This window comes from Maricaulis sp. (assembly GCF_017642925.1).
Classification (GTDB): domain Bacteria; phylum Pseudomonadota; class Alphaproteobacteria; order Caulobacterales; family Maricaulaceae; genus Maricaulis.
The window spans coordinates 1-56,625 of sequence record NZ_JAEPOL010000014.1 but is presented as its reverse complement, the minus strand read 5'-3'; the positions used below and the strand labels follow the sequence as shown (position 1 = coordinate 56,625).

Annotated in this window: 52 protein-coding genes, 2 tRNA genes and 1 pseudogene (1 of these 55 only partly in view); 27 read left to right on the top strand and 28 right to left on the bottom strand. The window is 65.0% G+C overall.

Annotation, left to right across the window (positions count from 1 at the left end; genetic code table 11):
* The 3 genes from JJ918_RS12460 to JJ918_RS12450 all read left to right on the top strand — a co-directional run.
* Positions 1-1,103 carry the 3' portion of a pentapeptide repeat-containing protein gene (locus tag JJ918_RS12460; protein WP_291887774.1) on the top strand. Its footprint begins 4 nt before the window's first position, so 1,103 of the gene's 1,107 nt are visible here — the last part of the coding sequence; the start codon falls outside the window, past its left edge; the stop codon is at positions 1,101-1,103.
* 75 nt (positions 1,104-1,178) lie between these two features.
* Entirely contained in the window at positions 1,179-1,307 is a 129-nt protein-coding gene (locus JJ918_RS12455; protein ID WP_367277704.1) for an entericidin A/B family lipoprotein, read from the top strand.
* Positions 1,308-1,418: 111 nt separating this feature from the next.
* Positions 1,419-1,550 carry an entericidin A/B family lipoprotein gene (locus tag JJ918_RS12450; RefSeq protein ID WP_291887772.1) on the top strand — a complete coding sequence of 44 codons (132 nt, stop codon included), beginning with the start codon at positions 1,419-1,421 and terminating at the stop codon, positions 1,548-1,550.
* Between the two features lie 6 nt (positions 1,551-1,556).
* On the opposite strand, the gene JJ918_RS12445 is transcribed toward JJ918_RS12450, so the two are convergent.
* The 4 genes from JJ918_RS12445 to JJ918_RS12430 are packed head-to-tail and all read right to left on the bottom strand — an operon-like array spanning position 1,557 to position 5,443.
* Positions 1,557-1,937: a hypothetical protein gene (locus JJ918_RS12445; RefSeq protein ID WP_291887770.1), complete on the bottom strand. Its 381-nt coding sequence runs from the start codon at positions 1,935-1,937 to the stop codon at positions 1,557-1,559.
* 4 nt (positions 1,938-1,941) lie between these two features.
* The gene (locus tag JJ918_RS12440; protein ID WP_291887767.1) at positions 1,942-3,432 is read right to left on the bottom strand and encodes a RimK family protein; all 1,491 of its coding nucleotides are present in this window, start codon (positions 3,430-3,432) and stop codon (positions 1,942-1,944) included.
* Positions 3,429-3,911, bottom strand: coding sequence for an N-acetyltransferase (locus JJ918_RS12435; protein ID WP_291887765.1), 483 nt, complete (start codon positions 3,909-3,911; stop codon positions 3,429-3,431). The genes JJ918_RS12440 and JJ918_RS12435 overlap by 4 nt, the downstream gene beginning before the upstream one ends.
* Positions 3,899-5,443 carry a bifunctional GNAT family N-acetyltransferase/carbon-nitrogen hydrolase family protein gene (locus JJ918_RS12430; RefSeq protein WP_291887763.1) on the bottom strand — a complete coding sequence of 515 codons (1,545 nt, stop codon included), beginning with the start codon at positions 5,441-5,443 and terminating at the stop codon, positions 3,899-3,901. The genes JJ918_RS12435 and JJ918_RS12430 overlap by 13 nt, the downstream gene beginning before the upstream one ends.
* 178 nt (positions 5,444-5,621) lie before the next feature.
* Here JJ918_RS12430 and msrP point away from each other — a divergent pair, with 178 nt between their 5' ends.
* Complete coding sequence (msrP, locus tag JJ918_RS12425; RefSeq protein WP_291887761.1) at positions 5,622-6,635, top strand: protein-methionine-sulfoxide reductase catalytic subunit MsrP; 1,014 nt, start codon at positions 5,622-5,624, stop codon at positions 6,633-6,635.
* Between the two features lie 3 nt (positions 6,636-6,638).
* Complete coding sequence (locus tag JJ918_RS12420) at positions 6,639-7,313, top strand: sulfite oxidase heme-binding subunit YedZ (RefSeq protein WP_291887758.1); 675 nt, start codon at positions 6,639-6,641, stop codon at positions 7,311-7,313.
* Here the strand turns inward: JJ918_RS12420 and JJ918_RS12415 are convergent.
* Positions 7,256-7,738, bottom strand: coding sequence for a hypothetical protein (locus tag JJ918_RS12415; protein WP_291887756.1), 483 nt, complete (start codon positions 7,736-7,738; stop codon positions 7,256-7,258). The genes JJ918_RS12420 and JJ918_RS12415 overlap by 58 nt on opposite strands.
* 119 nt (positions 7,739-7,857) lie before the next feature.
* Between JJ918_RS12415 and JJ918_RS12410 the strand changes: the two genes are divergently transcribed.
* The 4 genes from JJ918_RS12410 (at position 7,858) to JJ918_RS12395 (ending at position 12,516) form a co-directional block, all read left to right on the top strand.
* Positions 7,858-8,991 (top strand): M14-type cytosolic carboxypeptidase, encoded by a 1,134-nt coding sequence (locus JJ918_RS12410; protein ID WP_291887753.1) that lies wholly within the window; start codon positions 7,858-7,860, stop codon positions 8,989-8,991.
* Positions 8,988-9,443 (top strand): YaiI/YqxD family protein, encoded by a 456-nt coding sequence (locus JJ918_RS12405; protein ID WP_291887750.1) that lies wholly within the window; start codon positions 8,988-8,990, stop codon positions 9,441-9,443. Before JJ918_RS12410 ends, JJ918_RS12405 begins: the two co-directional genes overlap by 4 nt.
* A gap of 73 nt (positions 9,444-9,516) precedes the next feature.
* Positions 9,517-11,424, top strand: coding sequence for a M2 family metallopeptidase (locus tag JJ918_RS12400; protein WP_291887748.1), 1,908 nt, complete (start codon positions 9,517-9,519; stop codon positions 11,422-11,424).
* Positions 11,425-11,589: 165 nt separating this feature from the next.
* Positions 11,590-12,516 (top strand): hypothetical protein, encoded by a 927-nt coding sequence (locus JJ918_RS12395; protein ID WP_291887746.1) that lies wholly within the window; start codon positions 11,590-11,592, stop codon positions 12,514-12,516.
* 18 nt (positions 12,517-12,534) lie between these two features.
* Here JJ918_RS12395 and JJ918_RS12390 read toward each other — a convergent pair whose 3' ends face one another.
* Positions 12,535-13,122, bottom strand: a complete 588-nt coding sequence (locus JJ918_RS12390; protein WP_291887744.1) for a HupE/UreJ family protein — start codon at positions 13,120-13,122, stop codon at positions 12,535-12,537.
* A gap of 154 nt (positions 13,123-13,276) precedes the next feature.
* On the opposite strand from JJ918_RS12390, the gene kynA reads away from it, so the two are divergent.
* Both kynA and kynU read left to right on the top strand, forming a co-directional pair.
* Positions 13,277-14,125: a tryptophan 2,3-dioxygenase gene (kynA, locus tag JJ918_RS12385; protein ID WP_291887741.1), complete on the top strand. Its 849-nt coding sequence runs from the start codon at positions 13,277-13,279 to the stop codon at positions 14,123-14,125.
* A gap of 18 nt (positions 14,126-14,143) precedes the next feature.
* Complete coding sequence (gene kynU / locus JJ918_RS12380; protein WP_291887738.1) at positions 14,144-15,379, top strand: kynureninase; 1,236 nt, start codon at positions 14,144-14,146, stop codon at positions 15,377-15,379.
* A 188-nt stretch (positions 15,380-15,567) separates the two neighbouring features.
* Here the strand turns inward: kynU and JJ918_RS12375 are convergent, their stop codons facing one another.
* Complete coding sequence (locus JJ918_RS12375) at positions 15,568-16,656, bottom strand: DUF2855 family protein (protein WP_291887735.1); 1,089 nt, start codon at positions 16,654-16,656, stop codon at positions 15,568-15,570.
* Positions 16,657-16,691: 35 nt separating this feature from the next.
* On the opposite strand from JJ918_RS12375, the gene JJ918_RS12370 reads away from it, so the two are divergent.
* From JJ918_RS12370 to JJ918_RS12360, 3 genes are all read left to right on the top strand, one after another.
* On the top strand, positions 16,692-17,366 hold the full coding sequence (locus JJ918_RS12370) for a TetR/AcrR family transcriptional regulator (RefSeq protein WP_291887733.1): 675 nt from the start codon (positions 16,692-16,694) through the stop codon (positions 17,364-17,366).
* 106 nt (positions 17,367-17,472) lie between these two features.
* A complete protein-coding gene (locus tag JJ918_RS12365; RefSeq protein ID WP_291887730.1) occupies positions 17,473-18,852 on the top strand; it encodes an L-serine ammonia-lyase in 1,380 nt (459 codons plus the stop codon).
* 117 nt (positions 18,853-18,969) lie between these two features.
* Positions 18,970-19,494, top strand: a complete 525-nt coding sequence (locus tag JJ918_RS12360; protein WP_291887727.1) for a hypothetical protein — start codon at positions 18,970-18,972, stop codon at positions 19,492-19,494.
* A 319-nt stretch (positions 19,495-19,813) separates the two neighbouring features.
* Here the strand turns inward: JJ918_RS12360 and JJ918_RS12355 are convergent, their stop codons facing one another.
* From JJ918_RS12355 to JJ918_RS12335, 5 genes are all read right to left on the bottom strand, one after another.
* Complete coding sequence (locus JJ918_RS12355) at positions 19,814-20,878, bottom strand: efflux RND transporter periplasmic adaptor subunit (RefSeq protein ID WP_291887725.1); 1,065 nt, start codon at positions 20,876-20,878, stop codon at positions 19,814-19,816.
* 14 nt (positions 20,879-20,892) lie between these two features.
* Entirely contained in the window at positions 20,893-23,976 is a 3,084-nt protein-coding gene (locus JJ918_RS12350) for an efflux RND transporter permease subunit (protein WP_291887723.1), read from the bottom strand.
* Between the two features lie 140 nt (positions 23,977-24,116).
* Positions 24,117-24,776 carry a CoA transferase subunit B gene (locus tag JJ918_RS12345; protein ID WP_291887720.1) on the bottom strand — a complete coding sequence of 220 codons (660 nt, stop codon included), beginning with the start codon at positions 24,774-24,776 and terminating at the stop codon, positions 24,117-24,119.
* Entirely contained in the window at positions 24,776-25,480 is a 705-nt protein-coding gene (locus JJ918_RS12340; protein ID WP_291887718.1) for a CoA transferase subunit A, read from the bottom strand. The genes JJ918_RS12345 and JJ918_RS12340 overlap by 1 nt, the downstream gene beginning before the upstream one ends.
* 78 nt (positions 25,481-25,558) lie before the next feature.
* Positions 25,559-26,458, bottom strand: coding sequence for a YihY/virulence factor BrkB family protein (locus JJ918_RS12335; RefSeq protein WP_291887715.1), 900 nt, complete (start codon positions 26,456-26,458; stop codon positions 25,559-25,561).
* An 87-nt stretch (positions 26,459-26,545) separates the two neighbouring features.
* Here JJ918_RS12335 and JJ918_RS12330 point away from each other — a divergent pair, with 87 nt between their 5' ends.
* Positions 26,546-27,538 (top strand): WYL domain-containing protein, encoded by a 993-nt coding sequence (locus JJ918_RS12330; protein WP_291887712.1) that lies wholly within the window; start codon positions 26,546-26,548, stop codon positions 27,536-27,538.
* A gap of 136 nt (positions 27,539-27,674) precedes the next feature.
* Here JJ918_RS12330 and JJ918_RS12325 read toward each other — a convergent pair whose 3' ends face one another.
* Complete coding sequence (locus JJ918_RS12325) at positions 27,675-27,926, bottom strand: hypothetical protein (RefSeq protein ID WP_291887709.1); 252 nt, start codon at positions 27,924-27,926, stop codon at positions 27,675-27,677.
* 340 nt (positions 27,927-28,266) lie between these two features.
* Between JJ918_RS12325 and JJ918_RS12320 the strand changes: the two genes are divergently transcribed.
* On the top strand, positions 28,267-29,487 hold the full coding sequence (locus tag JJ918_RS12320; RefSeq protein WP_291887707.1) for a pentapeptide repeat-containing protein: 1,221 nt from the start codon (positions 28,267-28,269) through the stop codon (positions 29,485-29,487).
* A gap of 4 nt (positions 29,488-29,491) precedes the next feature.
* Here JJ918_RS12320 and JJ918_RS12315 read toward each other — a convergent pair whose 3' ends face one another.
* Entirely contained in the window at positions 29,492-30,580 is a 1,089-nt protein-coding gene (locus tag JJ918_RS12315) for a CaiB/BaiF CoA-transferase family protein (RefSeq protein ID WP_291887704.1), read from the bottom strand.
* A gap of 93 nt (positions 30,581-30,673) precedes the next feature.
* Between JJ918_RS12315 and JJ918_RS12310 the strand changes: the two genes are divergently transcribed.
* Entirely contained in the window at positions 30,674-31,990 is a 1,317-nt protein-coding gene (locus JJ918_RS12310) for a diguanylate cyclase (protein ID WP_291887700.1), read from the top strand.
* Here JJ918_RS12310 and JJ918_RS12305 read toward each other — a convergent pair.
* Positions 31,981-32,298, bottom strand: coding sequence for a hypothetical protein (locus JJ918_RS12305; RefSeq protein ID WP_291887697.1), 318 nt, complete (start codon positions 32,296-32,298; stop codon positions 31,981-31,983). The two genes, JJ918_RS12310 and JJ918_RS12305, sit on opposite strands and share 10 nt — an antisense overlap.
* 234 nt (positions 32,299-32,532) lie before the next feature.
* Here JJ918_RS12305 and JJ918_RS12300 point away from each other — a divergent pair, with 234 nt between their 5' ends.
* On the top strand, positions 32,533-33,231 hold the full coding sequence (locus JJ918_RS12300; protein ID WP_291887694.1) for a helix-turn-helix transcriptional regulator: 699 nt from the start codon (positions 32,533-32,535) through the stop codon (positions 33,229-33,231).
* A gap of 130 nt (positions 33,232-33,361) precedes the next feature.
* Here JJ918_RS12300 and mfd read toward each other — a convergent pair whose 3' ends face one another.
* Entirely contained in the window at positions 33,362-36,853 is a 3,492-nt protein-coding gene (mfd, locus tag JJ918_RS12295) for a transcription-repair coupling factor (protein ID WP_291887691.1), read from the bottom strand.
* A 21-nt stretch (positions 36,854-36,874) separates the two neighbouring features.
* A complete protein-coding gene (locus JJ918_RS12290; protein WP_291887688.1) occupies positions 36,875-37,168 on the bottom strand; it encodes a succinate dehydrogenase assembly factor 2 in 294 nt (97 codons plus the stop codon).
* A 77-nt stretch (positions 37,169-37,245) separates the two neighbouring features.
* Here JJ918_RS12290 and recG point away from each other — a divergent pair, with 77 nt between their 5' ends.
* The gene (gene recG, locus JJ918_RS12285; RefSeq protein WP_291887685.1) at positions 37,246-39,330 is read left to right on the top strand and encodes an ATP-dependent DNA helicase RecG; all 2,085 of its coding nucleotides are present in this window, start codon (positions 37,246-37,248) and stop codon (positions 39,328-39,330) included.
* Here recG and JJ918_RS12280 read toward each other — a convergent pair.
* Positions 39,317-39,979, bottom strand: a complete 663-nt coding sequence (locus JJ918_RS12280) for a DUF502 domain-containing protein (protein WP_271186580.1) — start codon at positions 39,977-39,979, stop codon at positions 39,317-39,319. The two genes, recG and JJ918_RS12280, sit on opposite strands and share 14 nt — an antisense overlap.
* A 141-nt stretch (positions 39,980-40,120) precedes the next feature.
* Between JJ918_RS12280 and JJ918_RS12275 the strand changes: the two genes are divergently transcribed.
* Positions 40,121-41,326: a DUF3089 domain-containing protein gene (locus JJ918_RS12275; protein WP_291887680.1), complete on the top strand. Its 1,206-nt coding sequence runs from the start codon at positions 40,121-40,123 to the stop codon at positions 41,324-41,326.
* On the opposite strand, the gene kdsA is transcribed toward JJ918_RS12275, so the two are convergent.
* Positions 41,323-42,171 carry a 3-deoxy-8-phosphooctulonate synthase gene (gene kdsA / locus JJ918_RS12270; RefSeq protein ID WP_291887677.1) on the bottom strand — a complete coding sequence of 283 codons (849 nt, stop codon included), beginning with the start codon at positions 42,169-42,171 and terminating at the stop codon, positions 41,323-41,325. The two genes, JJ918_RS12275 and kdsA, sit on opposite strands and share 4 nt — an antisense overlap.
* Before the next feature lie 123 nt (positions 42,172-42,294).
* On the opposite strand from kdsA, the gene JJ918_RS12265 reads away from it, so the two are divergent.
* Positions 42,295-43,764: a deoxyribodipyrimidine photo-lyase gene (locus tag JJ918_RS12265; RefSeq protein WP_291887674.1), complete on the top strand. Its 1,470-nt coding sequence runs from the start codon at positions 42,295-42,297 to the stop codon at positions 43,762-43,764.
* On the opposite strand, the gene JJ918_RS12260 is transcribed toward JJ918_RS12265, so the two are convergent.
* Entirely contained in the window at positions 43,761-44,363 is a 603-nt protein-coding gene (locus JJ918_RS12260) for a DUF6134 family protein (RefSeq protein WP_291887672.1), read from the bottom strand. The two genes, JJ918_RS12265 and JJ918_RS12260, sit on opposite strands and share 4 nt — an antisense overlap.
* Before the next feature lie 116 nt (positions 44,364-44,479).
* On the opposite strand from JJ918_RS12260, the gene JJ918_RS12255 reads away from it, so the two are divergent.
* Genes JJ918_RS12255 through JJ918_RS12240 form a run of 4 tightly spaced genes read left to right on the top strand, consistent with a single transcriptional unit; the run spans position 44,480 to position 47,638 of the window.
* Positions 44,480-45,484, top strand: coding sequence for a cysteine synthase A (locus tag JJ918_RS12255; protein ID WP_291887668.1), 1,005 nt, complete (start codon positions 44,480-44,482; stop codon positions 45,482-45,484).
* Complete coding sequence (locus JJ918_RS12250) at positions 45,481-46,299, top strand: sulfurtransferase (protein ID WP_291887665.1); 819 nt, start codon at positions 45,481-45,483, stop codon at positions 46,297-46,299. The genes JJ918_RS12255 and JJ918_RS12250 overlap by 4 nt, the downstream gene beginning before the upstream one ends.
* Before the next feature lie 8 nt (positions 46,300-46,307).
* Positions 46,308-47,456 carry a cystathionine beta-lyase gene (metC, locus tag JJ918_RS12245; protein ID WP_291887663.1) on the top strand — a complete coding sequence of 383 codons (1,149 nt, stop codon included), beginning with the start codon at positions 46,308-46,310 and terminating at the stop codon, positions 47,454-47,456.
* Between the two features lie 23 nt (positions 47,457-47,479).
* On the top strand, positions 47,480-47,638 hold the full coding sequence (locus tag JJ918_RS12240; protein WP_291887660.1) for a hypothetical protein: 159 nt from the start codon (positions 47,480-47,482) through the stop codon (positions 47,636-47,638).
* A 17-nt stretch (positions 47,639-47,655) separates the two neighbouring features.
* Here JJ918_RS12240 and JJ918_RS12235 read toward each other — a convergent pair whose 3' ends face one another.
* Entirely contained in the window at positions 47,656-48,783 is a 1,128-nt protein-coding gene (locus JJ918_RS12235) for a TetR family transcriptional regulator (RefSeq protein ID WP_291887658.1), read from the bottom strand.
* Between the two features lie 232 nt (positions 48,784-49,015).
* Here JJ918_RS12235 and JJ918_RS12230 point away from each other — a divergent pair, with 232 nt between their 5' ends.
* Both JJ918_RS12230 and JJ918_RS12225 read left to right on the top strand, forming a co-directional pair.
* On the top strand, positions 49,016-51,094 hold the full coding sequence (locus JJ918_RS12230) for a TonB-dependent receptor (protein ID WP_291887655.1): 2,079 nt from the start codon (positions 49,016-49,018) through the stop codon (positions 51,092-51,094).
* Positions 51,095-51,105: 11 nt separating this feature from the next.
* Positions 51,106-53,058: an alkaline phosphatase D family protein gene (locus JJ918_RS12225; protein WP_291887652.1), complete on the top strand. Its 1,953-nt coding sequence runs from the start codon at positions 51,106-51,108 to the stop codon at positions 53,056-53,058.
* A gap of 146 nt (positions 53,059-53,204) precedes the next feature.
* Here JJ918_RS12225 and JJ918_RS17255 read toward each other — a convergent pair whose 3' ends face one another.
* The 7 genes and pseudogenes from JJ918_RS17255 to JJ918_RS12195 form a co-directional block, all read right to left on the bottom strand.
* Positions 53,205-53,408 carry a DUF6429 family protein gene (locus JJ918_RS17255; protein WP_367277705.1) on the bottom strand — a complete coding sequence of 68 codons (204 nt, stop codon included), beginning with the start codon at positions 53,406-53,408 and terminating at the stop codon, positions 53,205-53,207.
* A gap of 66 nt (positions 53,409-53,474) precedes the next feature.
* Positions 53,475-54,197, bottom strand: a pseudogene (locus tag JJ918_RS12220) (tetratricopeptide repeat protein); the annotation flags it as partial.
* A gap of 593 nt (positions 54,198-54,790) precedes the next feature.
* Positions 54,791-54,867 (bottom strand) — tRNA-Arg (locus tag JJ918_RS12215).
* A gap of 15 nt (positions 54,868-54,882) precedes the next feature.
* Positions 54,883-55,188, bottom strand: coding sequence for an ETC complex I subunit (locus JJ918_RS12210; protein ID WP_271186568.1), 306 nt, complete (start codon positions 55,186-55,188; stop codon positions 54,883-54,885).
* A 46-nt stretch (positions 55,189-55,234) separates the two neighbouring features.
* Positions 55,235-55,311 (bottom strand) — tRNA-Pro (locus tag JJ918_RS12205).
* Between the two features lie 40 nt (positions 55,312-55,351).
* On the bottom strand, positions 55,352-55,990 hold the full coding sequence (locus JJ918_RS12200; RefSeq protein ID WP_291887645.1) for a DUF192 domain-containing protein: 639 nt from the start codon (positions 55,988-55,990) through the stop codon (positions 55,352-55,354).
* 99 nt (positions 55,991-56,089) lie between these two features.
* Positions 56,090-56,625, bottom strand: a 536-nt coding sequence (locus JJ918_RS12195; RefSeq protein ID WP_291887642.1) for a cold-shock protein, incomplete at its 5' end; no start/stop codon positions are given.

Genomic DNA, 56,625 nt, shown 5'->3' with positions numbered 1-56,625 from the left:
GGCATACCTCCAATGAGGAACTGATCGCGGCACATGAAGACTTCGTGCAGGGTGTTCCTGGAGGATGTCGCGCCGTCTTCCGTTTTGGCACGCTTAGCGACCTGCGCCTGCTTCGCCGGAAACTAGAGGGAATCCAGTTCATTGGCTGCGATCTGTCGGGCGGCCGTTTTGCCGAGAGCGATCTGCGCTTTGCATCATTCTATTGCTCGCGGCTTGAGCGATGCGATTTTCGCGGCAGCGATCTGGGCCGGGCCGACCTGCGGGGCGTATCCCTGCGAGGAACACGCCTGAACGGCGCTCGGCTTGATGAGGCCGACTTCCGGAGTGCGGAACTGGCCCGCATTGACGAAGAAGAGCGGTTCGTCCGCCATGTCGTCCACAATGACCGTCAATTGCATGGCGGACAGAATGGCCCGGTCGCCAGCGTGGATTTCTCACACTGTTCGTTGAAGGGCGCGCGCCTCAATGGTGCACGGCTTCAGGGGGCTGACTTCTCGGATGCCATTCTTTCGGAGGCCGATCTCAGCGGCGCCAACCTTCTGGGTGCCCGTTTCGACGGCGCCATCATGACCGGCGTGTCACTTGCGAATACCCGACTGGACGCCAACGCCCTGTCTGGCGCCTTGCGGGATCCGACACCCGAGGCGCGCGACGCCCGACCCGGCCTGCAGGACCGCATCCGCGCTGGCAATCTGTGGACCCTAACCCAGGGGCGCGAGGGCGCAGTTCCACGCTTCGATGGCGAAGATGTCCGCGTTTGCGGTCGCGACTTCTCTGGAACCGCTCTGGCTGGTGCGTCTTTCAGGAACTGTTGTGCTGTGGGCGTCCCGTTTACCGGCGCCCGGCTGATTGGAGCCGTCTTCGATGGCGCCGATTTGCGCGATGCCGACTTTACTGGCGCCGACCTGCGCGGCGCGTCCTTCCGGAACTGCAAACTCGCTCATGCTCGCTTTTCCGGCTGCGACCTTCGCAGCCTGGAAGGAGCGGGCGGACGCCGCTTCGCTCCGCGTTTCGATGGCAGCGCCCCCGAGCTGGCCTGGTTTTCCCGTTGCGAGACCGATACGCGGCTGCGCCAACAGGACCAGGTTTTCATCGCATCGTGAAACCGCGCGTATCCGGCTTTTCAACCGGCCCGTGCATGCTAGTCTTCCCTTGTGTTCCAAAGAGGAAATCGCCCCGTGAAAAAGCTCGCTACCGGCGTCCTGATCGCCCTGACTGCCCTCTCGCTTGCTGCCTGCAACACCATCCGCGGTATCGGACAGGATGTCGAACGCGCCGGCGAGGCCGTCCAGGACGCATCAAGCTAGGCACTGCCGGCAAACCAACAGGTCCTCACAAGGTTTCGGGACGGGGTGTGGAACCCTTTCCTGCACTTATGCGTATCTCCTGCACACGTTCTGCAAATGGAGATTGTTGCGATGAAAAACCTTGTGACCGGCCTTCTTCTTGCGCTGACCACGCTTTCGCTGGCCGCCTGCAACACCGTTCACGGCGCCGGAGAAGACGTCGAGGATGCGGGTGAAGCGGTCCAGGACGCCGCGGACCAATAAGCACCGCTAATCGAGAAAGTCCCAGCTGTCGGCGCCGTCGAAGTGACGGATTCGCAGATGCGAAATCTGGTCGGGATCCGACATGGCGGCGTTGACAGCCATACGCGTCTCTTCCGGCTTCTGGCCATCGGAGCCCGCGGACAGGTTCTCCCAGTGTGTCGTGCAGCCGCAATGCCGGCATGACACGAAGGCGAGCATTGCCTCGCCGTGCGTGTAGTGGATCCTGTCGGCGGGATATCCATGCACGCTGATCTCGGCCTGGCTCGCATGGGCCCAGAGCGCCCCGCTGCGCCGGCAATAGGAGCAATTACAGCGGGTCAGCCATTGCGGCTCGGCGTTCAGCGTCCAGCCCACGCGCCCGCAATGACAGCGACCTTCGTAAGACATTGCGTCAGACTCCCGCGTCCCGCCCGGCCTGGCCCGGCACGCCACCGATGCGGCGCTCCAGGCGGTCTGCGAACCAGCTGATGATGGACTGCCAGAGCGCGTCCTTGAGCACCAGGCCTTCCACCTCTCCGTCGAGATTGGGGTTGTCATTGACCTCGATGACAAAGACGCCGCGGTCGTTCTGCTTGAGATCAATGCCGTAAAGCCCCTGCCCGATCATGCGGGCCGCCTTTACGGCGACATCAATCACCTCGGCCGGAGCATTCTCGACGGCAACGGTCTCCGAACCGCCTTCGGTCACCTTGCCGCCCTCGCCATGCTTGATGATCTGCCAGTGGCCGCGCGCCATCTTGTACTTGCAGGCATAGAGGGGTTTGCCATCCAGTACGCCGACCCGCCAGTCATAGGCGGTCGGCATGTATTCTTGGGCGATGATCAGGGCCGTGTCCTTGAACAGCGCCTTGGCGCGTTCCTTCAGCTCGGCTTCGTTGGCGACCTTGTGGACCGAGCGGCTGAAGGAGCCATCCGGTGCCTTCAGAACGACCGGGCTGCCCAGCCGCTCGATCAGCCCGTCCAGGGACTGGTTTTCGTCCAGCACTTCAGTGCGTGGACACGGCACACCGCCCAGCTCCATCAGCTCTTTCAGGAAGACCTTGTTGGTGCAGCGGATCATCGAAGCCGTGTCATCGATGACCGGCATGCCTTCCTGTTCAGCCCGCCGTGCAAAGCGGTAGGTGTAATTGTCGATCGCCGTCGTCGCCCGGATGAACAGCGCGTCGTATTCCGCGAGGCTGGAAAGGTCATTCGGCCCGATGGGCGCGACTTCGACACCCATTTTTGCTGCAACCGCTGCGAGGCGTTTCAGCGAGGCCGGGCTCGAGGGCGGCAGGGCTTCCTTTGGATCGGCCAGCACGGCCAAGGACCAGCGCGCCGGCACCCGGTCCTTCTGGGCCGTCCAGGCCCGGCCCGTATGGGCGTCAAGGCTCTCGAGGAAAAAGTCCCGCGCCTCGCCTTTCAGCGTGTTGGGCGGGACCGGACGAATCCGCTCGATCCGGCCGCCCGGATTGAGGCTAACTTCAAGCACGGGGACCCGGAACCAGTCGAACAGCAGCCGCCCGAACCGTTTCAGTCCCGGTTCATGCACGCGCCCAAAGGCCACAAGGAGTGGGCCGGCCGGCATGTTCCGTCCTTCGGTCTCACGCGCCAGGGCCGCATCGAGTTCCGGCAGTGCCTGGGCGTAGAGCGTCTTGCGCGACAGCTCGACCATCGACTGGGCCGTCGGCACGATCCGGTGGCCGCGCGCCTCGGCCAGCAGCGACGCGTAATAGCCGTTGGACTGGTAGGCATAGGACCGGGCGAGATTGATGATATTGGGACGGCGCGACATGAAGAGCCGCGGGTTCGCCAGATAATCCCGCACACGCAGAACCTTGTGCGGCGTTTCGTGCTGCGCCACGTCGGTGGCGTGTTCGACGAGAATGAGCCAGTCGCTCACGAGATCGGTGTCTCCCGGGTCCGTGCCGGCTCCTGAGGTTCAAGGAGCGCTTCGAGTTGCAGGGCCGCTTCGCCGTCCTCGTAATAGGCCGGACGCCGCTCGCGCAAGCAAAATCCTTCGCGCTCATAGAGCCGGCGTGCAGCCAGATTGCTCTCCCGGACCTCAAGGCGCAGCGAACGCAGTCTCTCCGACCGCGCCTTGGTTCTCGCAGCCTCGATCAGGGCACTCGCAATTCCCCGACCACGCGCACCCGGATGGACTGCCAGGGAATAGATTCGTCCGCTGCGCGCACCGCGCCGCAAACTCAGCGCGAGATATCCCGCACCTTCGTCCGCCAGGAAAAAGCGGGTCCGTCCGCCCTTGAGCATCCGGGCGAGATTGCGCCGCGGAAAACGGTCGCGGTCGAAGCTGGCTGCTTCGATCGCGTCGATTGCCGGGAGGTCGTCCCGGCCAGCTTCGCGGACGGCTACCGCTTCCATCGGATGGCGTAGAGGTCGAAGCGGCGATCACGCAGATTGCGCACCGTGCCTTCCTGGCGGGCCCAGTCGAGGTCGGTCAGATCGAGATCGGCGATCGAGACCGTCTCGACATTTTCCGAACATTCCTCAGCGATCCCGTCGCGGGCAAAGTTGAAGTCGCACGGCGTCAGGATACAAGACTTGGCGTACTGGATGTCCATGTTTTCCACACCCGGCAGATTTCCCACATTGCCGGACATCACGACATAGCACTGGTTTTCGATGGCCCGGGCCTGGGAGCAGTAGCGCACCCGCATATAGCCCTGCCGGTTATCGGTGCAGAACGGTACGAAGAAGATTTTCGCGCCCTCATCCGCCAGCTTGCGGGCAAGCTCGGGGAATTCACTGTCGTAACAGATGAGGATGCCCACCGGACCGCAATCGGTCTGGATCGTGCCGAGCTGGTCGCCGCCCTTGATATTCCACCAGTGCCGTTCCGACGGTGTCGGGTGGATCTTCTCCTGGGCGTGCACGGACCCGTCGCGCAGGAAGACATAGGCGACGTTCTGAATGTCCCCGTCATCGGTGCGGGTCGGGTGCGAGCCGCCGATGATGTTGATGTTGTAGCTGATAGCCATCTGCCGCATCTCCTCGACGAAGCGCGGCGTGTACTCGGTGAGCCGCTCGATCGACTGGGCATGCGTCAGGCGCGTCTCCTCCAGGGCGAGGAGCTGCAGCGTGAAGAGTTCGGGGAAGACCACGAAATCGGAGCGATAATCCGAGGTCACCGAGACGAAGTATTCGATATTGCCGATGAATTCCTCGAAGCTCGACACGCGGCGCTGCTGGAACTGTACGGTCGCGACGCGCACGACATCCTTCGATCCCGGTGGCGCGCTTTCGCTTTTGGTCTGCTCGATCGCATAGGGATTGCGCCAGACCATGTGGGTGGCGTAGCCGCCGGATTCCCGGTCCGACGGCAGGTAGGCCTTGAGCACACCGATCGGCTCGAACCCCATACGGGTCTGGAAGCGGATCACCGGATCGGCGACTTCCTGGGCCATCACGGCCGCGAGATAGGCCTTCGGCGTCGAATACTGCTTGCGCCGCCGTTTCCAGTGCGGCATCCGGCCGCCGAACACGATGCCCTTGAGTTCCAGCCGTTCGGCCAGTTCACGCCGGGCATCATAAAGGCGTTGTCCGATACGCAGACGCCGTCGGTCCGGATCAACGCAGATTTCCATGCCGTAGAGCCAGTCGCCCTTCGGATTGTGCCGCGAGGCATAGCCGTTGCCCGTGATCGCATCCCAGGTGTGCGGAGACAGCGCTGCAGCCTCGTCGATCATGAAACTGGCCGCATAGCCGACCACCTCGCCCTCGTATTCGACGACGACCTGGCCTTCGGGAAAATTGATGAGCTGACCCTGGATCTCGCTTTCCGAATAGGCCCCCATGACGGGATAGACCTTGCCGGAAAGCGCGACGATACCGGGGATGTCCTGCAAGGTGGCATTGCGGACATTGAGGGCGGAGCGGGAAGTCTGGCGGGGCATGGCACCGATCGATCTGCTGTCTGCATCAACTGGTCTCAAGCCGGTCCCGGCGTCAAGCCATCCGGCATTCGGGCCGCACGATGGCCTGACATCCTCATCACGATCGCGTGGACCGGGAAGACGCGGCGCGTTTGCGCCCTATTATCAGGATCGACAACGCTAGCTGTGGATCGAAGCCATGTTTTTCTATCGCAAGCCCAAACCCTGGCAGGGGCGCGAAGCGGACGTGACGCCGCGCGCACTCTACATCAACCGGCGGCAGATCATGGCGGCTGGCGGTGCCGCTGCGGTGACCGGTCTTGTCGGTTGCGGCGGGGCCGAGACCGAGGCCTCCACCAGCGCCGCGACTGCGGCTTCCAGCACAGCCGCGGCCCGTCAGCCGGCACCGGCTTCAGGCGGGCTGCAATACGCCGAGACCGGCTACAGCGTCCCCGATCCGCTCACCCCCATCGATGCCGTCACCGGCTACAATAATTTCTACGAGTTCGGCGTCGACAAGTCTGACCCTGCCCGGCACGCGCATGAGATGTCGGTCGATCCCTGGTCGATCGAGGTCGACGGTCATGCCGGACGGACGGGACGTTTCGCCCTGGAAGACGTCGTCGATTTCGGCGCTCTGGAGGAACGGATCTACCGGCTGCGCTGCGTCGAGGCCTGGTCGATGGTGATCCCCTGGATCGGTGTACCACTGGCCAGCGTGCTGCAGCAGTTCGAACCGACCGCGGACGCGCGCTATGTCGCCTTCGAGACCTATCTCGACCGGCGCGAGATGCGCGGCACGCGTTTCCCCGTGCTGGACTGGCCCTATGTCGAAGGCCTGCGCATGGATGAGGCGATGAACGAGCTCGCCTTCCTGGCGGTCGGTCTCTATGGCGATGTCCTGCCCAACCAGAATGGCGCCCCGGTCCGGCTCGTCGTGCCGTGGAAGTATGGCTACAAGTCGATCAAGTCGATCACCCGGATCAGCTTTGTCTCCCAGCAGCCGGAAACCGCCTGGAACAAGGCCGCGCCCAACGAGTACGGCTTCTATTCCAACGTCAATCCGAACCGCGCCCATCCGCGCTGGAGCCAGCAGACCGAGCGCGTGATCGGCGGCAATCTGTTCAATCGCCGCGAGACGGAGATGTTCAACGGCTATTCCGAACAGGTCGCGCATCTCTATGCCGGCATGGACCTGATCGAGAATCACTGAGCCATGGCCAAGCGTGCGGTCCTGCGCAGTTTCGGCCGTCACTGGCTGAAACCCCTCACCTTCTGGCTGCTGGCCCTGCCCGGGCTCTGGCTCGGCTGGCAATGGGCGATGCTGCTCAACGGTCAGCCGCACGCCCTGGGCTTCAATCCGATCGAAACCACCCACCGCTTCCTCGGCGACACGGCGCTGCGGATCCTCCTGATCTCGCTGGCGGTGACGCCGTTCCGCGATATCACGCGCTGGCTGCCGATCATGAAGGTACGCCGGCGGATCGGGCTGGCGGCATTCTGGTACGCCCTGCTGCACGTTGCTGCGTATCTGGGGCTCGATCTCCTGATCGCGGCGAATATGAGCATTGCCGGCATGTTTGCGGGCCTCTGGGAGGATATCGCAAAGCGGATCTACATCACGCTGGGCATGGCGGCCTTTGTCGGCCTGATCCCGCTGGCCATTACCTCGTTCAATGCCATGGTGCGATGGCTGGGCGCCCGGCGCTGGCAGCGACTGCACTGGGCGATCTATCCCATCGCGATCCTGGCCGTGCTGCACCATGGCTTCATGGAAAAGGGCAATCAGCCGATGCCGTGGATCCATGGCGGCATTCTGGCCCTGCTGCTGGGCTACCGGCTGGTGCGCAGCGCGCGCAACAGATCACGGCCCAGCCCGGCCGCCTCGTGACGGTTGATCACCAGCAAGGCAAGACAGGACAGCCAGACAAGGCAGGCCGCCACGAACAGGCCGCCGCCATCATTGTTCGGATCGATGCCCAGCGGCGTGAACAGGTGGAAATTGACCGCGCCGGTCATGATCGCAAGGCCCAGCAGGCTGCCCAGCGCCTGAAGACGTTTCAGCCCCGGCAGGAACCCCGCGATCAAAAGCGCGGAAGCCACGAGCTCGGCCGAACCGATGACGTACTGGCTGAACAGCCCGGTATGGCCGAACAGGCCTGCGGCACCCCAGCTGGCCGCCCAATCGTCGAGCAGGCCGAATATCACCTGTGTCTCTGCGGCGTCGGTGAACTTGTAGCGCAGCGAATCGAGAAAGATCGCGCAGACGAAAAGCGGCAGTCCGATCGTGACGATCCGCCAGATCCAGGTTTTCATTCAGGCCTCCAGGCTCCTGGCGAACCGGCACATGCCGCCGCCCCGTATCTCGAACGGGCATTATGGGCTATCCCCCTCACAAGCCAGTCACCCTTTCGCGAGCTGCCGGAGACGACCCCATGAGCCTTCACATCACCGACGCTTTCGACAGCGGCAATATCGAGGTTCTCGATGCCGCAGATCCGCAACGCGTCCGCCTGGAAATCCGCAAGGATAACGGGTCGGATTTCTATCAATGGTTCCACTTCCGGGTGACCGGAGCGCGCGGCTCGGCGCTTTCCATGGCGATCGAGAATGCCGGCGGCGCCGCCTATCTGGAAGGCTGGCCGGACTATCGCGCCTGCGCCTCCTATGACCGGGAGACCTGGTTCCGGATCGACACAGAGTATGCCGACGGTGTCCTGACGCTGCACCACACGCCGGAATGCGACACGGTCTGGTATGCCTATTTCGCGCCCTATTCGATGGAGCGCCACCAGAACCTCATTGCCTGGGCGCAGACCCATGTCGATGTCGACCTTGAAGTCCTCGGCGAGACTCTCGACGGTCAGGCGATGGACCTCCTGCGCGTCGGCACGCCGGGCAGCGGCAAGCGCACGATCTGGGTGACGGCGCGCCAGCACCCCGGCGAGACCATGGCGGAATGGTGGATGGAAGGGTTTGTCGGCCGCCTGCTCGACGATGAAGACCCGGTTGCCCGTGTCCTGCGAGACCGCGCTGTTTTCCACATCGTTCCGAATATGAACCCGGATGGCAGTAAACGCGGGCACCTGCGCACCAATGCCAAGGGCGTCAATCTCAATCGCGAATGGGACAAGGCCAGCGTCGAGAACTCGCCGGAAGTCTTCCACGTGCTCAACCGCATGCGCGAGACCGGGATCGACCTGGCACTCGACGTCCATGGCGACGAGGCCCTGCCCTACAACTTCATCGCCGGCGGTGAAGGCGCCCCGAATTTCGACGCGAAGGGCCAGGAATTGCTCGACGCCTACAAAGCGGCACTGAAGACGGCGAGCCCGGACTTCCAGACCGCGCACGGCTATGCCGTCGATGCCCCGGGTACCGCCAACCTGTCGGTTTGCACGAACTATCTGGCGAACGAATTCCGCTGCCTGGCGATGACGCTGGAAATGCCGTTCAAGGACAATGCCGACCTGCCGGACAGCGAGCATGGCTGGTCGCCGGAGCGCTGCCGCAAGCTGGGCGCCGCCAATCTCGATGCCATGCTGGCCCTGGTGGATCGCCTGCGGTGACCATTTATGTCGATGCCGATGCCTGTCCGGTGAAGGACGAGATCATCCGGGTCGGTGAACGCCACCGCACCGAAATGCTCTTCGTCTGCGACGGCGGCCTGCGCCGGCCAAATTCCCAATGGGCGCGGCTGGTGATCGTCAATGAAGGTCTCGACGCCGCCGACAACTGGATCGCCGAACAGATCGGTCCGGGCGATGTCTTCGTGACGGCTGACATCCCCCTCGCCGACCGCTGCATCAAGGCAGGCGCCATCGGGATCGATCCGCGTGGCAAGCTCTGGACGACCGACAATATCGGTGCCTCTCTGGCGACGCGGAATCTGATGAGCGACCTTCGCGAGGCCGGAACCGTGACCAGCGGCGCCCGGCCTTTCGGACCGAAGGACAGGTCGGCCTTTCTGGACGGTATGGAGCGCGTCATGCGGCAGGCCGCCTCGGCGCGCGGCGCTTGACCCGCAAGCCGATAAGGCGAGGATGGGCGCGGGTAAGCCAATCGCCCGTTCCGGGCATGAAGGGGAGAGACCAATGAGAGCACTACTGGGCGGCGTCGCGATCGGCGCCATTCTGGCCGGCGCCGGCGTCTATTATTTCGGACCGGGCTTCGGCTCCGTGCCGGATGCCGGCGAACAGGCAACGAGCGGGACTGAAAGCGGGACCGGCAGCGCGGCCTCCGGCGCCGGGAGCGCCGAGGCGGGCGATGTCACCGTCGCCGATGCCGAAGCCTTCCTGGCCGAGACCGAGGCGGAGATGCGCGAGTTTGGCGAATTCGCCTCGCGCACGGCCTGGGTCCAGAACAACTTCATCACCTACGACACCAACTGGCTGCTCGAGCGCATGTCGACGCAGGCCACCGAGATGTCCGTCGCCGCAGCTGGCGAGACGGCCCGCTATGCCGATCTAGACCTGCCCGAGACCATGGCGCGGAAGATGAACTTCCTGCGTGCTGGCATCACCCTGCCCGCGCCGGCCGACAGTGCGGCAGCGGCGCGCCTGTCCGAGCTGACGACGCGCATGGGCTCGTCCTACTCGTCCGGCCTGATGGAGATCGACGGCGAGATGGTCGATCACAACGAGCTGGAAAACATCATGCGGACCAGCCGCGATCCGGAATTCCTGGCGCATGTCTGGGATGGCTGGCGCCGCGCCTATGATCCAGCACAGATGTCGACGGATTATGCCGAGATGGTCGAGATCGCCAACCAGGGCGCCCGCGACCTCGGTTTCGACAACCTCGCCCAGATGTGGCTGTCCAACTACGACATGCCGGCTGACGAGATGGAAGCGGAAGTCGAGCGCCTGTGGGGCCAGGTGGAGCCGCTTTACCAGCAGCTGCACTGCCATGTCCGCGCCAATCTGAACGATCTCTATGGCGACGAGATCCAGGCGGCCGATGGCCCGATCCGGGCCGACCTTCTGGGCAATATGTGGGCCCAGTCCTGGGCGTCGCTCAGCGATGTGGCCTCGGTCAGCGAGAGCGGTCCGGCCTATAATCTCGACGACCTGCTCGTCGAGGCCGGCTATGACCAGCACCAGATGGTGGAAACGGCGGAAAGCTTCTTCACCTCGCTGGGCATGGAACCGCTGCCCGATACGTTCTGGGAACGCTCGCTGATCACCCAGCCGCGCGACCGCCAGGTCGCCTGTCACGCCTCGGCCTGGAACATGGATTACGAAGACGATCTGCGCATCAAGATGTGCACGCGCGTCAATGGCGACGACTTCGTCACCGTGCACCACGAGCTCGGCCACAATTTCTACCAGCGCGCCTATAACGAACAGGATGTGCTGTTCCAGACCGGCGCCCATGACGGCTTCCACGAAGCGATCGGCGATTTCATCGCACTGTCCGTGACACCGGAATACCTGGTGCAGATCGGTCTGCTCGACGAGGCCGACATGCCGGACGAGAGCGCCGACCTTTCGCTGCTGATGGATACCGCTCTCGACAAGATCGCCTTCCTGCCCTTCGCGGTGATGATGGATCAGTGGCGCTGGCAGGTCCTGCGCGGCGAGATCACGCCTGAGGAGTATAACGAACAGTGGTGGGCGCTGCGCGAGAGCTATCAGGGCATTGTGCCGCCGACCGACCGGCCGGGTGACGCCTTCGATCCGGGCTCGAAATATCACATCGCGAACAATGTGCCGTATCTGCGGTATTTCCTGAGCTTCATCATGCAGTTCCAGTTCCACGAAGCGGCCTGCGAGATGGCCGGCTGGGAAGGCCCGCTGCACCGTTGCTCGATCTATGGAAACGAGGAAGTCGGCGCGCGCTTCAATGCGATGATGGAAATGGGCGCGTCCCAGCCCTGGCCGGACGCGCTGGAAGCCTTCACCGGCACCCGGGAAATGGATGGCTCGGCCATCATCTCCTACTTCCAGCCGCTCATGACCTATCTGGAAGAGGAAAACGCCGACCGCAATTGCGGCTGGTAGATTCCGCTTTACTGGAAATCGGGAAAGGCGGTCCTTCGGGGCCGCCTTTTTCGTTTCCGGCGGATCGCTTCGCTGATCGGCAAATTGTCACAACCGGCCATTCTGCAATTGCCGCGTGCAGGCGCGACGGACTACCCTGTCACAACAGCAGACAGGGGGTTGCTCATGTTCCAGGATTTCCTTCGCCCGGCTGCCGCCGGAATCGCCGCCGCGCTGGTCTTCACGCCGGTGGTGTCAGCCCAGGACTACTCGCTTCAGCCGTCCTTCGGTTCGATCAACCTGTCCTCCGGCTTTTTGCCGGACCCGTATGAGCGGCGCCTGACCGCCGGCGGATCGATCCGGGCGCAGAACCGGTTTTCCAACTGCCGCGGCTATATCGCCAATGCGCCGGACTTCTCGCTCTACTACACGGCCGGTTCGCAGGACCTCTTCATCAATGTCGATTCCGAAGCCGACACCACGCTGGTGGTGAACGGCCCGGACGGGCGCTGGTATTGCGACGATGACGGTGCCGACGCGCCGTTCAACCCCCTTCTCCACTGGCCGTCACCCCAGTCGGGCCGCTACGACATCTGGGTCGGCACCTATTCGACGGGATCGGGGGTTCCGGCTACGCTGTTTATCTCGGAACTGGGCGAGGCCACCGTGCGCGGCGGGCTCAACATGCAAAGCGCCAGCGGCGTCGATATCTCGGCGCCGGCCCGCTACAATGTCACCCTGAATGGCGGTTTCCTGCCGGATCCGGAACAGATCCATCTGCAGGCGGGCGGCAATATCCGCGCGGCCGACGCGATCTCCAGCCAGTGCCGCGGTTATGTCGATTACGCGCCGACGGTGCAGCTGACCTATAACGGCTCGGGCACGCTGCACATCTACACCGACGGCAATGCAGACACGACCCTGGCGATCAATGCGCCGGACGGACAATGGTTCTGCAATGACGACGCCATCGGCACGGATGCCGGGATCAGCTTCACGGCCGGCACGCGCGGTGTCTACGATATCTATGTCGGGACCTATAGTTCCGGCCGGGCAGACACGACCTTGCGGATTTCCGAAATCCGGCTCGGCTACGCTCCCGGCGGAAAATAGCGCTGTCTTTCATTTGCGCTAGCCGGCGAGAAGCGTCCGCTCCAGCGTCCACCAGAGCGCGATCAGTGCGATCCCGACAGACACGATCCGCACCAGCCAGGGATACCAGGCTGCGTCGCGGAAACGGTGCAGGGCCAGCCAGCAGCCGAGCACGATGGTCAGCTGGCCCAGTTCCACACCGACATTGAAGCTCAAGAGGGCCGGCACCAGCTGTCCGGCGGGCAGGCCGAGTTCGGAGAGCACGCCGGCAAAGCCGAGCCCGTGGAAAAGACCGAAAACGAAGACGACCAGCGGCCGCCAGCGGGTCATGTCCTTGAAGACCAGGTTTTCCACCGCGACGAAGGCGATCGACAGCGCAATGATCGGCTCGACGATCGAGCCCGGCAGTGTCACCAGGCCCAGCGTTGCCAGGCCGAGTGTCAGCGTATGCGCAACCGTGAAGGCCGAGATCTGCCAGACCAGCGGCTTGAGCCGGGTCGAGGCGAAGAACAGCGCCAGCACGAACAGGATATGGTCCAGCCCCTTGGGCAGGATGTGGGTATAGCCAAGCTGCAGATAGAGCCCGATCACGTCCCACACGGTCTGTTCGCTGACTTCGGCAAGCATGGCTGTCTCCCCCGGCATGATGCGCGCAGACGCTAGCCACACCCGCCGCCCGCTTCAAGCGCGGCTCGCGGTTGGCGGCGAAGCAGGCTAGACCGGGGCAACACGAACAGGACGGCGGCCCGATCCGCCCGAACCGATCCGCGGGAGAGGCAGAATGAGCGAGCAATTCTCGTCCAGCGTGGACGTGTCCGGCGAGGACATCCACTGGGACTTCAAGGACGCCATGTCCTATGGCGGCTATCTGGGGCTGGAACGGCTCCTCACCTCGCAGAAATGCCTGACCCAGGAGCATGACGAGATGCTGTTCATCGTCATCCACCAGGTCGGTGAGCTGTGGATGAAGCTGGTGCTGCACGAGACCGAGGGCGGGATCGCCCATCTGCAGCGCGACGAGGTCGGGCCGGCGCTGAAGATGTTCGCCCGCGTCAGCCGCATTCAGGAACAGCTGATCCATGCCTGGGACGTGCTCTCCACCATGACCCCGGCCGACTATCTCGCCTTCCGCGATGCGCTGGGCCAGAGCTCGGGCTTCCAGTCCTTCCAGTATCGCACGCTGGAATACCGGCTGGGCAACAAGAATGCTGCCCTCGCCCGTGTGCACAAGCACAATCCGCCGGCCCACAAGATGGTGACGCGGGCGCTGGAGCTGCCCAGCCTGTGGGACGAGACCCTGCGCCTGCTCGCCCGCCGCGGCTATGCCATTCCGGCCGAGCTGGTCGAGCGTGACTGGACCCAGCCCTATGCACCGTCCGAAGCGGTCGAGGATGTCTGGCGCACCATCTATCGCGACAGCGAGACCCATTGGGAAGCCTATGAGCTGGGCGAGAAACTGGTCGATCTGGAGCACAAATTCCAGCAATGGCGCTTCAACCACATGAAGACGGTCGAGCGCATTATCGGCTATCGTAAGGGCACGGGCGGCACGTCGGGTGTGTCCTATCTCGTCAAGGCGCTGGACCTGCGCTTCTTCCCGGAAATCTGGACCGTGCGCACCACGCTCTGAAGCTTCACGAGGCCTCACATGAAAACGCTCGAAGACGTCCGCGCCCTCGATGCCGCCGATCCGCTGCGCGATTTCCGGGACCGGTTCGACCTGCCAGACGGGGTGATCTATCTGGACGGCAATTCGCTGGGTGCCCGGCCGAAGGCTGCGGCGGCGCGGATGGCCGATGTGGTCGAACGCGAATGGGGCCGGGATCTGATCCGCTCCTGGAACACCAATCACTGGATGGACATGCCCCGCCGGCTGGGCGGCAAGGTGGCCCCGCTGATCGGCGCGAAGCCCGAGGAAGTCGTTGTCGCCGATTCGACGTCGATCAATATTTTCAAGGCCCTGTCGGCCTGTATTCAGTTACAGCCCGAACGGTCTATCATCCTGTCCGAGACCGGTAATTTCCCGACCAATGTCTATATGATGCAGGGTCTGGCGGCGGCCTCCGGCGGCCGGGTGGAACACAGGCTGGTGGCGACGGAAGACCTGGTCGATGCGCTCGACGAGACGGTCGCGGCGCTGCTGATCACCCAGGCTCACTACAAGACCGGCTATCTGCACGACATGCAGGCGATCACGCGGGCGGCGCAGGACAGGGGCGTGCTGGTGATCTGGGATCTGTGTCACTCTGCCGGAGCCCTGCCGATCGACCTGAATGCCTGCAATGCCGATTTCGCGGTGGGCTGCGGCTATAAATATCTCAATGGCGGACCGGGTGCGCCGGCTTTCATTTTTGTCGCCGAGCGGCACCAGGACCGTGTCATGCCGGTGCTCAGCGGCTGGTTGGGCCATGCGCGGCCGTTTGATTTCAGTGACATATATGAGCCGGCGCCCGGCATTGACCGGTTCAGATGCTCCTCGCCGAGCATTCTCGCAATGGCCTCACTGGAGTGCGGTCTGGACATCTTTGCGGATACACAGATGACCCATATCCGCACCAAATCTGTCGCATTGTGTGACCTTTTCATCGAGCAGGTCGAAGCCCGTCTGGACGGGCACGGTTTCACCCTCGCCAGTCCGCGCGATGCCGCGATCCGCGGCAGCCAGGTCTCCTTCACCCACGAGCATGGCTACCCGATCGTCCAGGCCCTGATCGACCGCGGTGTGATCGGCGACTACCGCGATCCGGGCATCATGCGCTTCGGTTTCACCCCGCTTTATGTCAGCCACGAGGATGTGTGGCAGGCCGTCGAAATTCTGCAGGATATCATGACGACACGGGCGTGGGATAAACCGCACTTCCACGCCCGTGCTGCCGTAACCTAGGCGGGGATAAACCGCTGTTCCCGTCGTCCTTCCCCTTGACGGGGAAGGTGGGCCGAGGCGAAGCCTCGGGCCGGAAGGGGTGAAGCCCGGTGTGAGCCGTCCAGGTACGAAATGGCAGGCCCCGCGCCCCCACCCCATCCACCGCGCCTGCGGCGCGGTCCCCCTGCCCCACAAGGGGCAGGGTCACGCTAGAGCGCGATCACATGACCGGTGGCCGGATCGCCGCCATTGGCAGCAAGATCGGCAATGACGGCCTGCGCGCCGGCGAAGCCCCTGGCCTCGTCGAGACTGACCCAGGCCGGGCTGGCGCTGTCGAGATGGGCGAAGAAGTCCGACTCGGCCTGGTTGTAGCGGCGGGTGACCTCGGCGGGACCCCAGTCCTTGTTGCGCTTCTTGATCTGGTTGGGCGCGAAATAGAAGACCGGTTTGGGTCCGGGCAGGTCCTGCTCGCCGATGAAATCGGTATTGGCAGCCGAGCCGGCAAAACAGTCATGCACGAGATTGTCGCCGAAATGCCGGTGGATGCGTTCGCGCAGGCCATTATCGCCGGAGAAGTCGACATAGATGGCCGGTATGCCGGCATCCAGGCTTTCGACATCGCCATAGGCCACCACGCCGTCATAACAGCCCAGCCCCTCGACATAGGCGGCATTGCGCGGCGAGGTCAGGCCGGTCGTGGGGATGCGATCATTGCCCAAGCAGAAGGCGGTGCCATAGGCCGTCTTGCTCGAGGCGCTGGAGACGATCAGCTGGCGGGCGCCGAAGAAATCATTGTCGACGAGATAATCGGCCAGCATGAAGGAGGTGATGAAGAGCGGCCGGTAAAGCGCCTGGAAAGCCTCGCGCTCCGGTGCATAGACCGTATCGGCGCTGCAGCGCGTATACTGGTTATAGGCCGAGACCAGCGCCTGGCGGTGTTCGGCGCCGTCATAGAAGCCGCGCTCGGAAATCCGCTCCGGCTTCATCACGACATGGCTGGCGATCGGGAAATAGCCGTAGAAGCGCTCGCCGGCTTCGAGGCCCGGGATATCCGAAGCGACGATATCGGCAAAACCCCAGACCGGCATATGGCCCCAGCCTTCCTGGCCAGTCGGGAAGAAGTGCCAGTACTGCATGGCGTCGCCGAAGGCGGCATAGGTGATGTTATTGGTCGTCAGCGAGAAACGGTCGAGTTTCAGCACGATCTCGCCCGGCCCGGCCTGCGGTACGGGGCCGGTTTCCAGACGGGTGCTGCCAAGATCGCCCTTGTCGGTGAGAAGACGGGTATACTCGCTCATATCGGTCCTGCCGGTCGGGAAGTGGAAGATGTGCCATGAGTGATAGCAGGTCGCGGCCCGCACGGGGTTCGGATTTGTCGACCGCGCGCACGCCGGCGGCAGATGCCCTGCCCCGCCCGCGAAAACGCCCGGTCCAGGCGCGCGCCCGTTTCACCGTCCAGGCGATCTATGACGCCTATGTTCGGATTTGGCGGCGCGACGGTCCGGACGCGCTGACCATGCGGGCGCTGGCGGATGAATCCGGTTTCGCCATCGGTACGATCTACGAGTATTTCCCCAACAAGGCGGCCCTGCATTCCGGCTATGTCCGCCATGTCATGGACACACTGCGCGCGCGGATCCGCGAACAGGTCGTCGAAGCCGGACACGGCCCCTGGCGCGAACAGCTGGCCCGCATGGTGGAGATCACCTGCGCCGCCGATGGCGATGCGGCCTTCTTCGACACCGACATGCATTATCTGGAAGCCCAGATCGCGGCGCCGGAGCATCATCAGCGCTCTTTCGATGCGCTGGCCGATGTGTGGTGCGATGCCGTGGCGGGCTGGGAGGACCTGGTGCCGCAGCCGGCACCGGAACGCGTGCGCATGCTGATCTTCCTGGTCTGGAGTGCCATGCGCTATCGCCTTCTGGCCGACCCGGTGAAGACGGACGAGGCCCTCTGGCTCGCCGAGATGCGCGAGATCTGCGAGCGCACCCTGGCGCCGGCCTGACCGCACATTGCGGCAATGGCGAAACGGGGTTTCGCGCGTCTTCAAGGCCGACTAGTTTCCCGTCGCCCGCTGATCAACCCCGCAGCGGTTTCAAGGAGTTCGCGCCATGCATTTCGGTGTCTTCGACCTGTTCAAGATCGGTGTCGGCCCCTCCAGCTCGCACACGGTCGGGCCGATGAAGGCCGCGAAAATCTTTGTCGAGCGCTGCCTGGCCGATGGCGGCAGTGTCGCCCGTCTGAAGACCGAGCTCTATGGCTCGCTCGCCCTGACCGGGCTGGGCCATGGCACCGATACGGCTGTGCTGCTGGGCCTGGAGGGCAGCGATCCGTCGAAGATCAATCCGGACACCATCCCGGACCGGCTGGCCCGTATCCGCAGCGAGAAGACGCTGAAACTGGCCAATGGCCGGGAAATCGCCTTCGAGGAAAAGGGCGATCTGGATTTCCGCGGCGATGTGCGCCTGCCCTTCCACTCCAACGCGCTGAAATTCTTTGCCTATGACCAGCATGGCGATGTCGTGCGCGAGGAGATCTGGTATTCCATCGGCGGCGGTTTCGTGATCGACGAGCACGAGGCCGGGCGCAATTCGGCGGCCGATGTGAAGGAGGGCGAGCCCTTCCCCTTCAACTCCGCGGCCGAACTCCTGGAGATCGGCGAGCGCGAAGGCCTGTCCATCCACCGCATCATGCTGGCCAATGAACGCACCTTCCTGCCCGAGGACACGATCCGCGCCGGCATTGAAGGCCTGTGGCGCGCGATGGAGGATTGTATCGATCGCGGCCTCACCGAGGACGGCGTGCTGCCCGGCGGGCTGGGCGTCAAGCGGCGCGCGCCGAAGATGCATCGCGATATCCTGGCCAATCCGGTGAGCCCGGACGAGGATCCCCTCGCCCCGATGGACTGGATCAATCTGTGGGCGATGGCCGTGAACGAGGAGAACGCCGCCGGCGGCCGCGTCGTCACCGCCCCCACCAATGGCGCCGCCGGCATCATTCCGGCCGTGGCGCGCTATTTCGACAAGTATCACCGCGATCCCGACGACGAGGAAGCGCTGCAGCGCTTCTTCCTGACGGCCGCCGCGATCGGCTCGCTCTACAAGAAGAATGCCTCGATCTCCGGCGCCGAGGCCGGCTGCCAGGGCGAGGTCGGCGTGGCCTGTTCGATGGCGGCTGCGGCACTGGCGGCAGCCATGGGCGCCAATAACCACCAGATCGAGGACGCCGCGGAGATCGGCATGGAGCATAATCTGGGCCTGACCTGCGACCCGGTCGGCGGTCTGGTGCAGATCCCCTGTATCGAACGCAATGCCATCGGCGCCATCAAGGCGATCGACGCCGCCCGTCTCGCCCTGCGCGCCACCTCCGCCGACATGAAGGTCTCGCTCGACCAGGTGATCGAGACGATGCGCCAGACCGGTGAGGACATGCAGGAAAAGTACAAGGAGACCTCGAAGGGCGGTCTCGCGGTGAATGTCGTCTATTGCTGACGCGTGATTCGTTGTGGACGGGATTGATTTATAGTAGCATCACGCAACCCGGCCCGCTCCGGGTGTGTAGTTCGCATTCCCCCTCTTCTGACTGTCAGAAATGAAAAGGCGAACGAGATGACTTCTTCCCATTCCAACACCGTGACCCTCGAATCCGACCAGATCGAGAGCATCAGCTATATCGACGGCACTTTCGTGATCACCGACGGACAGCCTTATGAGTCAGGCCCGACGGCCAAGAACAAGGGCAGTGGCGTCTGGGAGATCACGGTCAATTGCGGCCGCAAGAAATCCGATGCCGTGGCGCAGAAATTCAACAGCCTGGCCGGCGGCGAGTATCATGAATACGCGCCCAAGGGCGGCGGCGGCACGCCGGACGAGCTGAACTTCATGTTCGGTGTTACCGTGACCTTCTCCAATGCGGCGCCGATCACGCTCTACCTGGCCCAGGGCTCCTATTCCTCCACCAATAACTGGTGGATCGGCGGCCAGAATGTGATCAATGACGGCAAGCCCGACCTGGTGCTGATCTCCAACAATCTGCCCACCCAGGTGCTGCGCATGTCCGGCTCGACCTCGGAATTCGTGTTCGAGACCCTCGCCGCCGGCGTCAGGAAAGCCGCCCTCGCCAGCGCGGAATAACGGCGATCTGCCCCTCTTTCTTCCCCACACGCGTGGGGAAGTGGCCCCTTCTTCGCCCTGGCGAAGGAGGGGTCGAAGGGGTGGCGCGCAGCGCCAGAAAGCAGCACAGACAAGCGCCACCACTCCGCCGCTGACGCGGCGGCCCCTCCCGATGAACGGGGAGGAAAGGCGTCGGCGCTTGCCCTCGCCTCCCCATCACTTTCCCCGGCCTTGTGCCGGGGCCCAGTGCTGTCGGCGAGTACGCGGCGCCACTGCATGCTCCGCATGCCAGGCCCCGGCACAAGGCCGGGGGAAATACAGCAGTCATTGAAACGCAGGCCTAAGCGTCCTCGCCGAGTTCCTGGACCGGGCGGCCGTCGCTCAATGTCTCCGCGCCGGAGACGACGACGCGCTGGCCGGCTTCCACATCGCCGTCGATGGCGACATAGCCGCCTTCGCGCACGCCGGCCACGACAGCGACCTGACGGGCGATGTGTTCGTCATCGACGACGAAGACATGGCTGCCGCTGGCGCGCAGTACGACGGCGTCATAGGGCGCCGCGGCCTGCAGGCGCGGGGTTTCGGCCGGGAAGGCCGCGCGGGCGGCCGAGCCGACGATCCAGTCGGAACCGGTGAGGTCGATGCGCACCTCGAACGTGCGCGAGACGGCGTCGCCGACCGGGATGATGGCGCGGATCGGGGCGCGCTGGCTGGTGCCGTTGGCGAGCGACAGTGTGACCTCCTGGCCCACTTCCAGGAAAGGCGCGATGGCGACCGGCACCTGGGCGACGGCTTCCTTGTGTTCGATATCCACCAGGCGGACGATTTCGCGTCCCGGGGCGGAGATTTCCCCGGCCTGGATCAGGCGTTCCGCGACCCGGCCCGGAAACGGTGCGACAATCTGCGTGCGTTCCAGCTCCAGCTCGGCGCGCATCACCGCAGCCCGGGCTTCGCGCAGATCCTGGTCGGCCAGATCGCGGGCGAGTTCGACCTCGCGCAGCCGGTTGGCCGGCACGGTGCCGTTGGCGGCGAGGCCTTCGTAGCGGTCGGCCTCGGCATTCTGGTAGGTCGCGTTCGAGTTGGCACGGGCCAGGCGCGCGCGGGCCTCGTCGAGCTGGATGCGGGCCTGGCGGTCGTCCAGCTGGGCGATCAGCCCGCCGGTCTCGATCATGTCGCCCGGCTCGGCCACGAAGGTGACCCGGCCGGAGGCCTCCGCGGCGATGCGGGCATCATTGCGCGCCATCACGCTGGCCGGTGTCATCACGGTGCGGGCCATGTCGCGCTGGACGATCTCGGCGGTGCGCACCACGGCCGGCGGCGGGCCCTGCTGGGCCAGCACCGCGGCGGGCGCGGCGGCCAGGAGCGCGGCGGAGCCGGCAGCGAGGCAGATGAAGGATCGCAACATGTCGGGGCTCCGGTTTATTCGGCCGGCGCGGGGGCCGGATCTGCCACCGCGCGGGACTGGCGCAATTCGCCCAGGCGCAGGAGGCAGGGAATGAGAACGAGGGTGAAGATGAGGCTGACGCTCATACCGCCCACAATCGCAGCCGCCAGACCGCGATAGATGGTCGAGCCGACGCCGGGCACCAGCAGAAGAGGCAGCATGCCCAGAAGACTGGTCATGGTCGACATGAAGATCGGCCGCAGGCGCACGCGCAGGGCCTGGTCGACCGCTTCGCGCCGGGCCAGGCCTTCGCGCTCGCCCTGGCGGGTCTGGTCGACCAGCAGGATGGCATTATTGATCACCAGGCCCAGAAGGATGACGAAGCCCATCATGGTGAGAAGATCGAGCGGCTGGGAGACGAACAGGTTCAGCACCTGCAGCATCACCACACCGCCTACCCCGGCCAGCGGGATCGAGACGAGGACCAGCAGCGCGTCGCGCAGCGAGCGGAACATGCCGGCCAGGATCAGGAAGAGGATCACCATCGCCATGCCCATATTCATCAGCATGGTGTTGATGGCCCGGTTCAGGCTGTCGGCGCTGCCGCCATAGACGATCGAGCCGTCGGCCGGCAGTTCGGCGCGCATGGCCGGTTCGATCTCGGTGCGCACGGTCTCCAGGATTTCTTCCAGCGAGACATTTTCCGGCTGGTTGATATTGATGGTGACGGTGCGGCGGCGGTTGAGACGCTGGATGGCGCCCGCCCCCACTTCCTCGCGGATATCCACCAGATCGCCCAGCGGCACGACGGCACCGGACGGGGTCGCCACCGGCATGCCGGTCAGCTCGTCCGGCGTTTCCCACGGGGTGGAGCGCAGGATCATGTTCATGCGCGTCTCGCCGTCGAAATACTCGCCGATGAACTGGCCGTCGCCGAGCATGGCGATCATGCCCGCCACATTGCGGCGCGCCCATCCGGCCTCCTGGATCCGCCGGTCGTCCGGCACCAGGGTCAGGCGCGGCTGGGTCGCCTGGGGCGGCGGATTGGCATTGATGTTCACGCCCGGGAAGCGCTCGCGCAGCATGGTCAGGCCGACCTGGGTCGCCCGGGCCCGCGCCTCGGCATCTGCGGACTGGATATTCACCTGGATATTGCCGCCCTGGGAGAAGCCGCCGAACAGATCGCCCTGCTGGGCGAAGCCGAACACGTCGGGAATGCCGGTGATGATCTCCTCGCGGACGATACGCTCCAGCTCGCCGACCTGTGACTGGTCCTGCACGCGGATGCCGGCCGTCGCCCCGGTACCGCCGGGGAAAGTGCCGAAATAGTAGTTGCGCAGCGCCGGTTCCCGCTCGCCGCTCATATAGGGCTCGAGGCGTTCGATGACGGTGGCGGCGACCTCGTCCTCGATCCAGTCGAGATTGGAGCCGGGCGGGAAGATCAGGAAAGCGTCCACCGCATCGCGTTTCACCGGCGGCAAATAGTCCAGATCCGGCCGCAGAAACCAGGTCAGGGCCAGCGGAATGGCGATCAGCGTGCCGGCCAGCGCCAGGCGGCGCCGCGGACTGTCGCTCAGCGTCATCACGCCCGAGGCGATCCGGTTGAGCATGGGCTGGCGCGTCCGGGTCGCGCGGTCGCGCACCCAGTATTTCGCGGCCACCGGCAGGATGGTCATGGCGACGATCATCGACACCGCAACGCCCACCGCGATGGTGATGGCGAGATCGGCGAAGATCTGGCCCTCGGCATTGCGGGTGAAAATGATCGGCAGGAAGATCGCGACAGTCGTGGTTGTGGAGGCGAGCAGCGCGCCCCACACCTCGCCGGCGCCGCGTTCGGATGCGGTGTGCGCATCCTCACCGCCCTCGCGCCGGCGGATGATGTTCTCCAGCACAATGATCGCCGCATCCATCACCATGCCCGTGGCAAAGGCGAGGCCCGCCAGCGAGATCACGTTGAGCGAGCGGCCCAGCAGGAAGAGCACGATCAGGGTGGAGAGCAGCGAGACCGGGATGGCGAGCGAGATGATCAGCGTCGCCCGCGCCCGGCGCAGGAAGAGCCAAAGGCCGAAAATCGCCAGCGCCACACCCAGAAGCAGATTGGTGCGCAACAGGTCGATGGCGCGCATGATGAAGACCGAGGCGTCGAAGGACGGCGCCATGACCAGCTGGCGTTCGGCGAGCAGTGTCTCGTTGATCGTCGCGACTTCCGCCTTCACCGCGTCCAGCGCGGCGAGCACATTGGCGCCCTGCTGGCGGCGCACTTCGATGCCCATCGCCGGATTGCCGTTCTGATAGGTGAAATTCGTGCGCTCGCCATAGGTCACCTCGACCGTGGCGACATCGGACAGGCGCACCGGCGTGCCGTCGCGCCAGACGATCACCAGATCGCCCATCTCGGACGGTTCGAACTCGCCCTCGAAGCGCATCTGGTAGGAGCGGCGGCCGATCTCGGCATTGCCGCCGGACACATCCTGGTTATTGGCGATGGCGCCGGAAATCTGCGGCAGGGTCACGCCCAGCGCGGCGGCGCGGTAGGGATCGACCGTGATCAGCAATTCCTCGGGCCGCTGGCCCCAGCCGATATTGACACTGGCCACGCCCGGGATCGCCTCGAGGCGCGGCACCACCGTGTCCTCGATAAAGCTGGTATAGTCGTGGATCTCCAGCGGATTGCCGGGCAAGGCCTGGACGAAGAACCAGATCAGGCTCTGCTGGGCGTCGCCGCCGAACCCGCCGACATTGGGACCGACCGCATCGCGTGGCAGCGGCGGCAATTGCGACAGGCGGTTCGAGATCTCGATCGCCGTCTGCGTCATGTCGGTTTCAAGCGCGAAGGTGAGGTTGATGAAGGCCGCGCCCTCATTGGTGAAGACGCGCATCTCCTCCAGCCCGGGCAGTCCGGTGAGGAGCTGTTCCTGCGGCTCGACGATTTCCGATTCCATTTCCAGCGGCGAGGCCGAGCGCCAGAAGGTGGCGATATTGACCTGCGGACGTTCCGTGTCCGGGAAGAGCTGGATGGGCAGGCGTGTGAAGGCAAGAATGCCCATCAGCACGATCAGGGCAATTCCGACGCACACGGCGGCCGGATTGCTCAATGACAATCGGGTGAGCGGCATGTTTTCCTCCCTCGCCCGGCTTTCATAGCACTGCGGTGCGGGGGCAGGATTAAACCTTGTAAAGGCGGCTCACACTTTGGTGAGCCGCCTTGCAGGTCAACAAGTTAGCGCTGATTACTTTTGCGTCAGGTCAGGCCGGTTCAGGCCGTCGCGTGTTCTTTCAGCTGCGGCGAGACTGTGTAGCTCGCTTCGGTCTTCGACTTGATCTCGTCCAGCGTGACCCCCGGAGCCAGCTCGATCAGTTCGAGATGATCGCCCTTCACATCGAACACGCCGAGCGTGGTGATGATGCGGTCGACACAGGCCTGGCCGGTCAGCGGCAGGGTGCAGGTCTTCAGCAGCTTGGGCTCGCCGGCCTTGTTGGCGTGGTCCATGATCACCACGACGCGCTTGACGCCGGCGACCAGGTCCATGGCGCCGCCCATCCCCTTCACCAGCTTGCCCGGGATCATCCAGTTGGCGATATCGCCCGTCTCGGACACTTCCATCGCGCCCAGGATCGAAATGTCGATATGGCCACCGCGGATCATCGCGAAACTGTCGGCGGACGAGAAATAGGAGGTGCGGCGCAGCTCGGTGATGGTCTGCTTGCCGGCATTGATCAGGTCGGGATCGACCTCGTCGTCATAGGGGAAAGGCCCCATGCCCAGCATGCCGTTCTCCGACTGCAGGGTGACGTCGATATCGTCCCCGATATAGTTCGCCACCAGGGTCGGGATGCCGATGCCGAGATTGACGTAGAAACCGTCTTCCAGTTCCTGGGCGGCGCGGGCCGCCATTTCGTCGCGTGTCCAGGCCATTATGCGCTCTCCCTTTCGCGGATGGTGCGCTGTTCGATGCGCTTTTCGAATTCGCCCTTGAACAGGCGCTGCACGAAAATGCCGGGCGTGTGGATCTGGTCCGGATCGAGTTCGCCCAGTTCGACGATTTCCTCGACCTCGGCGATGGTCACCTTGCCGGCCGTCGCCATCATCGGGTTGAAATTGCGGGCGGTCTTGCGGAAGACGAGATTGCCTTCCGGGTCCGCCTTCCAGGCTTTCACGATGGAGACATCGGCGGTCAGGCCGGTTTCCATGATATAGGTCTCGCCGTCGAATTCGCGGTGTTCCTTGCCTTCCGCGATCATCGTGCCGACGCCGGTCTTGGTGAAGAAGCCCGGAATGCCCGCACCGCCGGCGCGGATGCGCTCGGCCAGCGTGCCCTGGGGATTGAATTCCAGCTCCAGCTCGCCGGACAGGAATTGCCGCTCGAATTCCTTGTTCTCGCCGACATAGGACGAGACCATCTTCTTGATCTGCTTGGCGTCGAGCAGGATGCCCAGACCGAAACCGTCGACCCCGCAATTGTTCGAGATCACGGTGAGATCCTTCACGCCGGCTGCGTGCAGGGCCGCAATGGCGTTTTCCGGAATGCCGCACAGGCCGAACCCGCCCGCCATCAACGTCATGCCATCGAAGACGAGGCCGTCCAGGGCCGCCTTGGCGTCAGGATATACCTTTTTCATGCAGACCTCTGCGTCAAAGTTGATAACTGGTTCATGTTTATATCGCGGGCGCAGCAGAAATCCAGCCGCCTCGCCTGCCTAGCCTGTGGTCCGGTCCCGGCGCGTGCCGTAACGGGCGTCGATCTCGATCGCCAGCGCGCCACCGAAGAACACCGCATAGGCCGACCAATAAATCCACAGAAGGAAGACGACAAGGGCGCCCAGTGACCCGTAGACGCCAAAATCGATCACCTGACCGACATAGAGCGAAAAACCTTTCGACAGTCCCAGCCAGAGACCGGTCGACACCAGGGCCGCGACCGTGGAGGCCCGCCAGCTGACGGCTTCGGACCGGCGGCGCATCGTCATCCGGTAGAGCAGTTCCAGCGCCACGAACATCACCAGGGCGGCCGCGGTCCATTCATTCACGAGTCCCCCGAAATCGAGAGGCTCCAGCCCCAGAAGCACGAACACCTTGCGCAGAAGGACCGGGATGGCCAGCACGGCCAGATTGGCCAGGGTCAGCATCATCCCGCCGATCAGCACGGATCCCATCGCCAGGATGTTGAAATGGATGACATTGCGGATGTCCTGGTCTTCCGCGAGATGATTGAGCCCGGCGATCACCGCCTTCACCCCGCGCGAGGCGGCAAACAGGGCAATGGCCAGAGCAATGGCCCCGTTCACCGACAGCGCCGAGATCGGCGCCACGGCAAGCCGTGCCATCTGGTTCAGCACGAAATCCTGGGCGCCCTGCGGCATGATGCCGGCAAAGCGCGCGATCTGGGCTTCCACATCGGAGACATCATTGGTCAGGCCATAGACCGACATGGCCAGCGCCATGGCGGGAAACAGGGCCAGCATGCCGAAATAGGAGGCGCCGCCGGCGAACAGCATCACGTCGCGCGCCATCGACCGGCTGACCGCCTTGATGACGATCGTCAGCACGTCGATCACCGGATGCGAGTCCGGAATGTGTTTGCGAATGGACTTGAACATTGCCTGCCAAACGGGCCCTCTGCCGCACGAAAACGGAATCAGTCGTGTCCAGGCTGCCCCGCTTGCCCGTGAAACTAGGATAACCCGATGGCGTTTTCCAAGGCCGTGGAACTGTTGCAGCTGGCGCGCATGGCCAGCGGCTATGCCGGCGTCTCGCTGAACGAGATCGAGGCGGAGTTCGATTGTGTGCGCCGCACCGCCCAGCGGATGACCGATGCGCTGGTGCGCGTCTTCCCCGACACCGAGGATTATGTCGACGCCGAAGGCCACAAGCGCTGGCGCGTGCCGCGCCGCCGGGTGGCGGAATTCTTTGCGCCCACGGCTGACGAGGTCGCCGCGCTGGAACTCGCCGGCACGACGCTGGACCGCCAGGGCCTGACCCGCGAGGCCGGGCAGCTGCGCTCGTTGCGCGAAACCATCAAGATCCTGATGCCCGACAAGCGGCGCCCGGGGCTGGAAGCCGATGAGGAAGCGCTGCTGGAAGCCATGGGCCATGCCGCCCGTCCCGGCCCGCAGCCGGCCTCGGACCCGCGCATCGACAGCGCCATTGCCGAGGCGCTGAAAGGCCCCTTCGTACTGGAGATCGCCTATCGCGGGCGCCAGGACAGCGCCGCCAAGACCCGCCGGGTGGAACCCTATGGCCTGCTGCTGGGCGCGCGGCGCTATCTGGTCGGCCGCGACCGAGAACGCGGCGACACGGTGATGCGTCACTACCGGGTCGAGGATATCGAGAGCGCGTTGGTGACGCAGGACTGGTTCGCCCGTGACGAGGCCTTCGACCTGGAAGCCTATGCCAACCGCTCCTTCGGCGTGTTCCAGAACGAGGCCGAGTTCGGCGATGTGGTCTGGAAATTCACCCCCGCCGCCGCGCCCCACGCCCTGCGCTACCGTTTCCACCCGCTGCAATCGACCGAAACGCTCGAGGACGGTTCGGTGATCGTGCGCTTCCGTGCCAGCGGTCTTCTGGAAATGTGCTGGCACCTCTATGCCTGGGGCGACCAGGTCGAGGTACTGGAGCCCAAAGCGCTGGCCGACATGGTCGCCGGCCATCGCCGCGGGGACTTTCCGGGGCTGCCTTAGGGCGCGCCCGTACACTCTGTTTTCCCCGGCCTTGTGCCGGGGTCTGGTTGAGTGTGCGCTTGAGGCTTTGGCAGGCCCCGGAATGAATCCGGGGAAAGAATAAATCCGGGGAAACTGGCGGTTGGTCGTTGGAAGGTCACCGCACCGCGATGCGCACCATTTCTGCCGGCTGCCAAGAGGGCATGGAGTGGCCGTCGGCCGAGCTCATGGCGAGCTGGTAGCCCTTGTTGAGATAGCGGCACACCGAGCGCAGGTCTTCCACGTGCAGGCAGTCGATATCGTCGCCGGGGCGCTGCATGCGGAAGAAACCGTCGCGGAAACGGTGCGGGACCATGTTGCGCAGAACGCCGCCTGCACCTTCGACATAGGCATTGATCGCGATGGCCATTGGGGCTCTCCATCCGTGTTCATCTTCGATGGAGATCACTCTGACAGGCCGCCAGGACAAAACCTGTCACCCCTGTTTTGCCCTGCTGAAACAAAGAAACGCCGGCTGTTGGGGGCAGCCGGCGTTTCGGTTCTATCTAAGCGATATCGAGACCGGAAAACGAGCGAGGGACTACAGGGTGTTCGCCGGTCTCGAGACGGACATTGCCAAAGGTCCGCTGAACCCGACATGAACGCTATTCATCATTCATGTCCGTCGCCTCCGGCACCGCCGCTTGCCAGCATGCGGGCGCTTGGGTATCGCAGTTGCACACCATGTTTCAGGCCGCACGGATGAACCGTTGACCGCACATGCATCCCGCAGCTGGGACCGGGCCGGCATCGAAACTTCGTGCCGGCTGCACACAGCTTTCCTGACGGGCGAAGCCGGCGGCGCGCGTGCGGTCTTCCGCGGCGCGGCCCTGGCCGGCCAGGATTTCAGCGGCTGCGATCTGCGCGATGCCGACTTTTCCGACAGCGACCTCTCCGACGCACGATTTGACGGGGCGGACTGCCGCGGTGCCGGCTTTCGCGGGACCGTGATGCGTCAGGCCAGTCTGGTCGGCGCCCGGCTCGAGGGTGCCGATCTGCGCGGCTGCGATCTCACAGGTGCCCGGCTTGTCGCGGCGCGCTGTGCCGGCGCGGATTTCCGCGAACGCCCCCTGCCCGGCCATGACGGCAAGCCGGCGACGGTTCAGGCCAGCACGCTCGACGATGCGGACTTTTCCGGGGCCTCGCTGGCCGGGGCCCGGCTGAGCGGCGTTTCGGCGCGCGAAACGCGGTTCGAGGATGCCAACCTGTCCGGAGCCCGCCTGTGCCGCAGCGATCTGGAGGGCGCGCGTTTCGCGCTGGCGCTGGTCGCCGGAACGGATTTTTCCAGCGCGTCGCTGACCGCCGCCGATCTTCGCGGCTGCGACATGGAGGGCGCCCGGCTCGACATGGCGGTCACGCGCGACATGCAGACCGGCGCCCATCCCGACCGCCCCATCCCGGAACCGGCCGGCGTGCTGACGGCGCGCGAGGCCGAGACGCGGCTGACCGAACATATCCAGCAGGTGCGCGGCAGCGCCAGCGGCCAGCCGGTCGATTTCACCGCCCTCGACCTGCGTCCTGCCGGCTCGCTCGCCGGGCGGGCCCTGACTGCGCTGCGCGCACCGCGGGCCTGTCTGGCCGGGCTGGATCTCAGCGGCTGCGAATTGCAGGGCGCCCGCCTGGCCGGGGCCGATCTGCGCGGCTGCAAGCTTGCCGGTGCCGATCTGCGCGGCGCAGATCTCAGCGGTGCCTGGCTCACCCATGCCGATCTGACGGGCGCCCGGCTGACGCCGCTCACCCTGGGCGGCGGGCGTGTGCTGCCGGTGCAGCTGGACAAGGCCCAGTGCCGCTACAGCGACTGGCGCGATGCGAATCTGGAACAGGCGAGGCTGACCGGCACCGATCTCGCCTATGCGCGGATGGCCGGTGCACAGCTGTCGCCGGATGCGCTCTCCGGCGCCCTGGGCACCGACCGTCTGCTGGACCGGTAGCTGGCTATATTCCCCAATCAGCCAAAATCGCCTCACGGTCGGCGCCCGGCACAGGCGCCGGTCCCTGGATGGCGCCGGGTGTGCGGGAGAAGCGCGGCGCCGGGGCCGGCTGGCGCACCCCGCCCGGTTCGGCATAGCTGCCGCGCTCGCGCATGTGCGGATGGGCCGCGGATTCCTCGTAATTGAGCACCGGAGCGAAACACACATCCGTGCCTTCCAGCAGCTCGCACCATTCATCGCGGGTCTTCTGACGGAAGAGATCGGCAAAGACCGGCCTCGCCTCCTCCCAGTTGCGGCCCGACCAGTCGGCCGGCAGGGCCTGGGCATCGACACCCAGTTTCGTGCACAGGAGGGCGTAGAATTCCGGCTCAAGCGGGCCGATCGACACATGACCGCCATCGGCGCATTCATAGACGGTGTAGAAATGCGCCGCGCCGTCGAGCAGGTTGCGGCCGCGCTCCGGCGACCACAGGCCGACCGCGGCGAGCTGGTGCTGCGAGGCCATCAGCGAGACGGCACCGTCGACAATCGCCGCATCCACCACCTGACCCTCCCCGTCGGTGCGCGCATGGTGCAGCGCGGCCAGCACGCCAAAGGCGAGATACATCGCCCCGCCGCCGAAATCGCCGACCAGGTTGAGCGGGATGGCCGGCTGCTCCTTGCTGCCGATCGCGCCGAGCGCGCCGGACAGGGCGACATAATTGATGTCATGGCCGGCAGCATGGGCGAGCGGTCCGTACTGGCCCCAGCCCGTCATGCGGCCATAGACGAGGGCCGGATTGGCAGCCAGGGCCACATCGGGCCCCAGGCCCAGGCGTTCCATCACGCCGGGGCGATAGCCTTCCAGCAGGATGTCCGCCTTGCCGATGAGATCGCGGCACAGGGCCAGCTCGGCCTCGTCCTTCAGGTCCAGCGCAATCGAGCGCCGGCCACGGCCCAGAACGTCGGCATGCCCCCCGCCCAGCGCGCCCTTGCGGTCGACGCGGATCACATCTGCGCCCATATCGGAGAGCATCATGGCGCAGAAAGGGGCCGGACCCAGTCCGACAAACTCAATTACCTTAACGCCTTTTAGAGGTCCTTGGGGTTTCATGTCGCCAACCTTTGATTCGTTTGTTCCAGAAGCGTGGCACTTGTGACAAACTCGCGAAATACGGCATCAGCGCTCAAATCGGCAGGGGGACGAATGGGACGCTCGCTCGACGTCCTTGTATTCGGACTATCCGGCCGCGTGGACGGACTGGCGGAGCAATTGGGCCGGCTGGCCCTGAATTGCCGCATCGTCCGGGCTGACAGCCCGCCTGCCCGGCGTCATCACTACTGGGCCGGCGGCGTGATCCTCGCCGAATGTGAAAACGATATCGATGACGGGCTGCGCGCCTTTGCACGCTTTTCCGACCAGGCCCTGCCGATACTCGTGGTCGGACCGGCCGGTCTCGCCCCGCGCGACACGGTGGATGCCTGGCTGCGCGATCCGGCGCCGGCCGTACAGATCGCGGCCCGCCTGCGCGCCCTCTTCCGCCTGCATGCGATGGAAATCGTCGCCGCCCGCCGCGCCGAAGTCACCGCGCTCTACGGCCGCGGCCGTCCGCAGGTGGACCGCCAGGACACACCGCCCAGCATACTTTATGTCGGCGATGCCTCGCCGCGCTTCATGGGGCTGCAGCATGTGCTGGAACAGGCCGGCGCCGATGTCGTCGCCGCCTTTTCCTCCTATTCCGCCTTCGACTATCTGCACGAGCGGCCCTTCGACGCCGTGGTGCTGAATGCGACCGGCAAGCGCGAGATCGCCTTCACCATCTCCTCGGCCATGCGCCGCAATGCCCGGCTCTACCACACCCCGGTCGTGCTGCTGGCCGACCGCGTCGACGCCCAGACCTCCGATGAAGCCTTTGCGCGCGGCGTATCCGACATTCTGGAACCCTCCGCGGGCGATGCGGAGCTGCGCGAGCGCATCCTGACCCTGACCGAGGAGCGCAAGCGCCGGCGCCAGGCCAAGGCGGCGCTGGATGCCTGCCGCGATCCGCGCACGCTGGATATCGAGACCGGCCTGTTCAATTCCGGCTTCCTGGTGTCACACATCCAGGACCTTTTGAACGTGTCGGCCCGCGACGAGCTGAGCTTTGCGCTCATTGCCCTGCAGATCATGCTGCCGGAAGGCCGCGAACGGCCCGACGATGCCTCGGCCGAAAAGGCGCGCCGCCAGTTTGCCGCAATGCTGCGTCACCTGCTGCGTACCGAGGACGCTGCCGCCCGCTTCTCCAGCGACGTCTTCCTGGCCGTCCTGCCCTTCACGGACGCGCCGGGCATTGACTGTGTCGCCTCCCGGATCGCCGCGATCGCGGAATGCACGGCTTTCGAGAGCGAGGATCCGCTGCATCCTTTCAGGCTGACCGTGCGGGCCGCGCCCGTTCCGGTGCGCACCGGCGAGACCGCGGAAACCCTGGTCGAGCGGGCAATACGGGCCCTGCAGAGCCCGGCCCAGATCGTCGCTCAGGCCTGAGGCTTGCCGCCGACCGGGCCGTCGCGCACCAGCAGAACCATTCCGCCACCCATCAGGACGAGGCTGACAAAGAAACAGCCACCGGCCGCGAGCAGCAGGCCGGCTGCACCGCCGAGCGAATATTCGCGCCCGGCCTGCGCCAGGACCAGAAAGCCCAGCGGGATCCCCAGCATGGCAAGCTTCAGCAGCATGCCGCCGGCCCCGCGCAGCACCGCGCGTATCCGCAGCATGACCAGCAAAAACAGCATGAAGCTCAGCCCGGTCAGGATCTGGAAGGCCGGTGTGAGAATTTCCTTCGAGGCGTCCATCGCGCATCTCCCCGCTTGATGATGCCGCAGCCTCGCGGGAATCAGCAGAACGGTCTCTCCCCCGTTCCGGGGAGCCCTGGCAGCAGCGGACGCCCCAACGGATGCCGGCAACACAAGAAATTCCTGCGCTTTCCCGGATAGTCCTTGTTATTCTTCTTCAAGTCGGTTCGGGACTTTCCAAGACTTCCGGAACGAGCCGAGCAGATGCGCTGCGGCCAGACCGTGAGGAAGATCATGAAATTCGGTGACTATCTGCGCCAGAAGCGCGAAGACAGAGGCTGGACCCAGCCCGAGGCCGCCGCCAAGGCGCGGATCGAACAATCCTATCTGTCCAAGCTGGAAACCGGGCGATCCTACCCGTCGGACGATGTCTTCGAGCGCCTTGTCGAGGTGTTCGGCATCGATACGGCCGAGCTCAGCGAAAGCGTCTCGGCCGCCGAACTCGACCGTCTGCGCGAAATCCGCGAAGTGCGCGCCGCCGTGCTGGCCGGACAGGCCGGACGCTTGCGCCTGACACGCGGCTGGCTGCTGGCCGGCCTGGTCTTCCTGATGATGGGCGGCGGCGCGCTGGGCCTGTCCCGCATCGATCTGTCACAGGACGCAAATCTCTATCGCTATCGCTCCGACGGAGTCCTGCAGCTCGATGAAAGTCCGAATGCCTTTGATGTCGTGCGCTCAGAGGTTCCTGCCGACCATCCCCGCCACGATCAGATCCGCGCCATGCGCGAGCGGATTGATCAGCTTGATGTCTCCACAGACCAGCATCGCGGCAATGGCTATTACGAAGAGGTCGAGGGCGGGCGGCGTTATTTCCAGCTGAACCACCACGCGCTTGTCACTCGACCCAACCCGCTGCGCTGGTTCCTGGTGCCCGGACTGATGTTTCTCCTGGGCAGTCTGGGCTGTTTCTTCATCAGCTTCCGCTGGCGGTAACCGCCCTGCTTTCCAAGGGGCCAACCTGACCAAAACGCTTTCCCCGGAACAAGTCCGGGGAAAGGAGATAGGGCCGGGGAAACGAGATGGAGCCGAGAAAAACAGAATGAGTTCAGCAGGCCCGGGCCCGTCAGGCCTGGGCCTGCTTCGCACGCGCGGCGATGTCGGCCAGTGGCGCCATGGCTCGCTCGATGGCGCGCAGGCGATCCTCCGGCGCATCCCATTCGGCGCGCAGGACCAGCTTGTGGTCCGGCCGCACCTTGAACAGGGCCGGGTTCTTGGAGATGTGCTCGATCAGGGCCGGCGGATCGACGAATTTGTCGCCGCGGAAATGGATGACGGCGCCCTTAGGGCCGGCATCGACCTTCTCGACACCGGCATGCTTGCACAGCGATTTCACCGCCACGACACGCATCAGCGTTTCGACCTCGCCCGGCAACGGGCCGAAACGGTCGATCAGCTCGGCGGCGAAGGCTTCGCGCTCGGTCTTGGTGTCCAGCGAGGACAGGCGGCGATAGAGCTGCAGGCGCACGTCCAGATCGGGGACGTAATGGTCCGGGATCAGGACGGCGGCGCCGGCATTGATCTGCGGCGACCATTCGCCCTCATCCTCGGCATCCCCGCCGCCGCGCAGCGAGGCGACCGCCTCTTCCAGCATGGACTGGTAAAGCTCGACGCCGACATCCTTGATATGGCCGGACTGTTCCTCGCCGAGAAGATTGCCGCCGCCGCGCAGATCGAGATCGTGCGAGGCCAGGGTGAAACCGGCGCCCAGACTGTCGAGCGACTGCATGACTTTCAGCCGCTTGTCGGCGCCATCGGTGATCTTCTGGCGCATCGGCGTGGTGAGATAGGCATAGGCGCGCGTCTTGGACCGCCCCACCCGGCCGCGCAGCTGGTAGAGCTGGGACAGGCCGAACCGGTCGGCCCGGTGCACGATCAGCGTGTTGGCGGTGGGGATATCGATGCCGGATTCCACGATCGTCGTGGACAGGAGCACGTCATAGCGGCCCTCATAGAAGGCCGTCATGATGTCTTCCAGCTGGCTCGCCGCCATCTGGCCATGCGCCGCGACGAAGGAGACTTCCGGCACACTTTCGCGCAGGAAGGTGGCGGTTTCGTCGAGATCGGTGATGCGCGGCACCACGAAGAAGGCCTGGCCGCCGCGATATTTCTCACGCAACAGGGCCTCGCGCACCGAGACCGGATCGAAGGGCGCGACATAGGTGCGCACGGCCAGACGGTCGACCGGCGGCGTGGCGATGATGGACAGGTCGCGGATCCCCGTCAGCGCCAGCTGCAGCGTGCGCGGGATCGGCGTCGCGGTGAGCGTGAGCACGTGCACGTCGGTGCGCAGCTCTTTCAGGCGCTCCTTGTGCTTCACCCCGAAATGCTGCTCCTCGTCGACGATGAGCAGGCCGAGATCGGAGAATTTCACCGTCTTGGCGAGCAGTGCGTGCGTGCCGACGACGATCTCCACCTTGCCGTCTGCGAGTTCGTCGCGCGTGGCCTTGGCTTCCTTGGCACCGACCAGGCGCGACAATTGCCGCACTTTCACCGGCCAGTTGCGGAAGCGTTCGGAGAAGGTCTTGTAGTGCTGGCGGGCCAGCAGGGTCGTGGGCGCAACCACGGCGACCTGGCGGCCGGACATAGCCACGACAAAGGCGGCGCGCAGCGCCACTTCGGTCTTGCCGAAGCCGACATCGCCGCAGATCAGCCGGTCCATCGGCCGGCCGCGCGCCAGATCGCCGAACACATCCTCGACCGCATTGAGCTGGTCGTCGGTCTCGGCATAGGGGAAGGCTGCGCAGAACTCGTCGAAAATACCGCTGGCCGGTTCGATCGGGTCGGCCTTGCGGGCCATGCGCTCGGCCGCGATCTTGATGAGCTGGTCGGCCATGTCGCGCAGGCGCTTCTTGGCCTTGGCCTTGCGCGCCTGCCAGGCGACACCGCCCAGCTTGTCCAGCTGCGCCGTCTCGCTCTCGGCGCCATAGCGCGAGAGGAGTTCGATATTCTCGACCGGCAGGTAGAGCTTGGCCGCGCCGGCATATTCCAGCTCGATACAATCGTGCGGCGCGTCCTGCACCGGCAGGGTTTTCAGACCGATGAAACGGCCCAGCCCGTGATCGGCATGGATCACCAGATCGCCCGGCGACAGCGAGCCCGCCTCGACGATGATGTCCGCAGATTTGCGCCGCCGCCGCGGCCGCGCCAGACGGTCGCCGAGGATGTCCTGTTCGGAGATGACGGCGAGTTCGTCGGTCTCGAAACCGCGTTCCAGCGGCAGAACGACCCGCGCCACGGCTGCAGCCGGCAGGCTGGTCACATCGGCCCAGCTCTCGCAGGCACGGATGCCGGAAATCCCGTGATCGCCCAGCACGCTGGCGAGGCGTTCCGAGGCCCCGCCGGACCAGGAGGCCAGCACAACGCGCTTGCCGGCCCTGGAGAGGTCGCGCACATGGCCGGCGGCGGCATCGAACACATTCGTATTCTGGGCGGCGCGTTCGGCGGTGAAGGCGCGGCCCTGCTTGCCGCCGGCATCGATGGTCTGCGGGCCCGGCTCGCGGAAAGCCGTGAAACGGCGCACCGCCCGGCCCTGCAGCGCCTTCGTCCAGTCGCCTTCGGCAAAATAGAGCGCTTCCGGCTTCAATGCCCGGTAGGTCGGGGCCGACAGGCTGCTCTCATGCCGGCTCTCATCGACCGTGGTGCGGGCCTCGTAATAGTCAGTGACCTGTTTGAGCCGCTCGTCCAGCGCGTCCTGGGCCAGGTGATCGATACCGATCAGCGTATTGTCCGGCAGATAGTCGAACGGCGTGGCCAGGTGTTCGTAGAACAGCGGCAGCCAGTGTTCGACACCGGCCGGCCGCGCGCCCGCGCTGACCTGTTCATAGACCGGGTCGTCCTTGATCGCGCCGAAAGTCTTGATGAAGCCGGAACGGAAGCGCGACACCGTCTCCTCGTCCAGCAGGACCTCGCTGACCGGGGTGAAGGATATGCCGTCCATCTGGCGGGTCGAGCGCTGGGTTTCCGGATCGAAGGCGCGGATCGATTCCAGCGTGTCACCGAAGAAATCGAGGCGGACCGGTTCCGGCGCGCCGGGCGGATAGACGTCGATCACCCCGCCGCGCACGGCATAATCGCCCGGCTCCATAACCGTGGCGGTGCGGGCATAGCCATTGACGGCGAAATGGTGCTTGAGCTTTTCGACATCGACGCTGGCGCCGGGCCGGATCGCAATGCCTGCGCCGGTAAGCACCTCGACCGGCGCACAGCGCTGGGTCATCGCATTGATCGTGGTGACCAGGAAAACCGGCTTGCTGCCCAGCCCACCCGCCAGACGGGCCAGCGTCGCGGCCCGGCGTGCCGCCACACGCGGCGATGGCGAAATACGGTCATAGGGCTGGCAGTCCCAGGCCGGCAGGCGCAGGATTTCCGCGTCAGGCGCGAAGAAGTCGAGGGCAGAAGCAAAGGCCGCGGCACGGGAATCGTCGCGTGCGATAAAGACGCTCAACCCGCCATGCAGACGGCCGGCATCGGCCAGCATCAGCGCATCCAGGCCTTCCGGCGCACCGCAGACAGTGGCCGGGCCTTGGGCGCGGGCGATCATCTCGATATCGGACATGTCTGCGCTGCCTCGCGAATATCAGGCTTTCGGCCCGTCGCCGAAGGCTGCGTCCGCATCGACGCGGAACGCCTTGAGCCGGTCCATCACCGGCGTGTCGAATTCGGCCGGAACGGGCTCGCGCCCGATGATCCAGCCGTACACATCCTGATCGGACTGGTCGAGCAGGGCCTCGACCGCGTCGAGGCCAGCCTTGTCCAGGCTGTCGATATTGTCATCGCAGAAGCGGCCGAGGATCAGGTCGGCTTCCTTGAAGCCGCGACGCCAGGCGCGGATCCGCAGTTTCTTGCGTTGGGTGTCGAGCGTATCGGTCATGATGGGCGCATATAGTCCCGTTGAAAGCCCGCGTCGACCGGTGGCAGCCGCGCAACTTGCCGATAAGATAGATAAGGATGCGCCCAGAGATTCTCTTCCCCCTGTTCCAGGACGTCACCGCCCTGCCCGGTATCGGCCCCCGGCTGGCCACGCTTGTCGCCAAGGTGGCGGGGCCGCGGGTGAAGGATGTGGTGTTTCTCAAACCGGCCAGCATCGTCGACCGGTCGCGCCAGGTCAGTGTGATCGATGCGCCGGAAGACCAGATCGTCACCCTCACCGCGACGGTCGAGGAACATGTGCCCGGCCGCCGTCAGGGCCAGCCCTACAAGGTGCGCATGTATGACGGGACAGGTTTCCTGCATCTCGTCTTCTTCCATGCCCGCCCCGACTATCTGCAGCGCATCCTGCCCGTGGGCGAGAGCCGCATCGTCTCGGGACGTTGCGAACGCTATGGCTCGGAAATCCAGATGCTGCATCCCGATCTGGTGATGACCGAGGAAGAAGCCACCGGCACGCCGCTGATCGAGCCCGTCTATCCGCTCACCGCCGGGCTTGTCGGCAAGACGATGCGCAAGGCGGTGTCCGGCGCGGTGGCCATGGTGCCTGCCCTGCCCGAATGGCTGCCGGACGACATGCGCGGCGAGAGGGGCTGGCCCGATTTCCGCCAGGCCGTGCGCATGTTGCACGCGCCGGAATCCGCTGCCGATCTGGATCCGTCGCATCCGGCGCGCGCGCGGCTTGCCTTTGACGAGGTGTTTGCCCGCCAGCTCGCCCTGCAGCTGGTGCGGGCACGCCGCAAGGCCCAGTCCGGCCGGGCGCTCAAAGGAACCGGCGAAAAGGTCCGGGCCATTCTCGACAATGCGCCTTTCGCACCGACCGGCGCCCAGACACGGGCCTTCGAGGCGATCCGTGCCGACATGGAGTCCGGCGAGCGGATGACCCGTCTGCTGCACGGCGATGTCGGCGCCGGCAAGACGTTCGTCGCGGCCCTCGCTGCGGCCCAGGCCGCCGAGGCCGGCACGCAGGCCGCGATCATGGCGCCGACGGAAATCCTGGCAAGGCAACACGCCAAGACCCTGGCGCAGCTGCTTGAACCGGCAGGACTTTCCGTGATCGCCCTGACCGGCCGGGACAAGGGTACGGCGCGCAAGGAGATCCTGGAGCGCATGGCCGCCGGCACAGTGGATGTGGTCTGCGGTACCCATGCGCTCTTCCAGGAGGGCATCGAATTCGCCGATCTCGGCCTGGTCGTGATCGACGAACAGCACCGTTTCGGCGTCTCCGACCGCATGCGGCTGACGGCCAAGGGGCACAAGCCCGACACGCTGGTGATGACCGCCACGCCGATCCCGCGCACCCTGTCGCTCGCTGTCTATGGCGATCTCGACGTGTCGCGCCTGGACGAGAAACCGGCCGGGCGTATCCCGCCGGAAACGCGGCTCGTGTCGATGGAGCGGCTGGACGAGGTGGTGGAGGGTGTGCGCCGCGCGATCGGCCGTGGCGACCGGGTCTACTGGGTGTGTCCGCTGGTCGAGGAATCCGAACAGTCCGAACTCTCTGCCGCCGAGGATCGCTGGCGGCATTTGCGGGCCGCACTGGGGGATCAGCGCGTCGGCCTGCTGCATGGCCGCATGAAGGCGGCCGAGAAAGAAGCCACCGCCACCGCCTTCCGCAATGGCGAAATGGATGTGCTGGTCGCGACCACGGTGATCGAGGTCGGCGTGGATGCGCCCGACGCCACGGTGATGATCATCGAACACGCCGAACGCTTCGGCCTGGCGCAATTGCACCAGCTGCGCGGACGCGTCGGCCGGGGCGACAAGCCCTCCTCCTGCCTGCTCCTGTACAAGGGCCCGCTGGGCGAGACGGCCCGCTCGCGGCTGGAGACCATGCGCGAGACCGATGACGGTTTCCGCATCGCCGAGGAGGACTGGCGCCTGCGCGGCGCCGGCGATCCGCTGGGCCTGCGCCAGAGCGGTCTGCCGGACTTCCGTCTCGCCGATATGGAAGCGCATGGCGAACTGATCGCCGAAGCGAATGACCAGGCCCGCCTGCTGGTCCATCAGGACCCTGAACTGACAGGCGATCGCGGCGAGGCCCTGCGGGTCCTGCTCTACCTGTTTGAACAGGACCAGGGCGTGCGCATGCTCAGGTCCGGGTGAACATTTCCGGCGGCAGGGTGGCGCGCACATCGCGCGGCAGCTTGTCCGGCGTGACCATGCCGAAGGAGATGATCAGCTTGGCCGCCTCTTCCACCGACATGTCGATCGGGATGGTGTTCTTCTTGGGCGTGTAGAGCAGAAAGCCGGAAGTCGGGTTGGGCGTTGTGGGCACGAACAGGCCGACCACATCGTCGGAAATCTTTTCCTTCAGATTATTGTCGCCATTGGCCGAGACGAAAGCGACCACATAGAGCCCTTTCATCGGGTATTCGATCAGCACGACTTCCTTGAAGGAATTGCTCTTTCCGGAAAACACCGTCTCCATGATCTGCTTCAGCGCGCCATAGACATTGCGCACCAGCGGCACGCCGGCGACGATCCGGTCGCCCAGATTGATCAGCGTCCGGCCGAACACATTGGCGGCGAAGGCACCCAGCAGGGTCAGGATCACCACCGCGATCAACACGCCCAGCCCGGGCAGGGTGAAATCGCCGGGCAGATAGTTTTCCGGATTGTAGCGCGCCGGGATCAGCGGCTTGACGACATTGTCGACGAAGCCGACGAATGCGACGATCAGATAAAGCGTCACACCCAACGGGGTTGCGATAACGATCCCGGTGAGGAAACTGTTGCGAAGCCAGCGAAACATGGCACTCCCGTGTCCGGACGGCGCAAGGCGCGTGAAATGAGCTGATTCCCCCGCAGCAAGGGTAGTCTACGTTATGGATTCCGGTGCGCCAATCTCGGCACGCGACACCTTCCGGCAAGTCTGCAGGGAGACCGTGACGGCATGAAGGCCAATCCTGTCTCGATCGCCCGCTGGATGATGCTGGCCGGTGCGGCCGGGTTTCTGGTCCTGCTAGCGCTGACCAGCTGGGCCCTGCGTGACCAGATCTACCAGACCTTCCAGGACCCCGGCGAACCCTTCCAGACCTACACCCCGCCGCGCGGCGCCAATTATGCCAGCGCCGAGGCCTGGTTCGCCCGCGGCACCTTCACCGGCGAGGACGAGCCGGCGGTCTTCTTCGTGCACCCCACCACCTATTCGGGCGGTTCGAACTGGAATGCCGAGCTGGACAAGGAGCGCGCCGTCGAGGCGGTGACGCGCACCATGCTGCCCAATTATGCCGCGCCCTTCGCCAATTCCGGCGTGCTCTTTGCGCCGAAATACCGCCAGGCGGCGCTCTATACCTTCATGAATAATCGCGAGGATTCGATCCTGGCGCGGCAGTTTGCCTATGGTGATGTCGAACGCGCCTTCGAGGCTTTCCTGATGCAGGCAGGCGATGACCGGCCGATCCTGCTGGCCGGGGTCGGCCAGGGCGGGTTCCACGTGCTGGGCCTGCTGATCGAACGGGTCGCGCCCGATCCGGAACTGCGCGAGCGGCTGATCGCGGCCTATATCCTCGAATCGCCGGTCCCGCTGGACCTGTTCAACACTGTTCTGGCCGATATCCCGCCCTGCGAGACGCCCGAGGATGTGCGCTGCGTGCTGGCCTATTCCTACGCCCGCCCGGGCGAGGAGGCCCGTATCCGCATCCTCACCGAACGCTCGATGACCTGGACGCCGCGCGGCGGTCTGGACTTTGTCGACGGGCGCGGCCTCCTGTGCGTCAATCCGATCCTGTCGGCGCGCACGGCGGAATACGCCTCGGCACGCCTGCATCGCGGCGGTGTCGCGGCTGAAGGCCTGCCGCCGGATTCAACGCCAGCACCCGTGCCCGGGCAGACCGGTGCCCAGTGCGGTGACGGAATCCTGTTCGTGGAGGAGCCGGACTATGCCGATCTGCGCCGCCCCAACCGGATGGCCGAGGAATACCGCGTCCCGCCCTTCAACCTCTTCTACGAGGATCTGCGGCTGGATGCGGCGCGGCGCAGCCTCAATCTCTCGACCATCCTGCAGGAGGAGCGCCGCTGGGCGCCGGCACTGGACGGAATCGAGGAAGTCGAGGATGCGCCTGTCGTACCCATCCCCGACCGCAGGGAATTCCGCTAGAGGCCTTTCGCCAGCGCATCGAACTCCAAAAGACGGGCCGCCAGGGCTTCGAATTCGCTCAGCGGCACCATGTTGGGGCCGTCCGACGGGGCATTGTCGGGATCCGGATGGGTTTCCATGAAGACGGCGGCAACGCCCACGGAGACGGCCGCACGCGCCAGGGTCGGCACGAATTCGCGCTGGCCGCCGGAGGTCGTGCCCTGCCCGCCGGGCTGTTGCACGGAATGGGTCGCGTCGAACACGACGGGTGCGCCGAAGCTGGCCATGATCGGCAGTGAACGCATGTCGGAGACGAGCGTGTTATAGCCGAAGCTGGCGCCGCGCTCACAGGCCATGACATTCGGATTGCCGGCATCGGCCACTTTGGCGATGACATTCTTCATGTCCCAGGGCGCCAGGAACTGGCCCTTTTTCACATTCACCGGCTTGCCGGTTTCGGCCGCCGCGATCAGCAGATCGGTCTGGCGGCACAGGAAGGCCGGGATCTGGATCACGTCGACGGCCTGGGCGGCGAGCTTGGCCTGCTCGGCCGTGTGCACATCGGTCAGCACCGGCAGGCCAGTCTTCTCGCGGATCTCGGCAAATACCGGCAGCGAGGCTTCCAGCCCCATGCCGCGCGCGCTCGAGAGCGAGGTGCGGTTCGCCTTGTCGTAGGACGTCTTGTAGATCAGGCCGACATCGAGACGGTCGGCGATCTCGCGCAATTGCTGGGAGACTTCCAGCCCGTGTTCGCGGCTTTCCAGCTGGCAGGGGCCGGCGATGAAGGTGAGCTTGCGGTCATTGCCGATCTCGATCGGATCGCGACCGGGACGGGGTACGGAAATCACGGAATTGACCTGGCTCATTCACGGCCTCCTTCGGGCCTCGTTCTGCAGCCGGCCTGCCGCCGGCGCTGGTGTCGCTCGCCTGATCCGATATCGGGTCGGCGGCGTATTCAGACAAGGCCCTTATCGATCCACAGGACACTCATGGCAACTGCAACCGCCACCGCACCTGCACTCGTCTGGTTCCGGCGCGACCTTCGCCTGGCCGACAATCCGGCACTGCATGCCGCGGTCCAGAGCGGCCGCCCGCTCCTGTTTGTCTATATTCGTGAAGACGATAAGGCCCTGCGCCTGTCACCGGGCGCGGCGGCGGACTGGTGGCTGCATCATTCGCTGACCGCCCTTGCGGCCGATATCGAACGCCTGGGCGGAAGGCTCAGCCTGCGCCAGGGCGCGGCGGCCGATCTGATCCCGCAGATCGTACGCGAGGCCGGCGTGCGCGAGGTTTTCTGGAACCGGGTCGACTGGCCCTGGATCGCTGCGCGCGACCGCGATATCGCCGAGGCGCTGCAGGCGGCGGATGTCCGGCCGCGCGCCTTCCGCGCCACGACCCTGATCGATCCGGCCAGCGTGCTCAACGGCTCCGGCCAGCCCTACAAGGTGTTCAGCGCCTTCTGGCGGGCCGCACAGAAAGACTTTTCGCCCCGCGCGCCCCTGCCCTCACCGGACAGGCTGATCGCAGCCGATGCGATTGCCAGCGACGATCTGGCAGACTGGGAGCTGCTGCCGGTCAAGCCCGACTGGGCCGCCGGTTTCCATGATCGCTGGACGCCCGGCGAAGCGGCGGCCCGCAAACAGCTTGAAACCTTCCTCGGCGAGGCGCTGCCCGACTACAAGACCCATCGCGACCGGCCCGACCTGTTCGGCACGTCACGCCTGTCGCCGCATCTGGGCTGGGGCGAGATTTCGCCCCGCACGGTCTGGCACCGCGTCCAGCTGCAGGCCGAGCGCGGGCAGTCCTTCGGGGCAGCCGAAAAATACCTCGCGGAAATCGGCTGGCGCGACTTTGCCTATTATCTGGTGCATCATTTCGGCGATCTGCGGCAGAAGAATTTCGACCCGCGCTTCGATCACTTCCCCTGGCGCGACAATCCCGAAGGCCTCGAGGCCTGGCAGCGCGGCCGGACCGGTATTCCCATGGTCGATGCGGCGATGCGCGAGCTCTGGAAGACCGGCTGGATGCACAATCGTCCGCGCATGATCACCGCCTCCTACCTGATCAAGCATATCGGCTGTCACTGGCGTGACGGCATGGCCTGGTTCGAGGATACGCTGGTCGATGCCGATCCGGTGGTGAATGCCGCAAGCTGGCAATGGGTCGCCGGCTCCGGCGCCGATGCGGCGCCCTATTTCCGCATCTTCAATCCGGCGACCCAGGGCGAGAAATTCGACCCGGACGGCCATTATGTCCGCCGCTGGGTGCCCGAGCTCGTCAGTCTTTCGACACGCGACATCCATGCGCCCTGGGAGGTGTCGGCCGGACAGCTTGCATCGCAGGGCGTGGAGCTGGGACGCAGCTATCCGCGCCCCGTCGTCGACCTGAAAGCGGGACGTGAGGCCGCTCTCGCCGCCTTCGAACAGATGAAGTCGCAAACCGCCGAAGAGAACGCCTAGGCGTCCTGCAGGACGTAGCGGATCGACTGGCCGCGCGCTTCGAACGCGCAACCGACCCAGCGGCCTTCCGCGTCGTACCAGAGGTCGACCGTCAGCGTGCCGGTCATGCGGATACGGCGCGCCTCGATCGTGCCGGATGCCGTCTCGATCGTCTCCAGGCCCAGATCCTCGATCTCCACGGGCATGGGCTCGCCGGTTTCGGTATTCAGGATCCGCGTGAGCGCCACGTCATAGCCCAGCCAGTGGCTTGAGGGCATCAGGTCGGCAAGACCGGCATCGCTGCCGCGTTCGACATCGACCGCAACCCGGTCGCCATCCTTCAGCGTCTCGGCTTCCAGCGAGACGAGCTGACCGTCGCGCCAGACTTCTTCTGAGGAATGCTCGTAGCGAAAGACGGTTATCGGGCCCAGGCCCGCCCGGAGTTCGATATCGATATCGACCAGGAGAGCCCCGTCCTGCCCCGCATCGAAGCGGACTTCGTGCCGCCCGAACTCCTGACCATTGCGCAGGACGTCGAACACGAGATCGGCGGGCGGTTCGGCTGGCACGGGCGCCGGCGATGCGACGGCCGTCAGCAGGATCAGGGCGAGCGTTTTCATACCCGGTTCTACGCACCAAGCTGCAATCCGGATCGCCGGATTTGCGTTTTGTTGCTGGAGGCCCGACAAGTCGATGCCTATATCGCCCGCAACGTCCGCAAAACTGGAGAGCGCCCGTGACCCCCGCCAAGTCCGTTATCGACCTGATCGGAAACACGCCGCTGATCCGGCTCAACGCAGCCTCCGAGGCGACGGGCTGCGAGATCCTCGGCAAGGCGGAATTTCTCAACCCCGGCGGATCGATCAAGGACCGGGCCGCGCTGGGCATCATCCGTGCGGCGGAGAAATCCGGCGCACTGAAACCCGGCGGTACGATCGTGGAAGGCACGGCCGGCAATACCGGGATCGGTCTGGCCATGGTCGGCGCTGCCCTGGGCTACAAGGTGGTGATTGTCTTCCCGCGCACCCAGTCGAAGGAAAAGAAGGACGCGATCCGGCTTCTCGGCGCCGAGCTGATCGAGGTCGATGCCGTCCCCTATTCCAACCCCAATCACTATGCGCGCTATTCCGGCACGCTGGCCGAGGAACTGGCCAAGAGCGAACCCAATGGGGCGATCTGGGCCAACCAGTTCGACAATACCGCCAATCGCGATTTCCACGCGGCCACGACGGCGCAGGAAGTCTGGGACCAGACGGACGGCAAGGTCGACGGCTTCATCTGTGCAGTCGGTTCGGGCGGCACGCTGGGCGGCCTGTCGGCCGGGCTGAAGGCGAAAAATCCCGATGTGCAGATCGGTATCGCCGATCCCGGCGGTGCAGCGCTCTACGGCTATTTCGCCCATGGCGAGCTGAAATCAGAAGGCACCTCCATCACCGAAGGTATCGGCCAGAGCCGCATCACGGCCAATCTCGTCGATACCAAGGTCGACCGGGCCTATCGCATCTCCGACGAGGAAGCCCTGCCCCTGATCTTCGATCTGATCACGCAGGAAGGCCTTTGCCTGGGCGGATCGTCGGGGGTGAATATCGCCGGTGCCATCCGCATGGCGCGCGATATGGGCCCCGGCCACACCATCGTGACCGTGCTGTGCGATCACGGCTCGCGCTACCAGTCCAAGCTCTACAATCCCGACTTCCTGCGCGAGAAGGGCCTGCCGGTGCCGGCCTGGATGGAGGCATGACCGACCCGGTCATCTCCGTCGCCGATGCTCTCAGGCAGCACGGCGCCGCCGAAACCGTCTTTCTCGACGCGACCTGGACTTTCGAGGGCGGGCCGCAGCCGCGCGTGACGGGTTATATTCCGGGCGCCCGGCCGATCGATATCGACACGGTGAAGGACGAGACCTCGCCCCTGCCCCACATGCTGCCGCCGCCGGACGTCTTCGAGCGTCATGCCCGCGCCCTGGGGATCGACCGGGACAGCGAGCTGATCGTCTATGACCGCATGGGCCTGTTCAGCGCAGCGCGCGTGTGGTGGATGTTCCGGGCGATGGGACATGAGGCCGTACGCGTGCTGAGCGGCGGACTGCCGCTCTGGCTGGCCGAGGGCGGCCCGGTCGAGACCAGGCCCGCAGAGACCTGGTCACAAGGGAACTTCACGGCTGAATTCCAGCCTCGGCGTCTCGCCGGCCGAGAGGCTGTGCTGGATGCAGTCGCATCCGGCACGCACCAGATTCTCGATGCCCGTCCCGCAGCGCGCTTTGCCGGCAAGACAGCCGAACCGCGCCCCGGCATGCGTAGCGGACACATGCCCGGCGCGTTGAGCCTGCCCTTCGCGGGACTGCTGGACGCGCACGGGCGACTCATCGGCGACGCCATTGGTTTTCATGATGCGGGTCTGCGCGACGATACGCCCGTCATTACCACTTGCGGCTCCGGGGTGACGGCCTGCATCCTTGCGCTTGCCCTGGAGCGCGAAGGCCGCACGGCCGCTGTCTATGACGGGTCCTGGGCAGAATGGGGCAGCCGCAGCGATACGCCTGTCGAAACAGATTGAGGGACTTGATGAAGGACGAAACCCGGCTCACCCGGCTTGGACGGCCGCACGACGAACGCGGACAGGTCAATCCGTCTGTCGCCCGCGGCTCGACCATGCTCGCCCCGTCAGCGGCCGAGCTTTACGACTTCCCGCAGGGGCGCGTGCATTACGGCCGGGTCGGTCTGGAAACCCACCAGGCCCTGCGCGGGGCGCTGACCGAGCTGCAGGGCGGTGCGGGCTGTGCCCTCACCTCCTCCGGCCTGATGGCCAACACGCTCTCCATCCTGGCTTCGGTCGAGGCTGGCGGGACGGTGCTGGCGGCCGATTGCATCTACGGACCGGTGCGCAATTTCCTTCTGACCACCATGCCGAAATTCGGCGTGAAGACGGAATTCTTCGCGCCGCGCATGGGCGCGGAGATCGCCGATCTTATCACGGACGAAACCCAGGCCATCCTGCTGGAATCGCCCGGCTCCCTGACGATGGAGATGCAGGATATTCCGGCCATCGCCAAGGTCGCGCGCGAGAAAGGCGTCATCACCATTATCGACGATACCTGGAGCGCGGGGCTGACCCTGAAACCGCTGCAGCTGGGCGTCGATTATGCCGCCCAGGCGCTGACCAAATATGTCGGCGGGCATTCCGATCTCCTGATGGGCGCCGTGGTGGCGCGAGACGAGGCGCTGTTTGCGCGCCTGCAGGCGACCGAGCGGAGCTTCGGCTTCCACACCGCGCCCGACGATGTCTATCTCGCCCTGCGCGGCCTGCGCTCGATGGCGGTGCGGATGGAGCGCAGCTTTGCGTCTTCGATGGCCATCGCCGACTGGCTGAAATCGCGTCCGGAGACCGGCCGTATCCTGCACCCGGCTCATGCCGACCATCCCGACAACGCCCTGTTCCAGCGCGACTTTACCGGCGGCTGCGGCCTGTTCTCGGTGGAGTTCCCCGGCTGGGACATTCCGAAGAGCGAGCGCTTCCTCGATGCGCTCGACGTGTTCGGCATGGGCTTTTCCTGGGGCGGCTATGAGAGCCTGGCGATCCATTGCGACCCCCAGCTCAAGCGCACCAAGACCGCGCACCGCCATGACGGCGCCCTGATCCGCTTCGCCATCGGCCTGGAAGCGCCGGAAGACCTCATCGCCGATCTGGAACGGGGGTTCGCCGCCGTCGCCTGATCCAGCACGAAAGGGACGTAGACATGTGGCTTTTTCTTCTGTGGTGGCTGGTCGACGATCACATCGCCGCCGCGCTCGACGCCCCCGGTGTCGGCGAATTGCCGATCTGGGTCCCCCTGATCATCGGCATCGCCTTTTCGGTGACCTTCTCCGCAAACGGAGGCGGACGCAGACGGGATTGACCGCGCCTGTCGGCTCGCTACATGTCCAGCAGGCTGAGCATCAGATGGCCGGAAATCAGCTTGTACAAAAAGGCGGTCCGATCGCCGCTGCCGCCTGTACCGGCTTCGCCCAGAAGCCGGATGAAGTTCGCGATCTGAAGTGCGTAGAAGTCTTCCATCGCCGCGTGCATGGAGGGCGTGCGTCCGGCCAGAAGACCGATATTGAGATGGGCGCGCGTCGCCGCCTGTCCCTCTTCGAGATAGAATTCGGTCAAGGTCTCCACCAGGCTGTCCATGTCCCAGGAAGTCGGGCCCGCAGTGCTCGCGCTGTTCGCCAGTGCGTGCTGCGCTCTCTCGATCAGGCGTTCGAGCGCCGCTTCGAAGATTTCGGTCTTGGATGCGAAGTAATAGGTCGTGGCCGACAATGAGAGGCCGGCCTGGCGTGCCAGGCTGCGGTGGGACATCGCGCGCAGGGCGTCGTCGGCCAGAAGGTCGATTGCGGCATCCAGGATCTGCTCGCGCGGGGTCGTGACCGGGGCCCCAGCCACTGAAGGCGCCGGCCCGACGCCGGGCGTCCGGTGCCGATGACGCGGCAAGCCCGGTCCGGCGAAGGCTTCTTCGAGCTCACGATCGAGCGCGAACAGGTGATGGGGGCCATGTCCGCGAGCCGCATGGGTGAGCAAGGCTCCCACGACCAGCGCAAAAGCCGTACGCGGCTCGCGCGGCTGCCGCGCCTCCCCCAGACATCGCACGATCCGGCGCAGACCGGCCGCAAGACGCACGATGCGACGACGATAATCCGCGTCGTCGAGTGCGAGAAAGGCGATTTCCAGGATCGCCAGGCCGTGTCCCTGGGGTCCCAGCGCCTGCATTACCAGCTGAGCCCATATTCGCGGACCGCTCGCCTCCTTTGACGAATAGGCCGCCAGCTCTTCTGCCACAAGACGGACCCGATTGCAGAAATCAGAGAGCACCCGGTCTGCCGCTGCAGCACGCAGGGCTCCAACCGTGGGGAAGTGATAGGCGGCGAGGGATTTTTGCAAGCCGGTACGGGCCGACACCTGCCCGAAGCTCACAGCACCAGGCCCCGCCTCCAGCCAGAGCGCCGCCGCGCAGTCGGCCAGCCGTCTACGGGCCGTGTCAGCCGTGCTCGCAATGTCCGTCACATTCTTCCCCGTCCTGTTTGCTCCGTCATAGGCAGTTTCGGCAGAAAGAACAAACCGAATTCTGCCAAAGGCATCATAAAACTGAACGAACGTACTATTGAGGCCGTCACAACACCGTCACGTATATCTGTCATATCGCGCCTCATGAACGACAACTCGATGCCGTTGACGTAGTTTTACTGAACATTCGTACCGGGCTCGCTCGAGCCGGTGGCAAGTTGGGGATTGCACCATGAGAAAAACCGCCTTGATGCGCGCGGCCGCGTTCGCCGCCATCGCCGCCGCCGGCCTTCCGCTGCCGGCAAGTGCCCAGTCCGGCCAGGTTTCGGAGGAGACCGATGCCGACGTCATCGTCGTCACGGCCCAGAAACGAGAGCAGCGCGCCCAAGACGTCGCCGCCAGCCTGGACGTCCTGACCGCCGACGCTCTGGAGAATGCCCGCCTGCTGGACATCGCAGCCCTGGCATCCGGCATCGCCGGGCTCGATATGGCCGAATTCGCCGACGGCCAGTATCGCCTTGCCTATCGTGGTATCGGGGCCACCGGCACATCGGACAACCAGAATTTCTCGACGGCCATCGATGGCGTCATCGCTCCCTACAACAACACCTACCGCCTGCTGGACGTGGAACGCGTGGAAGTCCTCAAGGGACCGCAGGGCACACTCTACGGCCGCAACACCAATGCCGGCGTTGTCAGCATCGTCACGCGCGATGGCAGCGAAGGCGATGCTGGCTCAGTCACGGTTTATGGCGGCAGCGGCGAAACCTACGGCCTGCGTGCGGCTCTCGGCGGGCCGCTGGAGGAAAGCAATCTCTTCTTCCGCCTCGCTGGCCGGTACGAACAGAGTGAGGGTTTCATCGAGAATACCGTGCTCGGTCTGGACGATGCGCATGCCACCGAGGATTTCACCCTGCGCGGAACGGCCGGCTGGGACAATGGGGACTGGCGGGTTGTGGGGCGGCTGACTTATGACCGTTATGACAACAATGCCGACAATCTCGTGCCGGTACAGACGCCGGGTGAAAGCATCGCGCCGGACCTGGGAACGGGCTACGGTCAGCTGGTTCTGCCGGTCGTGACAATCGAGGGCCCGCTCCTCGGCGCCGATTTCACCTCCATCACCGCTTATGCCAGTGCCGACCGCATCGCACGCTTCTCGGCGGTGCTGTCTCCGGTCCTTCTGGGCCAGGAAGACCGGTTCGACAGCTTTTCCCAGGAATTCCGTCTCGCCGGCGATGCGCCGCTCTTCGGCCATGCGTCGAGCTGGGTCGCCGGCCTCTACTTCCTGGACGAGCGCCACGCCTTCCGCAGCACGACTCTCTTCACACCGCTCAACCTGCTTCTGCTCGACCAGTCCCAGCGGCAGTCGACCCGCGCCATCGCCCTGTTCGGTGAGGCTGAGACCCAGCTGTCGCAGGACTGGACACTGACCACGGGCCTGCGCCTGGCCTTCGAAGATCAGGACGCAGACTATCGCGTTGCCGCGGGCGCCCCGCTGCAGTCGCACTCCGACGACTATACCTCGCTCCAGCCCAAGCTTGTGCTTGCCTGGCGGCCGCAGGATGACATGCAGGTCTACGGCTCGGTCACGCGCGGCTTCCGGGCCGGCTCGATCTTCATCTCGAACCCGGGCGATCCGGGTTATGACCAGGAAGACGTCTGGCAATACGAGCTTGGACTGAAGGGCGTATTTCTGGACGGCGCGCTCGAGATCGATGCCGCGGCCTTCTACATCGACTGGACCGACATGCAGATCCAGCGCAGCGTCGTCCTGTCCACCTCGCCTTTCCAGACAGGCACTGTGGTCGACAACGCCTCCAGCGCCCGCTCTGCCGGCTTTGAGCTGGGCGCCCGCTACTCCCCGACCGACAGGCTGGAACTGTTTGCATCGGCAAGCCTGACCGATGCCGAGTACGAGGATTTCCGCACGTTTGACACACTCGGCAACCCGCTGGACTACAGCGGCAACCGGATCGAACTGATCCCGGAAACCGCGCTGACCGCCGGGGCGGTTTATACGCACCCGTCCGGCGTCTTCGCGTCAATCGATGCCACACACTATGGCGAGATGGCCTATGACGCGGCCAATACGGACTTCCAGTCCGAATACACCACGCTCAACGCCACGCTGGCCTACGACGCCGAGGCATTCCGGATCGCCCTGAGCGGACGCAATCTGACGGATGAGGAATATTTCACCCGCGGTCTCGTGGTCGCCGGGGCCGGGACGTTCGGTTACCCGGCCGATCCGCGCACCGTCATGCTGGAAGTCACCACCCGCTTCGGCGGCGATACCCGGCCGCGCTGAGGAGAATGGCCATGATCAACCGCCGCACACTGCTTCTCGCTCTGTCCGCAACGACGTTTGCGGCCACGGCCCGCCCGGCCTTTGCCGCACACGCCGTACCAAGCCGGCTCGCGCCGGATGTCTACCCCCAGGGCGTGGCCTCGGGCGATCCGACAGAGGATGGCATCGTTTTGTGGACCCGTATGCTGCCGCCTGAAGCCGGCGGGACTGCCAGCGGCCACCTGGAAGTCGCAACCGACGCCGGCTTTGCTTCGCTCATTGTCGAGCGGGCAGTCGAGACGGGGCCCGACGCGGACTACACCGTGCGTGTCGTGGTCGACGGCCTGCAGCCGGGTCAGCGCCTTTACTACCGTTTCCTGCGCGACGACGGCGCGATGTCGCCAACGGGAATGTCACGCACAGCCCCGGCAGCGGACAGCGCCGAGGACGTACAGTTCGCCTTTGCATCGTGCCAGAATTTCCAGACCGGCCATTATCACGCCTACCGCCACCTGCTCACCCGGGGGGAAGACGGCGCCGATCTGGATTTCGTGCTTTTCCTCGGCGACTTCATCTATGAGCAGATCTTTGCCATGAGCGGGCTCGCCCGCGATCTCGCCTGGCCGGAAACGGACGGCGCGCGCACCGATCATGCCGTCACGCTTGACGATTATCGCCATCTGTATCGCACCTATCTGTCGGATCCGTGGCTGCAGCGCGCCCGGGGACGCTGGCCTTTCCTGTCGATCTGGGACGACCATGAATTCTCCAACAATTCCTGGCAGTCCGTCTCGACCTATGACCCCGCCGGCACGCCGGCGCAGGAACGAAAGATGGCCGCGAACCAGGCCTGGTTCGAATACATTCCGGCACGCCTGTCAGGCCTTGCCGGAGACCAGTTCGCCCGGGACTTCGAACTTGCCGATGTCGCGAACGCCGCACTGGACACGCCGGAAGGTGCGGCGGCGAACGAGACTGCCACGCATAGCCTGGTCATTCCGCGGCGCTTGCGCTGGGGCGCGCGGCTGGACCTGTTTCTGACCGACAGCCGGTCCTTCCGGTCGGAACACCCCATACCGCCCGAGCGCGCCCTGGAGCTTTCCTTCCACCCCCATGCAATCCTTCCGGTCGAGGAGGTCGCGCGCTGGGATGCCGGACGCGCGGCGGCGGATCCCGTCGCCGATCGGCCGGTCGGCACAATGTGGGGCGATACACAGAAAGCCTGGCTGAAGCGCTCGTTGAAACAGTCGGATGCCACATGGAAAGTCTGTGCCCTGTCGGTGCCCATGTCGTCGATGACACTGGATTACACCTTCGTGCGTCACGAGATCGAACCGGTCGAGACGGCGATGAACATCGACGCGTTCGACGGCTATCCCGCCGAACGTCTCGAATTCCTGCGCTACGTGCAGGCAGAGAACATCGAAAACGTCGTTTCGCTCACCGGCGACCACCACATGCATTTCTCCAGCGTGCTGGGCGAAGGGCTGGACTGCGGGCCGTCGGCCAACGAGTTTGCCGTGGCAGGGATATCCTCCACGAATTATTTCCGGGTCTTCGACCTGCATGTACGCCGGCTTTATCCGGACGGGATGATCCCGCGCCTGTTCTCCGATGCCGGGCCCGGCGGCGAGCGGGTGGCCTGGCTCAATTCGACCATCCTCTACGGACACGCCCGGACCGCCGGCTGGCTCGAAACCGGCGCCCCCGATGCCGAGGCCCTGACAACAGCCGAGCGACGCAATACGGGCCTTCGTTATCTGGACAGCGACGCCTACGGCATCGCCCTTGCCAGGGCCACAGCCGACCGGTTCGACGTGGAATATCTTGTCTTCACACATGAAGACATGATGCGTCCCGCGCACGAGGCAGAGCCGGCCATCGCGCCCGCACGGCGCACGCGGATCACGGTGCCTTCCGGGCGTCCCGAACAGTCGGCCCCTGAATTCATCGGCGGTGCGCCCTTCCCCTACACCGCAGACTAGATCCACGCCGTATCGACACGAAAAGCGCCCCGGACACACGGTCCGGGGCGCTCTTCATTGCGCGTTGCCATCGGTAATGGCGTCGATGCTCGTACGAAATACGCGGGGGCTGCGGGGACTTGCACGTCAGGAACATGCTCCCTTGTTCAATCTCCGAACAGTTCGTGAAAGCGGGCGCGGGCCAGTTCCAGACCGTCTTCGGTGAACCGGACGGACTTCGCCCGGCTCGCCGGGTCGGAAATGAGGCCCTGGGCATGCAGTCGATCGAGGGCGCTCCAGTCGAAGCTCTTCCATGCCCTGTCGCCATCGTGCAGACCGAGATAAAGCAGGGCCAGAACAGCCCTGTCGATCGCCTCGTCGCGCGGGGCCGGGGCTGCGACGACGTCAGAATCCGGCCGCGCAGCCGTCGTGTCCAACCAGGCCAGAGCCATTTCGGTCGCCTCCCAGGCCGAACTGGCGCTTTCGGTATAGACGATCGCTTCGCTGGCATCGCCAGGAGTGTAGAAGTCCGGAAGCCTTTTCGGCATGGCCTTTTTCCCCAGCAGATAGCCAGGAACAAGGGGGTTGGCGTCCGTGGCCTGCGACAGCCACTTGCGGGATGCTGCACTGTCGCCGCTCTGACGGAAGGACAACAAAGCCCGGGCATAGAGCCATGCAGCGGATTCGTCCTCGCGATATTGCTTGAAGAGCGTTTTTGCTTCGCTGTCGCGACCGGTGGTGAGAAGCGTGTCCATCAGCGCGTACCGGACGCCCTGATTGTCGTCTGGGTTGAGGCGCAGCAGGTCCATATAATGTTCGATCGCCTCGTTATGATGGCCCAGCCTGAGCAACGCGTCGGCCAGACCCTGGCGTGCGCGCATATACGGCCGGGTTTCGATCAGCCCCCAGAAGAGCCCGGCGTCTTCTTTGAAAACTGTATTGCCCAGAGCCTTTTCACCTGCTTCGACCCCTTGCCTGTACAGGTTGAGCGCCTCTTCGTCGCTCCCCGCCTCCAAAGCCAGGATAACGTAGGCGTCAGAGCAGAGAGGGGAAATCGCCAGCGCCTCCCTCGCCAGGGCCGTTCGCTTGGCCTTGCTTGGAGCATCCCAGGCATCGAACGCCTTGTCCTGGGCCCGGTCCAATGCATCCTCGTCAATCATAGTACAACCTTCTTCGTACCCGTTTCGATCTCATACTCACACGGCGCTGCGTTTCCAGAACAGACTGTAGCGCAATCACCTGGAGATCGTCGATCTGGGGAAAATTCCGTTGGTCCGGGAACGTGTATCCAAGGTGCATGATGCCGACATCTGTCCCGGCTGCGCGCCGTCATTTGCAAGCGCGCGAACAGCGCTTTTCCTTGTTCCTCTCCGCGCGAGCCAGGCCCAGCACCGCTTTTGGATCAAATCCAAATCCCGCAGGCTTGAGCGCGTTCCATGTGAGCATCGACCCCGCCACCGAAGGCGGAGCCAAGCTCGGGTCGAGCAGAGCGGGAACAAAGGAAAAATGGCGCAGGTGGGAGGACCAGCCTCAAACCCCGCAGCCTTGAGCGCGCTTCGTGTGACCACGAACCCCACCACCGGCCGTGTGACCGGGTACGGGTTCGAGCGGAGCGGGAACAAAGGAAAGATGACGGGCCCGACGCGATCGAGTCCAAACCCCACAGCCCTGAGCGCGTTCCATGTGAGCATCGCCCCCGCCACCGGCAGTGCGACCGGGTACGGGTTCGAGCGGAGCGGAAGCAATCGAGAAATGGCGCCCCCGGCAGGACTCGAACCTGCAACCATCCGCTTAGAAGGCGGGCGCTCTATCCGGTTGAGCTACGGAGGCCAGACAGGCTCCGGTCTAGTGCGACCAGGGCTGTTTGCGATCGGCGGAGAAATTGTCTGCGTAGGACTTCTCGTACCGCTTGGGTTCGTGCGGCTCGACGACCTGGAAGGGGATGCCCTGGCGCTTGGCGTAGGCCACCGCGTCCTCCTGGCTGTCGAACTTCAGGCGGATCTGGCTGCGCATGTCCGAGCTGGACGTCCAGCCCATCAGCGGATCCGGCTTTTTCGCCATCTCCGGCGAAAACTCGAGCACCCACTTCTTCGTCTTGCCGCGGCCCGACTGCATCGCATTGCGGGCCGGACGATAGATCCTCGCGAACATGCGCGTCTCCCATTTCAACCGCATGGACCGGCAAAAAACCGGTCAATGGTCGGGGCGGCAGGATTCGAACCTGCGACCCTCTGGTCCCAAACCAGATGCGCTACCAGGCTGCGCCACACCCCGAATATTGCCCTTATGTAAGCGCCCTCGCCTTTAGGCAAGCCTACTGCGCGTCTTCGGGCGTATCCTGTGCAGGCGTATCCGCATCCGCCTCGCCGGCGGCCTCGGCATCTGTATCTTCGGACGTTTCTTCAGCGGTTTCTTCCGCAGCCGGCGCCGCGTCGTCCGCACCTTCGTCCACATTGCCGAAGAACGCGTGGCGCACCGTGTCGCCCGGGCGGATACCCAGCTCGAATGTGCGGCCCGCCGGCAGTTCCAGAACGCCGGCCACCACGGCGTCCGACGCCAGGCTGCGGCGCGAACCGGCCTGGGCGTGGCCGACAATCTTCACGATTTCGCCGTCCGGCGCGATGAAGACCAGGTCGAGATCGATCAGCGTGTTTTCCATCCACATCGCCGTGCGGCGGGGCGGAGCATAGTGGAACAGCATGCCGGCATCGGGATCCAGCGTCTCGCGCCACATCAGGCCGCGTTCCAGCTGGTCCGGCGTGGTCGCCAGCTCGGCCGTGAAGACATGCCGGCCATCGGCGCTGTCGATGACGACCGGCTCGGGCCCGCCAAACGCGATGGCGGACACTTCCGCGGTGGGACCGGAAACGGTGGTATCGGGCGTTGCGGCCGCCGGTTCGGCGTCCTGCGCCCAGGCCGGCGCGGAAAGGCCGACCAGAAGGGAAAGGATCAAGCTGCGCATGTGCCGGAAGCTAGCGGGCGTCTGCGCGTTGCGCAACGCCGGACAGACGCCGCGAGCCCGTCATCAACAGCCGGATCGAACCTGCCCGGCTCAAACGCCCGGAGCAGGCCGGATTTCCGCAGCCAGAGCGCCCTTGGGCCCCTCGAGGCAGCGCACTTCCAGCGTATCGCCCGGTGCCACATCTTCCAGACCGGCGCGGCGCAGCGTGGCGGCATGCAGGAAGACATCGCCTTCCACTTCCGCGCAATTGACGAAGCCATAGCCGCGCAGCGGATCGAACCACTTCACCACGGCCTGGCAGAAGGGCGCGCTGGAAACGGCATAGGGATGGAAACGCCGGGGCCGCACCTCGGCCTGCGTGTCGCCGCCACTCATCTCGACCAGTTCAATGGCCTGACGCCCCTTGTCGCCGCGGACGGCCTTGCAGACCACTTTGGCGTTCGGCAAGGCCGGACCCTGCCCGAAACGGCGCAGACAGCTGGCGTGGAGCAGGATGTCGCCCTCGCCATCGACCGCGTCAATGAACCCGTACCCGCGCGCGGGATCGTACCACTTAACGCGGCCCTCCAGTTGAAGCACTTCGGTGTCTTCAAGAACATCGTGAGCCAGAACCATGATATCGCTCG

Coding starts and splice junctions, on each gene's coding strand:
- JJ918_RS12450 (WP_291887772.1), top strand. CDS start 1,419: ATGAAAAACCTTGTGACCGGCCTTCTTCTTGCGCTGACCACGCTTTCG.
- JJ918_RS12445 (WP_291887770.1), bottom strand. CDS start 1,937: ATGTCTTACGAAGGTCGCTGTCATTGCGGGCGCGTGGGCTGGACGCTG.
- JJ918_RS12435 (WP_291887765.1), bottom strand. CDS start 3,911: ATGGAAGCGGTAGCCGTCCGCGAAGCTGGCCGGGACGACCTCCCGGCA.
- JJ918_RS12430 (WP_291887763.1), bottom strand. CDS start 5,443: ATGCCCCGCCAGACTTCCCGCTCCGCCCTCAATGTCCGCAATGCCACC.
- msrP (WP_291887761.1), top strand. CDS start 5,622: ATGTTTTTCTATCGCAAGCCCAAACCCTGGCAGGGGCGCGAAGCGGAC.
- JJ918_RS12420 (WP_291887758.1), top strand. CDS start 6,639: ATGGCCAAGCGTGCGGTCCTGCGCAGTTTCGGCCGTCACTGGCTGAAA.
- JJ918_RS12415 (WP_291887756.1), bottom strand. CDS start 7,738: ATGAAAACCTGGATCTGGCGGATCGTCACGATCGGACTGCCGCTTTTC.
- JJ918_RS12410 (WP_291887753.1), top strand. CDS start 7,858: ATGAGCCTTCACATCACCGACGCTTTCGACAGCGGCAATATCGAGGTT.
- JJ918_RS12400 (WP_291887748.1), top strand. CDS start 9,517: ATGAGAGCACTACTGGGCGGCGTCGCGATCGGCGCCATTCTGGCCGGC.
- JJ918_RS12395 (WP_291887746.1), top strand. CDS start 11,590: ATGTTCCAGGATTTCCTTCGCCCGGCTGCCGCCGGAATCGCCGCCGCG.
- JJ918_RS12390 (WP_291887744.1), bottom strand. CDS start 13,122: ATGCTTGCCGAAGTCAGCGAACAGACCGTGTGGGACGTGATCGGGCTC.
- kynA (WP_291887741.1), top strand. CDS start 13,277: ATGAGCGAGCAATTCTCGTCCAGCGTGGACGTGTCCGGCGAGGACATC.
- kynU (WP_291887738.1), top strand. CDS start 14,144: ATGAAAACGCTCGAAGACGTCCGCGCCCTCGATGCCGCCGATCCGCTG.
- JJ918_RS12375 (WP_291887735.1), bottom strand. CDS start 16,656: ATGAGCGAGTATACCCGTCTTCTCACCGACAAGGGCGATCTTGGCAGC.
- JJ918_RS12370 (WP_291887733.1), top strand. CDS start 16,692: ATGAGTGATAGCAGGTCGCGGCCCGCACGGGGTTCGGATTTGTCGACC.
- JJ918_RS12365 (WP_291887730.1), top strand. CDS start 17,473: ATGCATTTCGGTGTCTTCGACCTGTTCAAGATCGGTGTCGGCCCCTCC.
- JJ918_RS12360 (WP_291887727.1), top strand. CDS start 18,970: ATGACTTCTTCCCATTCCAACACCGTGACCCTCGAATCCGACCAGATC.
- JJ918_RS12355 (WP_291887725.1), bottom strand. CDS start 20,878: ATGTTGCGATCCTTCATCTGCCTCGCTGCCGGCTCCGCCGCGCTCCTG.
- JJ918_RS12350 (WP_291887723.1), bottom strand. CDS start 23,976: ATGCCGCTCACCCGATTGTCATTGAGCAATCCGGCCGCCGTGTGCGTC.
- JJ918_RS12345 (WP_291887720.1), bottom strand. CDS start 24,776: ATGGCCTGGACACGCGACGAAATGGCGGCCCGCGCCGCCCAGGAACTG.
- JJ918_RS12340 (WP_291887718.1), bottom strand. CDS start 25,480: ATGAAAAAGGTATATCCTGACGCCAAGGCGGCCCTGGACGGCCTCGTC.
- JJ918_RS12335 (WP_291887715.1), bottom strand. CDS start 26,458: ATGTTCAAGTCCATTCGCAAACACATTCCGGACTCGCATCCGGTGATC.
- JJ918_RS12330 (WP_291887712.1), top strand. CDS start 26,546: ATGGCGTTTTCCAAGGCCGTGGAACTGTTGCAGCTGGCGCGCATGGCC.
- JJ918_RS12325 (WP_291887709.1), bottom strand. CDS start 27,926: ATGGCCATCGCGATCAATGCCTATGTCGAAGGTGCAGGCGGCGTTCTG.
- JJ918_RS12315 (WP_291887704.1), bottom strand. CDS start 30,580: ATGAAACCCCAAGGACCTCTAAAAGGCGTTAAGGTAATTGAGTTTGTC.
- JJ918_RS12310 (WP_291887700.1), top strand. CDS start 30,674: ATGGGACGCTCGCTCGACGTCCTTGTATTCGGACTATCCGGCCGCGTG.
- JJ918_RS12305 (WP_291887697.1), bottom strand. CDS start 32,298: ATGGACGCCTCGAAGGAAATTCTCACACCGGCCTTCCAGATCCTGACC.
- JJ918_RS12300 (WP_291887694.1), top strand. CDS start 32,533: ATGAAATTCGGTGACTATCTGCGCCAGAAGCGCGAAGACAGAGGCTGG.
- mfd (WP_291887691.1), bottom strand. CDS start 36,853: ATGTCCGATATCGAGATGATCGCCCGCGCCCAAGGCCCGGCCACTGTC.
- JJ918_RS12290 (WP_291887688.1), bottom strand. CDS start 37,168: ATGACCGATACGCTCGACACCCAACGCAAGAAACTGCGGATCCGCGCC.
- recG (WP_291887685.1), top strand. CDS start 37,246: ATGCGCCCAGAGATTCTCTTCCCCCTGTTCCAGGACGTCACCGCCCTG.
- JJ918_RS12280 (WP_271186580.1), bottom strand. CDS start 39,979: ATGTTTCGCTGGCTTCGCAACAGTTTCCTCACCGGGATCGTTATCGCA.
- JJ918_RS12275 (WP_291887680.1), top strand. CDS start 40,121: ATGAAGGCCAATCCTGTCTCGATCGCCCGCTGGATGATGCTGGCCGGT.
- kdsA (WP_291887677.1), bottom strand. CDS start 42,171: ATGAGCCAGGTCAATTCCGTGATTTCCGTACCCCGTCCCGGTCGCGAT.
- JJ918_RS12265 (WP_291887674.1), top strand. CDS start 42,295: ATGGCAACTGCAACCGCCACCGCACCTGCACTCGTCTGGTTCCGGCGC.
- JJ918_RS12260 (WP_291887672.1), bottom strand. CDS start 44,363: ATGAAAACGCTCGCCCTGATCCTGCTGACGGCCGTCGCATCGCCGGCG.
- JJ918_RS12250 (WP_291887665.1), top strand. CDS start 45,481: ATGACCGACCCGGTCATCTCCGTCGCCGATGCTCTCAGGCAGCACGGC.
- metC (WP_291887663.1), top strand. CDS start 46,308: ATGAAGGACGAAACCCGGCTCACCCGGCTTGGACGGCCGCACGACGAA.
- JJ918_RS12240 (WP_291887660.1), top strand. CDS start 47,480: ATGTGGCTTTTTCTTCTGTGGTGGCTGGTCGACGATCACATCGCCGCC.
- JJ918_RS12230 (WP_291887655.1), top strand. CDS start 49,016: ATGAGAAAAACCGCCTTGATGCGCGCGGCCGCGTTCGCCGCCATCGCC.
- JJ918_RS12225 (WP_291887652.1), top strand. CDS start 51,106: ATGATCAACCGCCGCACACTGCTTCTCGCTCTGTCCGCAACGACGTTT.
- JJ918_RS12210 (WP_271186568.1), bottom strand. CDS start 55,188: ATGTTCGCGAGGATCTATCGTCCGGCCCGCAATGCGATGCAGTCGGGC.